Source organism: Hymenobacter ruber, assembly GCF_054783255.1.
On sequence record NZ_BAAGQX010000001.1, the window covers coordinates 1 to 55418 of the forward strand.

A 55418-nucleotide genomic window follows, 5' to 3' on the forward strand; every position below is an offset into this window, starting at 1 on the left:
GATGTACCGCACCAGCATTGACACCGTGACCATGCCCGCGGCCAGCAACTTCCACACGGCCGAAGATTATTACCACACCCTATTTCACGAGCTGACCCACTCCACCGGCCACGCCAAGCGGCTGGACCGGGCCACGCTCACCGAGTTGGCCGCCTTCGGCAGTGAAACCTACGCCAAGGAAGAGCTGGTGGCCGAGTTGGGGGCCTCCTTCCTGAGCCACGCGGCCGGGCTGGACTTAACCCGCACCGAGCCTAGTAGCGCCAGCTATATCGCCAACTGGCTGCAGGCCCTGCGCAACGACAAACAGCTGATTATCTCGGCGGCCAGCCAAGGCCAGAAAGCCGCCAACCACATTCTGGGCATCGTGCCCAGCTACGAAGCGGAGGAAGCCCCCGGCCCCGAAGCCACTCCGCAGTAAGGCCCGCGGCCGCCCGGTGGAGCTATACCGTCGGGCGGCCACCGGGGGGCCACAAAAGGAAATTGCAATTGCAAAATTGCAATTGCTAAAACTGTACAAAAGGGAAAAATTCGGCGGATTACCAACGACGACCCTGATTAAGTAGTCAATAATTATAACATTAATTTACATATTATTGAAACGTTAAAGTCGGTTTTTGCGTTTAATAAGTATAAGCAACGAACGATAAAACAGTCCTTTATCCATGGTTGATGAAGCTTTTGATTTAGCCCCCGGCGAGGTGTGGGCCGACCGGTTTGACCCTGCCGACGAAGCCGCTGGCCCGCTCTCAATAGTAACCGCTGCTGAACTGGCCGCTTGGGAAGCCGCCTCTTGGTTTTAGCCGATTTTCTCACTTCAAACTCACTTCGCTTATGAACGCTGCCGCCACTTTTCGCCCCGCCCGTCGCATTCCCGCCGCCCGCTTAGCCCGGCTCCGTGCCGCTAACGCTGCCCAGCGGCAAGCGCGGGAAGCGGCCTTCCAGGCCCACCAGGATGCGCTGGCGCAGCTGGCCAGCCCAACCCCCGAGTTTGCGGCCGCGCCCCGCCTCACGATGCTGCCGGGGGGGCTGCACTGGTCGAGTCAAGCACCGGTGCCCGCCATCGGGGCCACGGTGACGGTGAACCGCGAAGGGCACGCCGAGCGGGCCGAGGTGAAAGGCTACTGCCACGCCGCCGGCTTTCTGGGCCTCGTCACCAAAACAACGCACCACGCCCGGAACGCCAGCCGCAAGCAGCGCAGCCCCCGCGCCGGGTGTGTCTTCGGGAGCCAGCTGGCCTTGGCGGCTTAGCCCTGCTTTTCTCATTATTCAGCCAACTTGTTCATGAATCAGCCGCCGCGCATCCTCACCGTCGACCAGGCCATTCAGGTGGCGCAGGAGAACATTCAGGCCAGCCACTTCATCCTTATCACTGCCTGCCTGGGGCCGGTCGACGTGCCGGCCAGCTTTAACCAGGTGGGCGGGGGAGGCATCACCAGCCGGGATGGGCTCCACTACTCGCAGTGGAGCAACGAGAAGGGCGAACTGCTTATCAAATTCGACGGGCTGGGGCTGTTTGCCTACCGGCTGGATTTTGACCGGATGCCGGAAGGATTGCGGCAGTGGCATTTGCAAGCCAAATAGCCCGCCGCGAACCCTCATTTCTCCTTTTCCATCAGGGGCCGGCTGCCTACGGCCCCGCTTTGCCTTCCCACCATGACGATTACGCCCGCTTCCGCCCCGCAGCAACCCCAAATCAGCCCTTTGAATTGGGCTGGTGATTCCGCGCTTTGCCCGCAGTGGGTGGGCTACCCCAGCCGGGCCGGCTTGCCGGCGGGCCTCACCTGGTCGGGCGCGGGGGAGGTGCCGGCCGTGGGGGCCCACGTACATATCTACCTCAACGGCTTCGGCCCGGCCGAGGTGAAAGCCTACTTTCACGCCGATGGCTATTTAGGGGTGATATGCCAGCCAAACGAAATGCCGGCCTGGTACCGGCAGCAGAGCCCCGGCGTGACGCTGGGTCATTTCTTTGGCCGGGAGCTCGACCCTTTTCGACCCCAGCCCACCCCGCTGGCGGCCGTAGCAGTGGATGACCAGCTTAGCCAGTGGTCGGATGCCCTCGACCAGGCGCACGAGGCCAACGGCAACAACCCGGCTATCCATGACCCCGGCGACTGGATTCCGGATTATCCGCCCGAAACGGAGCTGCATGAAAACCAAGACCGCGAAGAATATCCCGAGGACCCGCAGGACGAGCAGCGCAACTAAGATGGCTTGCTCCGTGCGCTACCCTGCCGCCGCGGCCCTCATTCATCCCCTTTTGTTCAATTTATGCGCCTTGCTAACCTCAACATTGCCTTAGTTGGGACCGAATAGCCAGAGCCCCGGCGGTATCAAGGCTTTGCTGGGTCGGGATGTTGCCGAAGCCAGGCCTGCACCTGCTCGATTTCCCGCTGCTGGTCTTGCAGGATGAGGTAGGCTGCTTTCTGCAGTGCATCGTCGCGGCCCAGCTCCAGCTCGGCGCGGGCCAGGGTGAGGGAGTTCTGGTGGTGTGGAATGAGCAGCGCCGCGTAATCGCGGTCGATGCTGCCCGTGCCGGCATCCTCCCGCTTGCTTAAACCAACCTGCTGCGAGTCCGTGATGCCCTCGGCGCGGGCAATGGTGCGGTGCGCGGCAGGATGCAGGCCGGTGGTGGCCGCCTCCAGCAAGTCGGCCAGCTCGTGGGATTGGGTGGTGTGCTCCGGGAAGGTGGGGGGCTGGGCCTGAATGCGGGCAATGGCTGAATCGAGGCCGAGCACGAGCTGCCGGTGGGCGTGCTCAATGTCCTGGGCGAGGCGGCGCAGGTCGGGGTCCTGGCCTTTTGCCAGCTCCAGGGCCGACATGGCCACGGCGGCCTGGTGGTTTTCGCGCATCAGTTGGGCAAAGTACAGGTCCAGGTTCGTCGTGGGCGGCAGGGCCTGCGAATGCGCGGCCATGGTGTGCAGGGCCGCCATCATGCTGGCCGGCGCGGCCGGCGCGTGCTGGTCGGTGGTTTCCTCGGGGCCACTCCGGCAGCTGCCGAGCAGCAGCAGGCCAGCCCCCAGCAAGGTGAGGGCCGGCTTCAATGCCGCGAGTGCCAGGTGACGCATAGCGCAAAGATGAGGCAGGGGCGCGGCGAATCGTTAGGGGAGGGTCGTGCTCACGACGTGGCTGCGGGCTTCGGGCTCGCCCTGCTGCGTTTCGTGCTGCACGTAATATTCGAGCAGGGTGCCGGGAGCGAAGGTATCGGCGTCGAGGTAGGGCGAGCGGGCGTTGACGGCCACGCGCTGCCAGGAACTCGTCTCGCCGCCTACGCGGCGGAAGACGTGGGCGACTTCCAGCATTTCTTTGGAAAAGGCCAGGTGGCGACCGGTGGGCGTGAGGGTCAGGTCGATTTTAGCGGTGTGCATGATGGAGAGTAGGGTAAAATGGCTAGGCGACCATGCCGAGCAGCAGGAACAAGAGAAAGCCGACGAAAAAGGCCAGCGTGAGCAGCGGCGTTTCGGTTTCCTCGTGGGCCTCGGTCAGCAACTCCTCGGTGACGAGAAAGAGCAGCGCGGCCAGGCCAAAGGAAAGCACGATTTCGAGCATATTGCCGGTGGCCCCGCGCAGCACCGTGGTGCCGATGCCCGCCCCCACCAGCAGCATGAGCGAGGTGCCCGCCACGATGGCCACGGCGCGCCCCTTGCCGTGCCCGTCCTGGCGCAGCTCCACGGCCGTGGCCAGCCCCAGCGAGAGCAGCTCGATGGTGAGGGCAATGGCCAGCAGCGTGCCTTCCTTGGCCCCGGCCGCGAACCCGATACCGAGCAGCAGGCCGTCGATGAGAATGTCGATGCCAATGGCCACCAGCAGGCCCCAGGGCAAGGTGGCAGCGGCGGGCACGCCGGTAGCGCCGCCGGCCGTTGGCGACGAGTCGGAAGGCTCCTTAGCGGCTCCCTGCTTTTCCAGGCGCTGGGTGAAGTAGCGTAGCCCGAGCATGGTGGCCACGCCGAGGCCGAAGCCCAGGGCCACTTCGTAGGGGGCGTGGTGCTGCACGATGTCGGGCAGCAACTCCACGGCCACCACAGAAAAGATGACGCCGGCCGCGAAGTGCAGAATGGCGCTGCGCAGCTGGGGGCCGGGAGCCCGCCACACGGCAAGGGCCGCGCCGGCAATCATGACCACGGCGGGCAGCAGCGAAAAGCCCAGCATGGTGGTCCAGGGTGGCGTAACGGCGGTGGGAATGGTCAGCAGCATAAATCGACTGGCAGGGTTTATTGAATGGAATGGGCTTGCAGCCAGCGCTGGTAGTGCTTGATTTCGGCCTGCTCGTCGCGGACAATGCGGCGGGCGGCCTCCTTCAGCTCGGCATCTTTGCCGAAGGCCAGCTCCGTTTGGGCCAGGGCCACGCCGCTGCGGTGGTGCAGCTGCATAAGGGTGGCAAAATCCGCGTCGGCGGGGCCGGGCAGGGGCGGCAGCTGGCGCAGGGGAGCCAGCGCCGCCGCGATGCGCCGCACGAAGGGGTCGCGGGCATTGCCGGGCCGGTATTCCTGGCCGCTGGGCCGCTGCCGGGTCAGGGCCAGGGTGAGGACGTGGTTGTCCCGCTCGTGGCCTTTGAGGACGTGCTGGGCCAGGGCCCGCAGGGTCGAGTCCCGGCCTTGCGAAATCTCCAGCGCGGCCAGGCGCTGCGCCCCGGCGTGGTGCACCGTCATCAGGCGGGCAAAGTCCTCGTCCCAGCAGCCGGTTCGGCGCACCGTATCGAGCTGCTGCACCAGTCGTTGCAGGGTGTCGCGCAGGCTGGGCGGTGCCGCAACGGGGGCGGGCGCGGGCGGGCGGCTGCCGTGGGCTTCCTGCTCGTGCGCGTCGGTATCGTGGCGGGCATTACAGCCACTAATGGACAGGCCGGCAGCGAGTAGCAGCGCCGCTAAAAGGCAAGGGTAGCTCATGGCTTGCTAGTAAAGTCCATGCGCTGAATCCGCACGGCGTTGAGGATGGCGAGCAGGGCCACCCCCACGTCGGCAAATACCGCTTCCCACATGGTGGCCAGCCCGCCGGCCCCGAGGGCCAGCACCACGGCTTTCACGGCGAAGGCCAGCCAGATGTTCTGCCAGACCACGTTGTGGGTGGCGCGGGCAATGCGGCGGGCGGTGGCAATCTTGCTCGGATGGTCGGTCTGGATGACCACGTCGGCTGTTTCAATCGTCGCGTCGGAGCCGAGGCCGCCCATGGCAATGCCCACGTCGGCCAAGGCCACCACGGGCGCGTCGTTCACGCCGTCGCCCACGAAGGCGAGCTTGTGGCCCGCGTCGAGGTACTGCTGCACGTACTTGGCCTTGTCTTCGGGCAGCAGCCCGCCGTGGGCCTCGTCAATGCCCAGCTCTTGGGCCACGCGCTGCACGATGGTATCCTTATCGCCGGAGAGCATCACGATTTTGCGGATGCCGTCGGCTTTGAGCTCGCGCACGGCCTGCGCCGCATCGGCCTTGGGCGCGTCGGCCACGGTGAGGTAGCCGGCGTATTGGCCATCCACGGCCGCCACCACGATGCTGTCAGTCACCTGGTCGACTTCGGGCGGGTAGGCCACGCTGAATTTGCTCAATAACTTGGTGTTGCCGGCCAGCACGTCGCGGCCCTCCACCTGGCCGCGCAGGCCGTGACCGGCAATTTCTTCCACGTTCTCCACCGGCACGCCCGCCGCGGCTGCCCCAACGTGGGCCACCACGGCTTTGGCAATGGGGTGGGTGGATTTGGTTTCTAGCGCGCCCACCAGGCGCAGCAGCTGGGCCGGGTCGAGGCCGGGCGCGGGCTGCACCTGCTGCACGGCAAACACGCCCTGGGTGAGCGTGCCGGTTTTGTCCATCACCACGGTATCGATTTCGCGTAGCACGTCCAGAAAGTTGGAGCCCTTGAAGAGGATGCCCGCTTTCGAGGCCGCGCCGATGCCGCCGAAGTAGCCCAGCGGGATGCTGATAACCAGCGCGCAGGGGCAGGAAATGACCAGAAACACCAGCGCCCGGTAGAGCCAGTCGCGGAACACGTAGTCGCTCACCACGAAGTAGGGCACCACAATGAGCAGCACGGCCAGCCCCACCACGATGGGCGTGTAAATTTTGGCAAACTTGGTGATGAACTGCTGGGTTTTGGCCTTGCGGCCCACCGCATCCTGCACCATGGCCAGGATTTTCGAGAGCTTGGTGTCCTTGAAAGCCGCCGTCACGCTCACCTGAATCAGGGACTCCAGGTTAATCATGCCGGCCAGCACGGCCTCGCCCGGCTGCTTGGTCTGCGGGGCCGACTCGCCGGTGAGCGCGGCCGTGTTGAAGTTGGCCGCCGTGGTGTTAAGCGTCCCGTCGAGGGCTACTTTCTCGCCGGGCTTCACTTCCATCACGTCGCCCACCTGCACCGCTTTGGGGTCGAGCACGAGCGGTTTGCCATCGCGCACCACTGTCACTTCGGTGGCCTGAATTTCGAGCAGGGCCCGGATGCTGCGCTTGGCCCGGTTCACGGCCGCGTCCTGAAACAGCTCGCCCACGGTGTAGAACAGCATCACGGCCACGCCCTCCGGGTACTCACCAATGGCAAAGGCCCCGAGCGTGGCCAGGCTCATGAGCAGAAACTCGTTGAAGATGTTGCCGCTGGGAATGCTGAGCACGGCGGCTTTCACCACCTTCCAGCCCACCAGCACGAAGGCCAGGCCGTACCAGCCCAGGCGCACGTAGCCGCTGAAAAAGCCGACTTTGTAGTAGTCCAGCGCGATGCCAGCCAGCAGCAGCGCGAAGCTGATGCCCGGCACCAGGTAGGGGTTGTCGCCGGCCGGGCCGTGGTCGTGGTCGTCGTGGCCCGCGTGGTCGTGGTCATCGGCTTGCACGGCGGCCCGGACGGGCGGCTCCACGCTGCAGCAGGAGTCAGCGGGCGGGCGGGGCCGCTGGGAAGTGCCCCGGGCCTGCCCGGCGCGGCCATCCGGGCCGGCGGTCGGGGCGTGGTCGTGGCCGGGCACGTCGTGGCCCTGGGGCTGGGCGGCGGCTTCGGGCGTGAGCTGGTCGCGGCTGAGCGCGCCCACGTTTTCGGGCTGCACCTGCTTGGCGGTGTTCAGCTCTTCGTCGGTATTGGAGGAAGTAGGGTCAGGCATGGCAATAAGGTCAGGTGAGTTAGCTGAATTGGAGGGAAGCCGTCGGGCCTACCAGTCCACGAAAAAGCCGGCACTGCCGACTCCCACGAGCACGGCCCCGGTGAGAAATTTCAACATCAAGTCAGGGGGTTGTGGGGTGAATCTTGGGCGTGGCGGCGGCCATCACCCCGCGCCGCAGCAGGCCGGTGCCGGCCAGCAGGGTCAGGGCCACCAGCCCGCCGTAGAGAAAGGAACCCGTGGCGAAGCGCGTGCCCAGAAAGCCAGCCAGCGGATAGGCAAAAGCCCACCATAAGTGGCTCCAGGCGAAGTGGGCCCCGTACACGCGGCCCTGGTGGGCGGTGTCGGTCTGCTCGGCAATCAGGGTCTGGGTGGCCAGGTTGACGGCGTTCTGGCCGGCCCCGGCCAGCAGCCACAGGCCCATCAGCGGCCAGAGGCCGGCGTGGTTGGCCGGCAGCACGGCCAGGCTGGTGAGCACGGCGCCGATAATCACGAACGTGGTGTGGGCGATGCGCCTGGTGAGCGCGCCCGCCAGCAGGGCCGCCGCCGTGGCCCCGATGCCGAAGGCGGCCATCACCCAGCCGTACTGCGCTTCGGGCAGGTGCAGCTGGCCGCGCACCAGGCCCACGGTGTTCACCAGAATCAGGGCGCCGCTCACGGCGGCCACCAGCTCCAGCAGCAGGGCGTAGCGCATCACGGCGTTGCGCCAGAGCAGGCGGGTGCCTTCGAGCACGGCGGCCACGGTCACGCGCTCGTCGTCATTCACCGAAGCCTCCTCGTTGCGCAGCCGGGCCGGCAGCGTGAAAATCAGGATGCCGGAAATCAGGAAGGTGGCCGCATCAATGTAGAAGATGTCGCGGGTTCCCAGGAACGCGGCCACCGCCCCGGCGATGCCCGGCCCGAGCACGCCCAGCAGCTCGTTGGTGGCGCTGGACAAACTCAGGGCCTGCGGCATTTCGTCGGCCGTGGTCACGGCCGGCAGGGTGGCCTGGAAGGTAGGCGTGAAAAAGGCCGTAAAGGCATTGACGGTGAACATGAGCACGTACACCTGCCAGACCTCGGTGACGAAGGGCAGCAGGCCGATGATGACCATGCGCACGATGTCGGCCGTCACCATGATGGTTTTGCGGTTCAGGCGGTCGGCCAGCAGCCCGGCCAGGGGCGAGAGCAGCACAAAGGCCGTCACGCGCAGGGTCAGGGCGAAGGCCAGAATCTGCGCCGAATGGCTGCCGCCCAGCTCGAAGGCCAGCAGGGCCAGGCCTACCCAGGTAAGGGCATCGCCGAGCAGCGAGGTGGTTTGCGCGGCGTAGAGCCGGGCAAAGACGGGGTTGCGCAGGCTGCGGAAGGGCGCGAATAGCGAGGAAGCAGGCATAAAAATCAGGGGCGGGGCCAGAACAGGATGATGCCGATGCCGACGAAGCAGACGACCCCGCCGATGACGTCGAACCGGTCGGGCCGGAAGCCGTCAAAGTACCAGGCCCAGGCAATGGACATGACGATGAAAATGCCGCCGTATACGGCGTAAGTCTTGCCGAAGGAAGTGGGCTGCCAGGTAGCCACCCACCCGTAGAGCATCAGCAGCCCGGCCCCCACCGCGCCCATCCAGCCGGGCCGGTCGGCCTTGAGCCACTGCCACATCAGGTAGCCCCCGCCAATTTCGCAGAGGCCGGCGAGCAGGAATACCAGTAAGGGTCGGATGATGGGGAGCATAATACAGGACGGGGCTTATTCTTCCTCTTCGGCGTTTTTAAGCTTGCTAAGCAACGAGTACGCGCCTTCGGTCACAAAGCGCAAGGGCTTGCCCTGCTCGGCGGCGTTCAAATGCACTTCGGTGTAACCGTCCTCGCTCACGCCCCGCGTCACGGGCACCATGCGGTAAGTTGCGGTGCCCGCCTTGGCGGCCGAGTCCGCCGCGACGAATACGTAGGCCTGCGCGCCGAACTGCACCACGGCTTTTTCGGGCAGCGTGGGCACGGTCACCCGGTTGGTTTCGATAACGGCCCGCACGAAGGTGCCCGGCAGCAGCTGCTCATCCTCGCGGTCCTGGTGGGCGTGAATGCGCACGGTGCGCTCCGCGCTGATGGTTTTGCTGATGAGGTAGATGTGGGCCGTGCGCTCGCGGCTCACCGAGTCGTTGCCCAGCGTGAAGCGCACCAGCTGGCCTTCCTTGAGCTGGGGCACGTCCTTCTCAAACACGGTGAGCTCGACGTGCAGGTGGTCGGGGTTCACAATTTCAAACAGCACGTCGGTGGGCGTCACGCTCTGGCCCACGCTCACGTTCACGGCCTTCACGAACCCGCTTTTCGGGGCCCGCACGCTGGCCGTGCTCACGATGGCGCCGCCCACGGGCAGGCCCGCCAGCCGCAGCCGGGCGGCCTGGGCGCTGCTTTTTACCTGCAGGCCCTGGTACTCGGCCCGGGCGCGCTGGTAGTTTTTCTGGGGCGCTACTTCCTGGCGGTAGAGCTCCGCCTGCCGCTCGTATTCAGCTTTCGCCAGCGTGAGCTGGGTGCGGGTTTCGAGGTAGTCCTGCTGGAGCTGCACGAAGTCGGGGTTGCGGATGACGGCCAGCACCTGGCCCTTGCGCACCCGCGAGCCCTGCAGCAGGTCGGTGCGGTCCACGAACCCGCCCAGCGGGGCGCTGACAGAAGCCAGGTTTTCCGGGGGCACATCGAGCACGCCGTTCACTTTCAGGCCGCCGCTCATCGGGCGCTCGGTGAGGGTGCCCAGCCGCACGCCGCCCATCTGCCGCTCGGCGGCCGTCAGGGTTACGCGGTCCGGGGTGGCCTTTTCATCGGCGGCCCCGGCTCCGGGAGCAGCAGCCGGTTTCGCCGCCTCGTCCTGCGGTTCTTTTTTCTCCCCACAGCCCGCCAGCAGGCCGAACAGCAGGAGCAGATACATCGGTAATGACTTCATGTTTTGGTGGGTTTCGATGGGTGCCGGGGCACCCTATTGGCCGCCGAGCAGGTATTCCAGCTCGATGATGGTTTGATTGTGTTGCAGCAGCGCGTCGAGGTAGTCGAGGCGCAGGCGGCGGGCCCGCTCCAGGTTTAGCAGGTACTCGGAGTAGCCCGTTTCGCCGGCTTTGTAGGCGATGGTGGACAGGCGGGTGATGACCGTGGCCTGCGGCAGGGCGGTGGTTTCGAAGTAGCGCAGGCGCTGCTGCTGCTCGGCGCGGCGGGCCAGCAGCTCGTCCACCTGGCCGGCCGCTTCGGCCCGGTACCGCTCGTAGCCGGCCTGGGCCACCTGCTCCTGCAGGCGGGCGGCCTGCACCCGGGCCTTCTGCGGTCCCCGCCACAGGGGCACGGCCACGCCGGCCTGCACGCCCTGAAAGCGGGCCCCGGGACCGAAGTAGCGCTCCGTGCCCGCCGCGTCGAGGCGCTGGTAGCCGATAATGCTCTGGTTGAAGTAGCCCACCGTGAACTCGGGCAGGCCCGCGGCCTGCGCCACCCGGGTTTCGGCGCGGCGCTCGGCCACCTGCTGGGCCAGCACCCGGGCCTGGGGGTTGTTGATTTTCAGTAGCGTATCCGCCAGGGCGGGCGCGGTAGAGTCCGCCAGCGTGGCGGCCCCCAGCAGCGCCAGCGGATGCAGCACGCTGTCGGCCACGCTCACGGCGGGGGGCACTTGGAGCAGGGCCTGCAGCTGGCGCTGGGCGACCCGGAAATCCGTGCGGGCCGCCAGCAGCTGGGTGCGGATTTCGCCCTGCTGCACCAACGCGGTGGCGGGTTCGAGGCGGGCGGCTTCGCCGGTTTTAAAGCGCAGGTTGGCCGAGCGCAGAAACTCGGTGTACACGCTGTCCTGCCCGCGCAGCACCCGCAGGCGGTGGCGGGCGTGCACGGCCTGCTCGTAGGTGAGGCGCACCTGCCGGCGCAATTCCGCCTGCACCTGCGCCAGCCGGGCCCGCTGGCCGGTAATGCGCGCATCCGCCAGGCCGGCGGCGCTATGGTACACACCGGGCAGGGCCACGGACTGCGTGAGCGTGAACTGATTGTCCCGGTTTTGAGAGTTATACTGCCCGTAGCTGCCGCTGAGCGTGGTCCGGCCAAAGTCGTAGGCGGTTTTGCGAATGGCCTGCTGCGCTTCCAGGGCCTTCGTGCCGGCCAGCACGGTGCCGTTGGTTTGCAGCGCCTGAGTAACGGCCTGCGGCGCGGTAAGGGGACCCTGCGCCTGCCCTAAACGGGGCAGCAGCAGCAGGAGCAGCAGCAGGGAGGCCACGGGCAGCGTCTTGCCCGATGGAGCGGGTTGCGGGGCGGGCACCGGCCCTTGTTTGCGCTCTGAGAGGGCGTAGAGCACGGGCAGCACCAGCAGGGTGAGCAGGGTGGCCGAAATCAGGCCCCCAATGACGACCGTGGCCAGCGGGCGCTGGACCTCGGCGCCGGCCGATTGGGCCAGGGCCATGGGCAGAAAGCCCAGCGAGGCCACGGTGGCCGTCATCAGCACCGGGCGCAGGCGCACTTCCGTGCCGCGCATGATGCGCTCCATCAGGTCGGTGACGCCCTCGGCTTTGAGCTGGTTGAAGTAGCCGATGAGCACGATGCCGTTGAGCACGGCCACCCCGAAGAGGGCAATGAAGCCCACCCCGGCCGAGATGCTGAACGGCATGCCGCGCAGCCACAGGGCCAGCACCCCGCCGATGGCCGAGAGCGGGATGGCCGTGAAAATGAGCACCGACTGCCGGAGCGAGCGAAAGGTGAAAAACAGCAGCACGAAAATGAGCAGCAGCGCCACCGGCACGGCTACGGCCAGCCGCTCGGTGGCCTGGCGCAGGTTCTCGAACTGGCCGCCATAGGTGGTGTAGTAGCCCGGCGCGAACCGGAGCTGGCGGTCAATTTTGCCCTGCAGCTCGTTGACCACCGTTTCCACGTCGCGGCCCCGCACGTTGAAGGCCACCGTGATGCGGCGCTTGGCGTCGTCGCGCTGAATCTGGTTGGGGCCTTCGCGCAGCTCCACGCTGGCCACCTGCTCCAGGGGCACCTGCCGGCCATCCGGGGCAGCCACGAACAGGCGGCGCACGCTGTTGATGTCCTTGCGCAGGTCCTGGCGCAGGCGCAGCACCAGGTCGAAGCGGCGCTCCTGCTCGAACACCTGCCCGGCGGTTTCGCCGGCGAAGGCCGTTTGCACGGTGCGGTTCACGTCGGCCACGTTCAGGCCGAACTGGGCGAGGCGGTTGCGGTCGAGCTGCACCACAATCTGGGGCAGGCCGGTGACCTGCTCGATGTACACGTCCTCGGCCCCCTTGACCTGGCGGGCCAGCCGGCCGGCCTGCTGGGCGTAGTCAGCCAGCTGCTGCAGGTCCTCGCCGTAGATTTTGAGCACCACGTCCTGCTTGGCCCCCGAAATCAGCTCGTTGAAGCGCATCTGAATGGGCTGCTGGAAGCCGAACGTGACGCCCGGAATCACGCTCACGGCCGCCGCCATCTTATCGGCCAGCTCCTCGCGGGAATGGGCCGAGGTCCACTCCTTCTGGTCCTTGAGGATAATCATCAAGTCGCCGGCTTCCACCGGCATGGGGTCGGTGGGAATTTCACTGGAGCCGAGCTTGGCCACCACTTCCTTGACCTCGGGAAACTGCCGTTTGAGGATGCCCGCCGCCTGCTGGCTTTTCTCAATGGTGTAGCTCAGCGAGGAGCCCGTGAGCGTGCGCATCTCCACGGCGAAGTCGCCTTCGGTGAGCTGGGGAATGAACTCGCCGCCCAGGGTGCGGAACAGAAAATACGCGCCCACCAGCAGGCCCACGGCGGCCGTCAGCACCACGGCCTGGTGCCGGAGCGCGCCCTTGAGCAGGGGGTGGTAGAGCCGGGTGTAGAAGGCCATCATCCGGTCGGAGAAGGTCTTGCTGGATGCCGTGGACCGGCTCAGGGCCAGCGCCGACATCATCGGCACGTAGGTCAGACTCAGGATGAAAGCCCCCAGAATGGCAAAGGCCACGGTTTCGGCCATGGGCCGGAACATCTTGCCCTCGATGCCGGCCAGGGCCAGCAGCGGCAGGTAGACAATGAGGATGATGATTTCCCCGAAGGCCGCCGAGGAGCGGATTTTACTCGCCGCCTGGTAGGTTTCATCGTTCATTTCTTCCGACGTGAGGCGCCCGCCCTCCGCGTGGCCCGGGGCGTGCCCGCCGTGCAGGCGGTGCACGATGGCCTCGACGATGATGACCGCCCCGTCGACAATCAGCCCGAAGTCAATGGCCCCGAGGCTCATCAGGTTGCCCGACACGCCGAACAGGCGCATCATGCTCACGGCAAAGAGCATGGCCAGCGGAATCACCGAGGCCACCACCAGCCCCGCGCGCCAGTTGCCCAGAAACAGCACCAGCACGAAAATCACAATCAGCGCCCCCTCCAGCAGGTTCTTGGTGACCGTGCCGATGGCCCGGCCCACCAGGGCGGAGCGGTCCAGGAAAGGCTCTACGCTCACGCCCTCGGGCAGGGTTTTGCGGATGGTGGCCATGCGCGTCTTCACGGCCTTGATAACCTCGGCGGCGTTGGCCCCCTTGAGCATGAGCACCAGCCCGCCGGTTACTTCGCCCTGGTTGTTCAGCGTCATGGCCCCGTAGCGCACGGCCGCGCCGAAGCGTACCTCGGCCACGTCGCGCACCAGCACGGGCAGGCCCGTGCTGGTGCTGCGGATGACGATGTTGCCGATGTCGGCCGGACTCGTGGCCAGGCCTTCGGTGCGGATGAAGGCGGCGGTGGGGTTCTGGTCGAGGTAGGCCCCGCCGGCGTTCTGGTTGTTGGCGGCCACGGCCTGGTACACCTCGTTGATGGTCACGCCCAGCGAGCGCAGCCGCTCCGGGTCCAGGGCCACCTCGTACTGCTTCAGGTAGCCGCCGAAGGAGCTCACGTCGGCCACGCCGGGCGTGCCCAGCAGCTGGCGGCGCACTATCCAGTCCTGAATGGTGCGCAGCTCGGTGGCGTTGTACTTCTTTTCAAAGCCGGGCTTGGCGCGCACCAGGTACTGGTAAATCTCGCCCAGGCCGGTGGTGACCGGGGCCAGCTCGGGGCGGCCGGTGCCGGCCGGAATCCGGCTTTCGGCTTCCTTGAGCCGCTCGCTGACCTGCTGGCGGGCCCAGTAAATATCAATCTGGTCCTCGAAGACGATGGTGACCACCGAGAGGCCGAAGCGCGAAAAGGAGCGCACTTCCGTCTGGCCGGGAATGGTGGCCATGCTCTGCTCGACGGGAAAGGAGACGAGCCGCTCAATCTCCTGCGCGGCCAGCGAGGGGGCCACCGTGTAGACCACGACCTGGTTGCTGGTGATGTCGGGCAGGGCATCAATCGGCAGGCGTCGGAGCGAGTAGCCGCCCCAGGCCACCAGGGCCAGGGTGAGCAGCCCGATGATGAGCTTGTTGTGAATGGAAAAATGAATCAGCCGGTCGAACATCCGTTGCTGTGGGGGTTAGGTCTAACGCTTCCGTGAAAGCCTGCGGCCCGGTGGCTCCGGCACGAACTGCGGGAGCAACCGGGGCATAACCAATTCAGCGCCAAGCGCTAAATTGCCCGTCACGCACCGCGACGGGCCACCCGGAGAGGGTGGTCAGCAGGAAAAAAGGGGAAGGGTTAGGCCTGGGGCGGCTGCCACACGGACCCGAGTGCCCGCGTCGGGGCGGCCACCACCAGCCGGCCGTGCCGGGGGCTGGTGGCCCACTCCGTGGGCACCGAGTAAGCCATTTGATTGCCCAGCGGTACGGGCATCAGGGCCCCGCCGCAGCAGTGGCACTGGCAGAGCGGCGAGCACCAGTCGCCCAGCGCGCCGGCCCCGCAATCGGAGTGCGAAGCGGCCACGGTGGTTTGCTGCTGGTCTTTGCACGCAGGTACTTCGTCCGTGCAGGAAAGGCACGAGAGGCAGGCGAAGTAGAAGGCAAAAAACAGGGCTAGCAGGCGCATGTGCGGGCAAAGGTAGCGAATCCGGGTATAAGGCCGGAAGTTCAGGGCCGGGCCGCTGGCCGATTAACACACCCAATTGGCCTTTAGTTGCTAGGTACGGGGAACCGACGCCGACAACTGATACGTCAGGGGTTTTCCGTGCTGGCCCCGCATGAAGTCCATGAACACCGCCCGGTCCTTGGCCACCCGGCTCTGCTCCAGGGCGTGGAACTCTGGCTCAACCAGCTTTGGCGCGCCTGGCTTTACGCCACCAGCCACGCCAGTCGTCCGTGCGCTTCCAGCAGGGCCACCGTGTGGTGCCAGTAGAACAGCGCGTCTCCCGGCACCGAGCGCAGCTTGTTGAGGTAATTAAAGTCGGGGTGCGGCACGAAGAAGGTGCGCGGGTCTGCGCCGGGCACTGGCCGGGGCAAGGGGGAATAGTCCTGGGTGAGCAGCCGGGCCGCGAGATAAGCCACGCGGGCGGCGGCGGCCACGGCCTGGTCTTCGCGGAACGCCCCGTCGATAACGAAGTTGCGGAACCCGGCAATGCCCCGGCGCAGCTCGGCCGGGGCCAGTTCTTTGGCCGGGGCCCGGTTAAGCTTCATCTGGGCCAGCAGCAGGGCCGTGTGCAGGGCATCCACCAGCACATCGGCCGCGCTGGTTTCGGTCAGGTGGCGGTAGCGCAGCTCCTTGGCCACGGTGGCAGCAAACGACTTGGCCACGGTGGCCACGTCCTGCACCTGGTCAAAGAGCACGCCCACGTCGAAGAGCTGCTTGATGATTTCCAACTCCTTGCCCTTGCCGTAGAGAATGCCGGTGGTGCGCGGGGCAAAGGCCGTGAGCTTGTCGCCGGCGATGGATTCAACGCTCGGCGCCGCAACGCGTAGGGGTTCGCCCGCCTGGTGCAGGAACGGGGAGGCCACCGGCACTTGCAGTACCTGCGGGTAGTTGTGCTCCTCAAACAGCAAATCGATGGCGATGGACCGCTGCGGGTGCTCGGCCAGCAATTGCTGGTCCAGGGCTGAGTCATAGAACACGTAGTAGTGGCCCCGCGGCACATCATCCTTGTGGCTGCGGGTGGCGTCGTAGGCAAACGAGCGAAACGGCGGCTGCGCGCACACCTGCGTCAGGGCCGCCTCAATGGCCGCCAGCTCGGCCTGGGTAACCAAATCCACGTCCACGGAAAAGCGCCGGGCCTGGCCCAGCACGAGCACCAGACAGGTGCCGCCCTTAAACGTGAAGGGCAGCCCGGATTCGACCAGCCGCTCGACCAGGGTGAGGGCCAGAATCATTTTTTCCAGAATGGAAGGGTCCAGGCCGGGGCGCTGCCGGCAGTGTTCCATCATCCATTCGCGGGTAAAAGAGGTCGTCGTAATCATGTAGGAAGCAGCGAAGAAAGGCCCACGGCCAGCAGCAGCTCGCGCAGGGCCGGCGCTTTGCCCCGCCGCCTGGCGTAGGAAAACAGGGTGCGGGCATCGAGCCGGTACTGGCGGGCGGCCGTGCGGTAAATGGTGCGCAGCTCCTCGCCCTGGTAGGCCGCAAACAGCGTGGGGTCGCTGAGCAGGTCCACCAGCAGCTTCTCCAGGCGCGGCACGGGCACATCGGCCACGCGCTGCACCGGGGCGCGGCTCACCAGCGGCAGCACCAGTACGGCATCGGGGGTTTCGGCCACGTACAGCTCCAGCACGCGGGCATCGGGCTGCAGAAACACGCGCGCCCCAAGTTGGTCTTTCAGGGCGTAGTAGGTTGATTGCAGCGCCTCGGGTGCCACTTCTACCAGCTGTATCGTGCGCATCAGTTGGTGGGTGGTGAAGTCGTTCAGCCACTGCGTGGTCCACGCGCAGCCACTGCTTAGGAACAACTCGGTCGCCACGGCCTGCCACAGGTTCGCCAGCTCTGGCGGTACCGTCGGAATGAAGTCGGCTACCGAAGTCCCACCCGGTAGGGCGTACACGCCCCGGCCCGCGTGCGCCAGCTGGTTGCGCTGGGTCAGCCGATGCAGGTACACGTCGAGCGTGGCCTGCTTAAGCGTCGGGTTCAGCGTGGCCATCCGCGCCAGCAACTCCTTGCGGGAAAGCAAGGGCTGAGTGCCGAACCAAGCCGGAATCTGAGCCTCTACGGTTGCCAGGAAGTGCTCGTCAGACGAATGCATGCTGCAAGATACGCCAATAAACTCTAATAAGTGGCATATCTTTCATGCTGTTTTTAAGCGTGGCGTTGGGTGGCCGTTCGCAATGCGGTCAGGTCCAGCGTGGCCAAGGGTAGGGGAGCAGCTAGGCCGGCCCCATGAATCAAATCGCGGGCCCAGGCGGCCAGGTCAGCTGCGTAAATCATTGGCCGGCCGGTTTCATCCGCATACCCGGTTTTGCCGCGCAGGAAGGCCGCTAACTCGGGCCGCAGGGCCATGGGTACCTCCGCCAGCGGCTGGTCGGGGCAGGTGGGCAGGAGCAGCGAGTTCAGATAGTCCCGCAACACTTGGTAAGCAGCTTGGGTGGGAGGAGTCATCGATTGAAAGAGGGCAGCGGGTGGCTGAAATAATTGCCCAAAGTGACAAGTGGAGCGCTATTACTCGTGGTGAGCGATGGGTTGACGATTGCATCCGAAGGGCAATTGGGCGAACCCCTTCGGGCCAGGCTGTGCGGGGCTCCGGCGGGGCCTGCGGTCCTGCGGACTAAACCCCTCCCATCCCTTTCGCGAACCAAAGGAAAAGCCAAATACCCAATTCTTTACCACATCAGCGAGCAGCGGGGAATACTGCCTGAGCGGAGCGAATACGGAACAAAAGGGAAAAATCAGAATCCATGCCAAAAAGGGCAATATGATACGCAATTATTGACACTTTAATTTACATATTATTGAAACATTAAAGCGGGTTTTTGCGTTTAAACAGTATAAGCAGCAAGCATAAAACCAACCTGTTAAGCCATGAAAAAGCCCGCTCCTTTCGCCCCCCGCCCCGACGTGTACGAAATCATCACCAACCGCATTATTCTGGCGTTGGAGAACGGCGTGACCCCGTGGAAGCAGCCGTGGAATGCCGCCCACGGCGCGCCCCGCAACTACCGCAGCAAGCACGTGTATCAGGGCGTGAATGCCCTGCTGCTGGGGATGCTGGAGTATGAGCACCCCTATTTCCTGACCTACAACCAAGCCAAGGAGTTGGGCGGGCAGGTGCGCCGGGGCGAGAAGGGCATGCCGGTGGTGTTCTTCACCGTAACCAAGAAGGAGGACGGCAAGGGCGAGGAGAAGAAAAAGGCCTTCCTGAAGTATTCCACGGTGTTCAACGTAGCCCAGATTGACGGGGTGGCGTGGAGTTTTCCCGAGCTGCCCAGCCGCGAGCACACGCCCGAGCAGGCCGCCGAGCAGGTGCTGGCCGGCTACGCGGGTGGCCCCCGCGTGCTGCACAAGGGCAGCGAGGCGATGTACCGCACCAGCATTGACACCGTGACCATGCCCGCGGCCAGCAACTTCCACACGGCCGAAGACTATTACCACACCCTGTTTCACGAGCTGACCCACTCCACCGGCCACGCCAAGCGGCTGGACCGGGCCACGCTCACCGAGTTGGCCGCCTTTGGCAGCGAAACCTACGCCAAGGAAGAGCTGGTGGCCGAGTTGGGGGCCTCCTTCCTGAGCCATGCGGCCGGGCTGGATTTAACCCGCACCGAACCCAGCAGCGCCAGCTACTTAGCCAACTGGCTGCAAGCCCTGCGCAACGACAAACAGCTAATTATTTCCGCCGCTAGCCAAGGCCAGAAAGCCGCTAACCACATTCTGGGCATTGTGCCCAGCTACGAAGCGGAGGAAGCCCCCAGTGCCGAAGCCACGCCGCAGTAAGGCCAACGGCCGCCCGGGGGAGCTATTCCGTCGGGCGGCCACCGGGGCGGGCAACAAAAGGAAATTGCAATTGCAAAAAGACAACTGCTAAAGCGGTATAAAAGGGAAAAAATCCGCCATTACAATACCCTAAATGGCTGCTTTAATAGTCAATAATTATCACTTTAATTTAAATATTATTGAAACAATAATACCGGTTTTTACGTTTAATAAGTATAAGCAACGAACGATAAAACAGCTCTTTATCCATGGTTGACGAAGCTTTTGACTTAGCCTCCGGCGAGGTGTGGGTCGACCGTTTTGACCCCGCCGACGAAGCCGCTAACGTGCTGCCGGCAGTATCAGCCGCCGAACTGGCCGCTTGGGAAGCCGCCCCTTGGTTCTAGCCGATTCATTTCTCACTTCATTCCCCTTGCCGCAGTATGAAAAACGCTTCTGCCACTCGCCCCGCCCGCCGCATTCCCGCCGCCCGCCTAGCCCGGCTCCGCGCTGCCAACGCCGCCAACCATCAGGCCCGCGAGGATGCCTGGCAAGCCCGGCAGGACGCCGCCGAGCAGCTGACCAATCCGGTGCCTGAGTTCGAGGCCGCGCCCCGCTTAACGATGCTGCCCGGTGGGCTGCATTGGTCGGCCCAGCAGCCCGTGCCCGCAGTAGGGGCCACGGTAACGGTGAACCGCGACGGCCACCAGGAGCGGGCCGAGGTGAAAGGCTACACCCATGCCGCCGGCTTTCTGGGACTGGTTACCGAAACCACCCACCACGCCAGGACCGCCAGCCGGCGGCAACGCAGCAGCCCCCGCGCCGGCGTGGTATTCGGCAGCCAGCTGGCCCTGGCTGCCTAGCCCCCGGCTCATTTTCTCACCACTCCCTTTTCCCCTTCGATATGATAACTCCCGCCCCCGCCGCCAAGCAGCCCCAAATTAGCCCCTTCGATTGGGCCGGCGACCCGCAGCAGTGCCCGCAGTGGATAGGCTACCCCACCCGCGCCGGCTTACCGGCCGGCCTGCAATGGTCGGGTAGTGGCGGGGTGCCGGCCATCGGTGGCCTTGGTTAAAAGTTTGGTACAAAGGTTAAACAGGCTAGTGAGAATTGTCTGACTCTCGGCGGGAGGCCCGCGCCTGCTACGGCTAACCTTTTTCACAAACTTCCCGTGCGCTTAGCCCCGGCGGGGTAATCGAGCTCGCCCAATACCGGCCCGAAGGCCCATTGGCCCGCCAAAAAGGCCATTCTGAATGCCAGGACGGCGCGGTGGCGGTGGGTTTGGCTACCTTTAAAGCCTATGAGCACGACCGCCCGGCCCCCGGAACCGCAGAAGACCCCGCCCCTGGTGAGCGGCTCCACCATTGCCCTGGCGTGGCTGCTGTTCAGCGGGTTCATGGTGCTGCTGATTTTCGTGCAAAACCTTTCGGCCGGCACGCCCACCGACTGGCGCGAGGCCCTGGGCGGGCGCCTGCTGCACGGCCTGATTTGGGGGCTGCTCACGCCCGTGGTGTTTGCCCTGGCGGCCCGCTTCAACCTCACCGAGAGCCGCCACCGGCTGCGGCACCTGCTGGCCCACGCGGCGGCCAGCTACGTCCTCACCCTGGCCTACCGCCTCGTGTACGCCGCCGTGATGCACGGCAGCGGGGCCGTGCCGGGCCGGGTTTCCCTCGCCGAGGTCGTGGCCAACGCCAACAGCTGGGTGCCCATTTACTGGATGCTGCTCTGCATCGCCTACGCCGTGCAGTACCGCGAGCGGTACCGCGAAGGCCGGGTGCGGGCCGCCCAGCTCGAAACCCAGCTGGTGCAGGCCCAGCTGCAGGCCCTGAAAATGCAGCTCCAGCCGCACTTTCTCTTCAATTCCATGAACGCCGTGTCGGCCCTGATGAGCCAGGACGTGAAAGCTGCCCGGCGCATGCTGGCCCAGCTCAGCCAGTTTCTGCGGCTGGTGCTGGAAGGCACCGACGAGCAGGAAGTGACCCTGGAACAGGAGCTGCGCCTCACCCGCCTCTACCTCGAAATTGAGCAAACCCGCTTCCCCGACCGGCTGGCCGTGCGCTACGACATTGCCCCCGATACCGAAGGGGCGCTGCTGCCCGCCCTGCTGCTGCAGCCGGTGGTAGAAAACGCCGTGCGCCACGGCCTGGCGCCCCGCGCCGGGGCCGGTGAGCTGGCCGTGCGGGCCGAAAAACAGGGCGACCGGCTGCTGCTGCAAGTGCAGGACAACGGCCGGGGCGCGGCCGACACCGCCGCGCGGGGCATCGGCCTGCGCAACCTGGAAAGCCGGCTGGCCACGCTCTACGGCCCGGACTATGCCCTGGCGGTGGAGTCGGCCCCGGCGTGCGGCTACTGCCTGCGCCTGTCCATCCCGTTCCGGCGGGCGGCGGGGGGCGTTACCCCAGAGCCCGCATGAGCCCCATCCGCACGCTGCTGGTCGACGACGAGCCCCTGGCGCGCAGCCTGCTGCGCGAACTGCTGGCCGATTTTCCGGCGCTGGCCGTAACGGGCGAAGCCGCCAACGGCACCGAGGCCCTCGCCGCCCTGCACACCGGCGCATACGACGTCGTTTTCCTTGATGTGCAGATGCCCGACCTTGATGGCGTGCAGGTGCTGCGGCGGCTGCAGGCGGCCGGCCAGCCGCTCCCGCTGGTGGTGTTTGTGACGGCCTACGACCAGTACGCGGTGCAGGCCTTCGCCCTGCACGCCGTCGATTACCTGCTCAAACCGCTGGACCCCGACCGGTTTGCCGACTGCGTAGGCCGGGTGCAGCAGCAGCTGGCGCTGCGCCAGGACCAGGCCCGCGTCCCCGAGCTGGAGGCCCTGCTGCACAGCTGGACCGCCCCGGCGGCCGACTACCAGGACCAGTTTCTGGTGAAACTGCCGGCGCGCAGCTTCTTCGTGCCGGCCGCCGAGGTGTGCTACTTCGAAGCCACCGGCAACGGCGTGCTGCTGCACGCGGCCGGCGGGCACTACCCGCTGCGCACGGCCCTGGGCCAGCTGGCCGAGCGGCTCGACCCGGCCGTGTTCCTACGCATCCACCGCTCGTGCATCATCAACCCGGCCCACATCGTCGACTTCAAGCATTGGTCGCACGGCGAGTACCTGTTTCGCATGGCCAACGGGCAGCACGTCACCTCCTCGCGCAGCTACAGCGCCGGGGTGCAGCAGCTGCTCAAGCGCTTCGCCTGAGCCGGGCCGGGCCGCAAAAGGCCGGTTCACCCCGGGATAGGTCCAGTTGGCCCGTGTCGGGCGTTCATCTTCTGGAGTTGCCCGTTAGCGCACCAGCCCCCCGCTAACGGGGCGGCCCCGGTGCACGACATGACCAAATCCCTCCTCTTTTTGCTGGCGCTCACCTTCGGCGGAGCCGTTGCGGCCCGCGCCCAACACCACCCGGCCAGCGCCCCCCCGATGCCGGGCATGGCCGGCATGCACATGAACCACGGCATGGCCGCCCCGGGCACCCCGGTCGCCGCCTTCCAGCACGGCATGGATTCGGTGATGGTGGTGATGGACGAGGGCATGCGCCGCATGACCGGCGCCAACCCCAACGACATCGACGCCAGCTTCGCGGCCATGATGCTGCCCCACCACCAGGGTGCCGTGGACATGGCCCGCCTGCAGCTGCTCTACGGCAAAGACCCGGCCCTGCGCCGCCTCGCCCAAAGCATCATCGCCGAGCAGCAGGTCGAGATTCAGCAGATGGCCGCCTGGCTGAAGCAGCATCCGGTGGCGAGCCAGAGTTCTGGCAAATAGCGCCCAATCCATCAGAACCGTCATGCTTCGACTACGGCTGCGCTCCTGGCTTGATGCGCCACATGCTTAGCATGACGTTCTTTTCCCCAATCCCAAATGAAATTTTCCCTTCTCCCCGGCCTGCTGCTTATTACCAGCGCCGCCGCGGCCCAGGCCGTGAGCCACCGCGACCGGGTGTACACCGCCGACCAGATTTCCAACACCGTTTCGGTCATCGACCCCGTCGACAACAAGCTGCTGGGCCAGATTGTGCTGGGCAAGCCGCAGCCCGATTTGCTCTCGGCGCTCTACAAAGGGCAGGCGCTGGTGCACGGCCTGGGCGCTTCGCCCGACCACAAATTGCTGGCCGTGGTGTCGGTGGGCTCCAATAACGTCACGTTCATCGAAACGGCTACCAATGCCATCCGGGGCAGCGTGTACGTGGGCCGCGCCCCGCACGAGGCGACGTTCCGGCCCGACGGCAAGGAGGCCTGGATAACGGTGCGCGGCGAGGACTACCTCTCCGTCATCGACGTGGCCACGCTGCGCGAAACCCGCCGCGTGCCCGTGCCCAACGGCCCCGGCCAGATTGCCTTCAGCCCCGACGGCCAGCGCGCCTTCGTGTGCTCCAGCTTTTCGCCCGAGCTGGCGGTGGTGGACGTGGCCACCTACAAAGTCATCAAAAAAGTCCCCGTGGTGAGCCCCTTCTCGCCCAATATCTTCCCTACCCGGGACGGCCAGCAAATCTGGTTCACGCACAAGGACGTGGGCAAGGTGTCGGTGCTGGATACCAAGACGCTCACCATCAGCGGCGTGCTGACGACCGGCCCCATCTCCAACCACGTGGCCACGGTGGACGTGGCCGCCGGCAAGCTGGCCTACGTGACGGTGGGCGGCGAGGACGTGGTGAAGGTGTACAGCCGCGCCCCGGGTTTTAAGCAGCTGGCCACCATTCCGGTGGGGGCGCTGCCGCACGGCATCTGGCCCTCGGGCGATGGCAGCCGGGTGTACGTGGGTCTGGAAAACGGCGACTCGGCCGTGGCCATCAGCACCGCGAGCAATAAAGTGCTGGCCAAAATAAAAGTCGGGCAGGCCCCGATGGCCCTGATGTACGTGCCCAACGCCGTGCCGGCCGGCGCGGCCGGCGCCACCGGCCTGGGCCGGCAGCTGGTGGACCAGCCCGCCATCGTCCGCACCTTGAAGCCACCCACGCCCGGCCCCGCCACCGGCACCATGACCCTGCGCTCGGAAGGGCTGGTGGATTTGGCCACTTTCGCCCTGCGCGGCCTGACGCCCAACACCGACTACGACATCTTCCTGACCAGCGGCACCAAGGCACCCTACCCCCGTGACTACGCCCTGACCACCGTGCGCACCGACGCCAAAGGCGGGGCCATGGGCCAGGCGCTAGGGCCGGTGCAGCGCATCGCGGGCGGGGATTTGAATACATCCGGCAAAACGTTTTCGCGGGTAATCGTGGCGCCCAAAGCCGCTGACAGCGAACCCGTTTTGGTGGCCGAATAGTCCGCCTTTGGACGGCCACCCAAAGGCCATTAATGGCCGCCGGGACAACCATTCCTGCTGCAATGCCGAGCTAATCTAAACTGAATTCACTTGTAACCACAACCCTACAACATGCAATCCATTTTCAATCAACACACTGGCATCAGCTCGCGGGCGCAGTCGCTCAAACGGTTTCTGCTGCCGGTGGCGGCGTGTGCGCTGCTGCTCGGCGGCTGCAAGAAAGACAACGAGGCCATCGCCGACACCAGCGCGCCGCCGGTGCTCAACATCGTCTCGCCGGTGGAGGGCGCGACCATCATGCCCGGCGGGCGGCTGGGCAACGCCACCACGGCCGACTACAACGGCACGGGCTTCGCCATCAACCTGGAAATCGTGACCAAGGACACCGTCACCATCCCCACCAAGGAAAGCCTCAACATCCGCAACACCGCCGCCCTAGGCCAGCCCAACGTGAACCTGCCCGGCTTCACGGCCAGCCTCGACGTGGACCTGATTAAGCCCGACGGCGGCACCATCCCCAAGGGAACCAACCTGGCCTCGCTCTTCAACATTGCGGGCACCGACGACACGCCCGGCCCCGGCGTGACCACCTGGGTGAGCTGGCACGTGCTGGAGTCGGTGGCGGCCGGTACTACCAGCTGCACGCTGACTACTTCCGTAACGGACCGCGCCGGCCGCAAGGTCACGGCCACCCGCTTGCTGAAGGTAGGCCCCGGACCCAACGGGGCCCTCAGCGGTGAGGCCCTGACGCCCGCCCCCAAACCCATCACTTACGGCACGGTGGACAACCCCGACGGCCCCACGGTGACCATGATTGCCCCGCGCACCCCCTCCAGCATCAGCCCCGGCATCCAGACGGCCGGCGTGCTGCCGGCCCCGCCCACCAGCGGCGCGCTGTTTTTCATCCAGGTGTCGGCGCTCGATAAGTCGCGCAACGGCATCAACGTGGCCGAAAACGGGGACGGCACCTTTGGCAAGCCCGCCGCTGACCGCGGCACGATTGAAGACAAGACGCAATCCAACGCCGGCGTGAACCGCTACGTGCCGGGCCTGAAAGTCACCTTCGACGTGCCCCTGCTCCAGCCCAACGGCAACGTGATTCCGGCCGGCGGCAACCTGGCCCCGGTGTTCAACACGGCTGGCAGCGAGCTGGACCCGAGCGGCTTCGTGCGCACCACCTTCGGCTGGAGCGTGGGCGGTACCCTGCAGCTGGGCGGCAAAACCAGCGTCACCATCAAAGCCGCCGTGACCGACGCGGCGGGCAAAACCGGCAGCGCCACGCAGGTAGTGCAAATCAGCCCCGTGGCCAACGGCCAGCTGCTGACCCCGGCCCCGCGCTAAGGCCCTGAATTTTAGGACGTAGCTCCGCAACGGCCCGAAGGCTGGCCCGTTTCACGACGAGCCAGCCTTCGTTTTTTAGCATCCCTTCCACTCCATTTTATTTTTCCATGCGCATTACTAACTTCTCCACTTTGGTCCTCGCAGCCACCCTGCTACTGGGGGCCTGCTCGAAAAAAAACAGCGAGGAAACCCTGCCCGACATGGTGGTGCCGCCCGACCCCGGCCCCATCGCGGCCAGCGCCGCCGACCGGGTGTACCTGGCCGACCAGTCGTCGAACACGGTGTCGGTGCACGACCCGAGCACCAACCGGCTGCTGGGCGTGATTCGCCTGGGCAAGGGCCGGCCCGAGTTTTTGAGCCCGCTCTACGACATGGAGTCCAACGTGCACGGGCTTGGCGTGTCGCCCGACGGCAAGACGCTGGGCGTGATTGCCACGCTCACCAACGCCGTTATCTTCATTGACCTGGCCACCAACACCGTGAAAGGCAAGGTATACGTGGACCGCAACCCCCACGAGGGCTTTTTCACGCCCGACGGCAAGCAGTTCTGGGTGGCGGTGCGCGGCAAGGACTACGTGACGGTGATTGACGTGGAGAAGCTGCAGGTGGTGAAAAACATCGCCACCGAGCACGAGCCCAGCATGGTCGTGTTCCGGCCCGATGGCAAGGTGGCGTTCGTGGACCACTCTCAAACGGCGATGCTCGACGTGATTGACGTGAAAACCCGCGAGGTGACGGCCCGCGTGCCGGTGGTGAGCAAGTTCTCGCCCAACCTAGTGGTGACCGCCGATGGCCAGCAGGTCTGGCTCACGCACAAGGACGTGGGCAAAGTCACCGTGCTAAATGCCCAGACCTACGCCGTGGAAGGCGTGATTGATACCGGCCCCGGCACCAACCACGTAAACATGGCCGGCCCCGGCGGCGGCACCCGCTTCAGCGGGGCCAGCGCCGGCGACTTCGCCTACGTGACCGTGGGCGGCGAAAACGCCGTGAAGGTGTACAGCCGGCAGCGCCAGCTGCTGGCCACTATCCCGGTAGGAGCTAACCCGCACGGCCTGTGGCCCAACGGCGACGGCAGCAAGCTCTACGTGGGCCTGGAAAACGGCGACGCGCTGGTCAGCATCGACACCAAAACGAATACCAAACTCACCGAAACCGGCAGCGGCCAGGCCCCGCAGGCCCTGCTCTACGTGGTGAAAGCCGGGGGCGGCAGCCCCGGCACGGGCAACCTCGAAGCCTTCACGCCGGTGACGCCAGTGAATATTCGGCTGGTGCCCCTGGGTACGCAGCCAATGCCCGGCGTGGGCGGCGGGGCCACCATCCGCCCCACCGAAGACCTCGACGAAATGGTGCTGGCCCTCAAGCAGCTGGCCGCCAACACCACCTACACGCTGTACCTGTCGGACAATAAAACCACGCTGGTAGCCCCGGAGCCCGTCATTTCTTTCAAAACCGATGCTGAGGGCGCGGTCGAAGTCAACGCCTACTACCAGATTCGGCTGCGGCTGGCGGGGCGCTTTGCCGTGGTGGTGCTCGGCGACAAGAATCCGGCCGGCGCGGTCACGCTCACGCAGCCGTAAGCCGGCTGCTGACCAAAAAGGCCCTTGGTGCATGACGCATCAGGGGCCTTTTTTATGGGTGCAAACGCTTTTGCCTCGGGTAGCACCGGGGGTGTTTGTTGCTCAACTACCGCCGCCAGCCGGGAGCTGGCAGGCCGCCAGCTCCCGGCGGTGCGCCCGAAAGCGCAGCAGCCCTACCGCCAGCACCAATCCCGCCACGGCCAGCGCGGAGTACCCCAACCGGCCGCCCCGCTCGGGGTGAAATTGAAGGAGCGCCAACCCGAAGCCCACCAGTGCCAGGCTGGTGCGCACGTAGGTGAGCAAGGTCCGCTCATTGGCCAGCCGCGTGCGTTGCAGGGCCAGCCGGTCCGACAGGGCGAGGGGGTTGGTGGGGGTAAGGGGCATGGGGTGGGCTACGTGAGGGTAATGGCCGCGCCCGGTTCGGCCAGCCGGTGAAACGTGATGCCGTGCTTCTCAAAGTACGGCCCGTAGTTCGCGTATCGCTGCTGCACGAAGAAGGGCTTGATGTAGCCGTCGTGCACTGGCAGAATCTGCTGCGGTCGCATTTTCAGGGCGAAATCGGCCACCACGAGCTCCGTGAGAAAAGGCGCGGTGATGGGCAGAATGAGCAGCTCCACGCCCGCGAAGGGGAGCAGATTATGGGCAAAAGAGTCGGCCGGGTTCAGCACCTTGCCATTCACCAGCCAGGCTGTCATCTGTGGCAAGGGGCTGTCGAGAATGGCCTCGTGCTGCACCGGCAGGGCGTGCAGCTGAAACGCGCCCAACTCCAGGGGGCCTTCCTCGTGGATTTGCACGGCCAGGCCGTGCTTTTTCAATTCGGCCGCCACTTCACGATTGGAAATGATGACGGCCTGGCGCAGGGCCACGATTTTCTTTAGCGCCACCACATCAAGGTGGTCGGGGTGGTCGTGGGTAATGAGGACGACCGAGACGTCCTTAAAAACCTCCGGCTGCACCAGGCCTTCGTTGAAGGAAAACTTGCCGGGGTCGAAGAGAATTTGTTGGCCATCCAGCTCAAACAGCAGGCAGGAATGGATGTACTTGGTGATTTTCATGACCAGACTTAAATAGTGGGGCAGGACGGAAATGCGCGCCGAGAAGAGCGGAAATTTAACTAGCAAACGCTTACGGAAACAAGCGCTGCTAGACCCCTGCCGCCTCCTGCTGCTGGCGCAGGTACGCATACAGCCCGCCCAGCACCAGCCCAAACACCGCGTTGGCAACAAAAAAGTACGCCATGCCGCCGGCCGTCAGCACGTGCCCGCCCGCCAAGCCCTGCCCCAGCAGCGGCAGCACCACGAAGCCGTTGAGGACCCAGGGCAGCAGCGAAAACAGGCCGCCTTTTACCCAGCCATTGCCCGGCAGCCGGGGTTCGAACACCAGCACGTACAGCCCCACCATGCCCAGCCCCGTGAGGTAATGAAACAGCAGCTTGAAGCCCTCGGCTTTGACCACGGGCAGCAGCCCGGCCGGCAACACCGGCGTGGTATGCAGCAGCACAAGCTTGAGCAGGCCACCGCTTTCGGCGTTGACGGCCATCAGCGGGGCCGCTTTCAGCACCAGCGTATTAGCGGTGATGGCGACCACGCCGGCCAGCAGGCCCAGGTACAGGCGGGGGTGTTTTTTCATGGGAGGGAGCAGAATGGAAATAGGACAGGCAATGGGGGAGTATACGGCCACCCACGCGGCACCATTTGGCCCCGATGGGTTCTTCAGTCGCCCAGCCAGCGGTCGGCCACCAGGCCCAGCGCGTAGTTAAGCTGCACCAGCAGCAGCAGCCCCGCCCCGGCCGGCACGCTGAGCAAGCACAGGCCCGCCGCTGCCGCGTACTGCACCTGCATCAGGCCCAGGCGGCGCACCAGGGCCCGGCCCACGGCCGCGTGCTCGGGCCGCAGCAGTCCGTGGCGCTGGGCGTAGCGGTAGCTGCCCAGCAACGCCCCGCCCAGCAGCAGCAGGTTGGCCCAGTACACCAGCACGGCCCCGCGCAGGGGAAAATGGGTGGTGAGAAACGCCGTGGAAAAGGGCAGCAGCCCCACCACCAGCAGAAAGGCAATGTGCCACCAGGCCAGCCGGCGGTCGCTGCGCGCCAGGTAGGTGAACTGCGTGCTCTGGCACACCCAGAAAATGCCCAGCGAGAGAAACCCCAGCACGTAGCCCCCGATGCTGGGCAGCAGCGCCCGCAGGGCCGGCCCCACGTCGGCCTCGGTGCGCACGAGGGCGGCGGCCGGCACCCGCAGGTTGAGCACGAGCAGGGTCATGGCGATGGAAAACACGCCGTCGCTGAGCGACTCGATGCGGCGCAGGCTCTGGCCCGCTACTTCAGTGTAGGCCAGGGGCGGTGCGTGGGACGAAGACTGGGCCATCGGCTAGCGCGGCGAACCGCCCGCCCGCCGGGTTTTGCGCGGGGCGGGGGCCTGGCGATGGTCCAGCCGGTCTTCCTCCCGAACGAGCTTGGGCTCTTTGCTCAGGCTTTGGCCGTGGTTCACGCGGCCGTCGCGCATCATGCGGCGGTTTTCGCGCAGCAACTTGTCGTCGGTTTTGCCTTCTTTTTTGAGCATTTTGCCGCCTTCCTGGCCGTGACCCGGTGGGTTGATGGCGGTGAGCAGCAGGCCGGTCAGGGCGAGCAGGCCGGGGAGTTGAGCGAGACGGGTCATGGGGTTTGGATGATGGAGAAGCGGTTGCCGCAGGTACGGCGGCCCGTATTTTCAAACTTGCTTTGTTAGCCCAGCTGCAAGCGAAACAGCGTGGAAAGCGTGCCCGCCACCAGAGCCCAGGCCATGCCCGTAAGCAGGTACTGTTTGGCAATGGTCTTGGGGTCCTGGCTGAATACGTAGCGAAACAGCCAGTGCGGCGTTTCGTGGTCGGCCGGGGGGGCGGCGGGCAACGGGGTGCTAGGCACCGGCATCGGAAGCGAAGGAATAGCCATGCGAATGCGGGAAAGCAAGGTGGAATAGTGAAAACCAAGAGCCATTTGCCCGTCCTGCTGAGCGCAGCCGAAGCAGGACGTTCTTCGTGTTTGCTTTCCGGCCGCCAACGCCCGGCCTATTCCCAGCCGTTGCGGCGGAAAATGGCGTGCCCGTCGGCCGACTGCAGAAAGGCCACGAACTGCCGGGCCGCGGCGGCCTGCGTGGTGCGCTGGGTGAGGGCAATGGGCGTGCCCCGACTCACGCGCTGGTCGCGGGGCAGGCGCACGAGGGCCGAGCCGGGCAGGCGCGGCTGCCAGGAGGCATAGGTTATCCAGGCGTCGTAGTCCTGGGGCTTTTGCTGCCAGAGGGCCACGGCCTCGGCGCTGGTTTTGACCGACGTTTTGGTGTTGTGCTGCAGGTTGCTGATGAGGGCCGGGGTGCGGGCCATGTCCTCGGTCATGCCCATCTGGCCGGCCCCGTTCACGTCGAGCAGGCGCACGCCGGGCCGGGCCAGGTCTTCGAGCCGCTTGATGTGCAGCGGATTGCCCGGGCGTACCAGCACCGCCGACTCGCGGGCATACAGGCTGGTACGGCTGGCTTCGTCGATAAAGCCGGGGTGGGCCAGCTCCGTTTGGGTGAGCATGTACTCGGCCCCGCCGTACACCAGGTCGGCGTCCTGCTGCGCCTGGGCCAGCCACTTGGGCTCGGGGCCGGCCGTGACGGCCACGTCCAGGCCGGTTTGTTTGGTGAAGGCGGCGGCGCATTCCTTCATGGCCGTGGCCGGGCCGCCGGGGCCGTACACGTGCAGGGTTTGGGCGGCGGCCGGCGCGGCCGCGAGCAGAGCAGGAGACATGAGCAATAGAGCGAAGCGGCGGAGCCGGGTAAGCGGGGATGTTTTCATGGGTATTAGCGCGTTACTTAACGGGCGGCAAAAAGCCGTATTTCTGGTACACGGCCTGCCCGTCTGGGCTGTTAAGGAAGGCCACAAAGTCTTCGGCGGCCTTGGCGTGGGGCGCGGCTTTCATCACCCCGGCCACGTAGTTGGCCATGATGTTTTCCTTGGCCGGGATGGCCACGCTTTCCACCGGGTGGCCCAGCATTTTCTGATAAAAGGCCTCCGTGTACCACACCGGGGCCGCGTCGGACTGGTCGTAGAGCACCCTCAGGGGCGACTGGCGGTGGTGAATCTGGGTCAGGTAAGTGCTGCCGGCTTTCACTTTGGTCGTCATCACGGCCGTTTTCAAGGCCGCGCCCCCGGCCTTCTCGTACGATTCCTCGATGCGCTTGCCGATGCCTTCCCATTCGGGGTTAGGCATGCTCACGCGCACCTCGGGCCGGCCCAAATCGCGCAGGCTGGTCACCTTCTTGGGGTTGCCCTGGCGCACGAGGATGGCCAGCCGGTTCTGGGCGTAGCTGGTGGTGCGGGCAAACCACTCCGGCGTCATATCCATGCGGTTTTTGCCGGCCGCGTACACGTCGGGCTTCAGCTCGATGCGCAGGTTGCCTACTACCAGGCTGCCCTGCGTAATCTGCTTAGCCAGGATGCCGGGCGGCAGCGTTTCCACGAAAATGCGCACGTACTCGGGGTGGGCCTTGCGGAACTCCTTCAGCAAATCATCGAGCACCATGAACTGGTTGCCCCCGAAAAACACCACCAACTGCGGGTCCACCACGTCGCCGTAGAGGTCGGGCGCGTTGTCGATGCCCGGCACCGTGAAGGGCACTCCAGCCTGAAACGGCGCGTTCCAGGGCGGGTCAAAGCGGTGGGCCGGCTCGGGCGGCGTGGGCTTTTGGATAGGCATGGTCTGGGCGAAAAGGGCGGCCGGGGCGGCCAGTGCCAGCGCCAGCAGCAGGTGCGGAAGGGGTTTCATGGGGTTGGGTAAGGAAAGCGGAGAAAAGCACGAAAGCAGCGGAGAGCCCGGCGCTACGGATGCACCAGCGACCAGCCCTGGGCCTGCCGGATAATAAGCTCGCCGTTGCCGCTGGGCACGTAGGAAATCAGCGGCAGCAGCTCGTCCTTGCTCATTTTCCTTTCCTTCAGCGTGTTCAGGCACTGGGCCAGAATCACGCCTTTCTGCTTGAGGGCCGTGAGCTGGGCCTCGTAGGGCTGGTCCTTGCGGTAGAGCGTGGTGCCCCCGCCGAAGGCAATCAGCTCCACGGTGAGCTTGCCTTTAAGCCGGCTGTCCTCCAGCGCGTTGCCGATGTTACGCAGCGTCTGCTGGATGAGCTTGGGGTCGTCGCTGTCGAGCTGGTAGATGACATGGTACTGGGCCTGGTCGGCCGTGGCCCCTTGGAAGGCACCTTTTTGAAAAGCTTCGCGGTCATGCATGGCGGTGGCGTTGCGGGTGGCGGGCGTCTGGGCGCGGGCCGAGAGGGTGAGGCCGGCGAGCAGCGCGGCGGTCAGCAGCAGGTGTTTCATGGCAACTGGGGAAAGGGCACCACCGAAGCAGCGCGGTGAAAACGAAAGGGGTGAAACTGGAAATCGGTGCGGGGCTACTCGCCGCCCTTTTTGCCCGCTTCCATCGCCGCGTAGGGACCAAACTGGTGCTGGTGCTGCGTAAACCGGTCGGCGTAAGGCGGGTAAGGGCAGTCGGCGGGCTTCTTTTTCAGGTTGGGGTAGTCCTTTTCCAGGTGGGCCATGCGCGGGCGGGGCAGCGAGTTGATGTAGGCCGCCACGTCGTAGGCGGCGTCATCGGTGAGGATGCTGTGCTCGGCCGTGGCGCCGAAAGGCATGTTGGCCTTGATAAAGCGGGCCGCCGTTTGCAGGCGGTGCATGCCGGCCCCGTCGTTGTAGCTGTCGGGCCCCCACAGCGGCGGGTACTGGTAGCCATCGGCGGCCAGCGTGCCGTTGAGGCGGCCCTGGCCATTGGCTCCGTGGCAGCTGGTGCACTGCTGGGCGAAGACGATTTTGCCCTGCCCGAGATTCGCCTCGCGGTTGGGCATGGTGAACTTAACAAAACCCTGGCCCTTCACCTTCTCCCCCACTGGCACCTGGCGGCCCAGCCATTTCATGTAGGTGATGATGGCCTTCATCTCCTTGCCGTCCACCGGCAGGGGCCGGCCGTTGAGGCTGCGCGTCATGCACCCATTGATGCGGTCCTCCAGGGTGCTGATGGCATCCTCGCGCCCTTTGTAGGTGGGGTAAATGCCCCAGATGCCCACGTAGGGGGCCGAAAACGCCTTCTGGCCGGCCTGCAGGTGGCAGTTCTGGCAGGCCAGGTTGCTGCCGGCCAGCCGCAGGGCCGGGTTGGCCACTTGCGGGCCGAGGTAGTGGGCGGTGTGGGCAATCAGCTCGTGGCCGTAGCGGATGAGCTGGCCCTCCGGGTCGGGCTTCACGCTGTCGAGCACGAAGCGGGCGGGCTGGAAGAAGTTGGTTTTGCTCCCCACAGCCCCCCCGGCAACGTCAGGCAAGCCCGCCGCAGGCCCACTCGCAGCGGCGGCCGTCGTGGCCGGGGCATCGGCCAGCAGGTCGGGCGTTTTAGGGTTGAAGACGACGATGTAGGCCGTCACGGCTACTACCAGCACCATCAGGGCAATCACCCAGGTCAGCAGGCCGGCGATTTTGATGAAGGCCTGCTTGTCTTCCGGCTGCAGCCGAGGCGAGGGGTCGGGAGTGGTTTCCATGAGGCCAAGGAGAGAGGTGAAACAGGCGGCAAAGGCCAGCCAGCGCGCAAAACAACTTGTTTTGCGGAATGCAGACAGTCAATTAGTTAAATCGGGCAAAGCAAGCGCTACCATTCGGTCGCTCTGCCCCGACCAAGCATCTATACCGTGTGTAGAATCACGTAGAGCGAGCCGGTCGAAATCACCACCCAGAGCAGGATGCCCAGCACGTAGGGCTTCATGCCCACCGAGCGCACCACCCGCGCTGACAAACCCGCCCCGATAAAAAACAGCGTGACCGTGAGGCCGATTTTGGCTAGGTTCACCATCACCGGGCCCAGGGGCTTGGCCGCTGGCACGAAGGTGTTGACCAGCATCGCGGCGATGAAGCCGAAGATGAAGTAGGGAATGGTGATTTTCACGCCCTTTTGCTTGAAAATCATGGCCGTGCCGATGGCCACCGGGATAATCCAGAGGGCGCGGGCCAGCTTCACGGTGGTGGCCACTTCCAGGGCCTGGTTGCCGTAGGCCGCCGCCGCGCCCACCACCGAACTGGTGTCGTGGATGGCAATGGCGCACCACAGGCCGAACTGGTTCTGCGTCATGGCCAGGGCGTGGCCGATGGGCGGGAAGGCGAACAGGGCCACGGCATTGAGCACGAACACCGTGCCCAGCGCCACCGACATTTCCTCGTCCTTGGCCCGCAGCACCGGCCCGATGGCCGCAATGGCCGAGCCCCCGCAAATGGCGGTGCCGCACGAAATCAAGTGCACCACGTGCTTGCCCAGACCCAGCCACCGGCCCACGACCAAGCCCAGCAGCAGCGTGCCGAAGATGGACACTACCGTAAACAGGATGCCTTCCTTGCCGGCCTGCACCGCCGCGTGGGCATTCATCCCAAAGCCCAGCCCGATAACCGAAAACTGGAGCAGCTTGGCCGTGGCCTGCTTGGTTTGCGTGGTGAAGGGGTTGCCGATGGTTTGGGCCAGCAGCAGGCCCAGCGCCAGGGCAATGGGCGGCGAGGCCCAGGGCGTGAGGCAGAACACGAAGAACAGCACGAACACCACCTGCTTCAAGGTGAAGTCCTGCCCGAAGGCCACCCGGGGCGTGTGCAGGTGCCGGAAGAAGCCGCTGGTTTCGTTGAATTCGGGGGCGGCGGTTTCCCCGGCCGGGGCAGGGGCGGGCAGCGGGGTGGAAGCTTGAAGCGGCGTGGGCTGAACTGGGAGGGCCATGAGCGGGAGGGGTTTGTTTCTGAGGCAAATATACGGCGTTGCCCACCGGTTGGATTATCCAATAATATTATCCTGCATAACCAAAGGTTATTGACTGCCCGGGCCGAGCCAGGGTGGCGCGTCCGTTTTGCGTGGCCAGGCCGGCCGCCGCGGGGGCTGGAAACGCCAGCGGCCGGCTCGTACACCACGAGCCGGCCGCTGGACGGATGAACTACTGGCCTGAGGGCTTAGAAGCCGGTTTGCTCGTCTTTCAGGTCGAACACGTCGCCGCCGGCCATGCGGGGGTCGTCGAGGGCGTAGGCAGCCTTCTGCTCGCCGGGCGTGCCGTCCGCGCTGGCCTGCACGGCCGCGACGGCCTGATTCTGCTCCACGTGCCCGCGCTGCTGGTGGGGGTCGGCAATGGCTTCGGGCATGCAGTAGTGCTCGGTGGCGGCGGCGTGCTTGCCGCGAAATTCGCTGAACTCGTCGGGGTTGTCGTTCGTGCCGTCGTTGGTCGGGGCTTGGTAGTGGCGGGGCGCGGTGGGGTCGGCGGGGTGGCCGAAGTCGCCGTAGTGCGGGGTGCCATCGTGGGCGGCCGGTTCGGCGGCGGGTTGCGCATCGGTTGGGGCGGGCTGCGGAGTGTTTTCCATGAGGATAAGCAAGTAGGGTGAAGATGGGCGAACCACCCGGTCCGCACTACGCTGCAATGGTACGTAAGCTGCTCATAAAGTGGTGCTTTCAGCGGATACCGAATGGTTATCCGGCATCACCATTTTTTATTTGCCCCCCTTCAGCTGCCCCTGCACGAAGCTCAGGAACCGCTGCGCCGGCCGGGCCAGTGGCTGCCCCTGCACCGATACCGCCTCAAACTGCCGGGCCAGGTGCAGCCCGGCAATGGGCACGATTTCGAGCAGCCCGGCCGCCAGCTCGCGGTCCAGGGCCCGGCGCGACACGAAGCCCAGGGCGGTGGGCGCGGCTTCGAGGTAGCGCTTGATGGCCTCCGTATTGTCCAGGTAAATGGCCACGGGCAGGGCGCTGAGCTTGATGTGCTGCGCCCGCAGGGCAAATTCGAGGATTTCCAGCGTGCCCGAGCCCCGCTCGCGCAGCACCAGCGGGTGGGCCAGGGCTTCGGCCAGGGGCAGCGGGGCGGCGGGCGGGCCGCCGGGTGTGGCGCGGCGCACGGCCACCAGCTCGTCGGGCAGCAGCAGCTCGTAGTGCAGGTCGTGGCTCTTGGTGCGGCCCTCCACGAAGCCCAGGTCCAGCTCGCCGCGCAGCAGGGCCTCAGCAATGCGCTCGGAGTTGGCGTTCAGAAACGAGAGCTGCACCTGCGGGTAGCGGGCCTGGAAGGCGGGCAGCAGGCCCGGCAGCACGTACTGGCTCAGGGTGGTGCTGGCCCCCAGGCGCAGGCGGCCGGCGGCCTCGTCGGGGTCGCGCAGGCCCAGCAGCTGGTCTTCCAGCTGCTGCTGGGCGGCGGCGGCGGCATCGGCGTGGGCGTGCAGCAGGCGGCCGGCCTCGGTGAGGGTCACGCGGTTGCCGCGCCTCTCCAGCAGGCGCTGGCCGTACTGTGCTTCCAGCTCCCGGATGTGCTTGGTGACGGCCGGCTGGCTCACGAACAGCTCCTGCCCGGCCTTGGTGAAGCTCAGGTGCCGGGCCACGGCAGCAAATACGCGCAGACGGAAATCGGACATGGCGGCAAAGTACGCAGATGTGACATTTTGATATGGACAACTAAAGGTCGCGGGCGTAGACCGCCTGATTTGGGAAAAAATCAGCGGCACGCTCACAGCGCGCGGTGCTCACCGAGCGGCTGGCCACGTTGCGTGCCGGGGACACGGTGACTTTAGCCCGCCTGAACCGGCTGGGCCGCAACAGCACCCACATCATGTAGGTGGTGGCCGCTCTGCACGCCCGGCAGGTCCGCTTCGTCGCTCTGGACCTAGGCATCGATACGGCCACCCCGGCCGGGCGGTCGGTCTTGGGCCTCTTCGCCGCGCTGGCTGGGTATGGCCGCGAGAGTATCCATGAGCGGGCGACGGCGGGCATGCGACCACCCACGCAAGCAGGCCCTTGCAAACGGCTGGTGCAGAACGTAATCGTCTGTTGGAATTGCCTTTGTCCCAACCAGTAGCTGCTTCATGCCCCGGCGGCCGAGCGCTAGTCCGTGGCAGATTGATGTGCTGCCAGCTCACGGGCGAGCTGGCAGCACATCAATCTGAACGGCGAGTTCGATTTCTCGGACGACGCCCTAAAAGATTCACTCCCCTTCGATTTGGAGGCCCTTTTTGCCTTCGACTGGGAGTCTCCTGCGGCCCCGCCCGTTTAACCTTTGTACCAAACTTTTAACCAAGGCCATCGGTGCCCGCATTCATATCCACCTGAACAGCATCGGCCCGGCCGAGGTGAAAGCCTACTTTCACGCCGAGGGCTACTTAGGGGTGCTTTGCCAGCCGGAGAAGATGCCCGAGCATCTGGCGAAGCACGGCGTAACTCTGGGGCATTTCTTCGGCCGGGAGTTGGAGCCCTACACGCCCAGCCCTGCCGCGCCGGCCGAGTATGGCGACTGGATTCCTGAGTACTCGCCCCCGGAGGACGACGACTTGGCCGACAATCAGGATAGCACCGAATACCCGGAGCACCCGGCCGACGAACAGCGCGACTAGTCGGCCATTAGGTTGACCGCACCCGCAAACCCGGAACCGCTAGCCCAGGTACGGCTTCAACGCTTTGGAGCGCGTGGTGTGCTTGAGGCGGCGAATGGCCTTTTCCTTAATCTGCCGCACCCGTTCGCGGGTCAGGCTAAATTGCTCGGCGATTTCCTCCAGCGTCCGCGCCGCGTGGCCGTTCAGCCCGAAGTGGAGCGTTACCACGTCGGCCTCGCGCATGGTCAGAGTCGAGAGGGCCCGCTGCACCTCCCGGCGCAGGGAGTCGTCGAGCAAGCCCGAATCGGGGCTTTCGGCGTCCACATTCACCATCACGTCGAGCAGGCGGTTTTCCTCGCCCTGCACGAAGGGCGCATCCATCGAGACGTGGCGGCCTCCGATTTTGAGCGTGTCCGTCACCTCGGAGGTGCTCAGCTCCAGCAACTCGGCAATCTCGTCAGCCGAGGGCTCGCGCTCGAATTTCTGCTCCAGCTCGGAGAACGAGCGGCTAATTTTGTTGAGCGAGCCCACCCGGTTCAGGGGCAGGCGCACGATGCGGCTCTGCTCGGCCAGGGCCTGCAGGATGCTCTGGCGAATCCACCACACGGCGTAGGAGATGAACTTGAAGCCCTTCGTTTCATCGAAGCGCTTGGCGGCTTTAATTAGCCCCAGGTTGCCCTCGTTGATGAGGTCGCCCAAGGTTAAACCTTGGTTTTGGTACTGCTTGGACACCGAGACGACGAAGCGCAGGTTGGCTTTGGTCAGCTTTTCGAGGGCCATCTGGTCCCCCTCGCGAATGCGCTGGGCCAGCTCCACTTCCTCGTCTATCGACACCAGGCTCACTTTACCAATCTCCTGGAGGTACTTGTCCAGCGACTGGCTTTCGCGGTTGGTAATCTGTTTACTGATTTTAAGCTGTCTCATGCGGGAACGCTGCTACTTGGGTTGGTTGCAAAGTGGGGGAGGACCCGGCCGCGGCGCTGGGCGCTGCGGCCGGGTCCAATGGCTATCAAGATGCCGGCCGGCGGAAAGGTTCACGGCGAGGGCAATGCCGCGGTGCTGGCTGGCAGCTAGGCCCCTAAATCAGAGGCGGGCAGCCGGGGGCGAAGCGGCGCTGCCACGTCTGCATTTTATTGCGCGTTGACGGCCCCATCATTCAAAATCTATGGCCCGCTGTGGCAGGCATTGTGGCCGCCTTTAAGGCTAGGGTGCAGTGACGCGAGAAGCTGGCCAGTCCTCCGAGCCGGTGCGGGTAGAGGCAGCGCCCGGCATTGGTTTGTCAACCCAGGTCAATTGAAATTTAACACAACAGTAGCCCGCCCTTAAAGCAACTGTCTTTCAGCATAAAAAGGTATAAAAATCATTAACAGTTTGTACCTTTTTCTACTACTGAAATCACCAGATGGGATACTTTGCAAGTATCCACCTTGTTATACTAAATCTTATACCGTTGAGGTTACTTTTTAGCGGCCGCCGCCTGCGCTTTCCGCAGTCCCACCACCGTCAGAAATAACCCGCCGGGATTGGTAGAAGCTTTCATTTTGCCGGTTTTAAGCTTGTAGCAGAACGAGAAAAGCTCGTCCACCATGCGGGCTTCGCTGAGAATCTGCTCAACCAAGCGGGTATCACGAATATCGAGCTCCGCCAGCCGCTGCCGCGCCATCTGCAGCCGGGAATCATCCAGGGGCTGCTCAAAGGGGAGAGGCAGTTGGTGAGGCTCCTGCTGCTTGATTTGAAAGCGGATGCTCTCAAAGGAGCGGCCCTTCTTGATGAGCTCATAGCCGATGTGCAGGTCCGTGTTCTGATTGATTTGGTGCACCGCCACGTCGAGCACGTACTTCTGAAACATGGACACCTTGGTGTACTGCTCCGGCTCAATCCCCTTGGGGTCTTTCAGGGCCAGCATCACCTTCAAGTCGTGCAGGCTGAAAGTGCGGGTTTCGGACTTGTCCTTCCACTGCGAGGCAATCTGGTAGATGCGCTTAGCGTATTTACTGCTTAGACTGAAGGCCGCCTGCAAGCGGAAGGATGTGAAGTTTCGCTTTAAGTCGATGAGATAGGGGCGAATCTTCTCGGATATTTCCAACTCAATTACGCCCTCACCCTTCATGTACTCGGCCGAGGCCAACAGGCCCACCTGCAGAATGCGCTTGTTGTCTTCAATCACATACTCCCGGGTCCGCAGCGCCGAGGTGGCTTCCAGAAACTGCTGGTAGTTCCACTGCCGACCGGTGAGGTGCTGCAGGTCCAGCACTTTCACCCGGTAGAAGGTGCCGATACGGTCTTCCTTCTTCAGCAGCGAGAGGAGATAGAACACGATGTCCATCTCGCACGCCGTCATCTCGTAGCGCGCCGTCGTGATGGCGTTGTGCTGCCGGATTTCGAGCCCGGTGGAATTGGCTATAGCAGCCGCAGTATCAAGACCTTGCATAGGGGTAGAGAAGCAGTGATGCAAGCAAAGATAACCGCGGATTATCAAAAGGAAAGCGCAAAAGAAAGTTTTCCCTTAAGGTTCTTTCTTTTGACTTATAAAACCTTTCCACTAGACTTATAAAACCTTTCCCTTCGCTTATAATCCCTTCCCTTTGGACTTATAAAACCTTTCCTTTGACTTATAAAACCTTTCCTAAGTGCCTTCCTAGACCATGAAAATCAATGCGTTACAAACCCTACAAATAAGACAAATAACTAACAAATCTCACAAGCTTGTGATGAGAACAAAAAAAGGCTTTTAGAAGGTCTGACGTGGGGTCGAGCGATACCCAAAACAGAAGACAACAAAATCGGATACCCACCCATTAAAAAACAGGGATTGCACTTTATTTATATTGGATATAATATAAATAAACAGGGGCGGCCCTTACCCTTTGAACAGCCCTTCTGAAGCAGCTTTAAACCTGATTGTAAAGATATCAACTGCCTGAGAGCAGGGGCTGACAATGCCGAAAGGAAAGGTTTTATAAGTCTGTTACTAACCCATTAATGGCTTGCCCACGGCCGTCAATTCCAACGCGCCCGGGGCACTGGGCAAGATTCATCAGCGAAAGGAAAGGTTTTATAAGCCCACAAATAGGTTTTCACTAACCTTTAAGTAAGCTAAAAGAAAGGTTTTATAAGCCGATTGCAAGCAGATACTCAGCTTTAAACCCAGCTTTTACTATGCTAAGGGAAAGGTTTGATAAGCCAAAAGTGCGGTTTAAACGCCAGAAACGAAGATATTCCGGCCTTTACTCCCCGCCTACTTTCCTTGAGTAACAAGTGGCCCACTTTACTAGGCCCATAACGAAACGGCAAGACGAGCCTGAGCTGCATGAACATACTCGCGGGGCGTCAGCCGGGCTGTTCCCAGGGCAATGACAAGTCCCAGGCCACCAAAGCTCTGTTCGGGGTAGCATAAACCTGCAGTTCAAAGCGACGTGGCCGGGCGAACTGAAAGCGTAAGCAACCGGCTGGTGGCCAGTAACGGGCTGGATTTCCTAAAAAACGAGAGGGAAAAGCTATTCAGTGCCATCTTCTCACACCCTGCCTAATTAATCAATAGTTGACAATTTAATTTAAATAAAATTGAAACATTAATGTCGAATTTCGCGTTTAATATCTATCAGCAACGCACTAAAAAAGCCTTTTATGAGTGCCAAACCGGAAGTTGTCGAAGAAGCTTATACCATTTTATCGCAACTAGGGGGCCGTCGATTCCTCGTGATGACCGGGGCCGACAAGCTCATGGCCGCCGGACGGACGGCCAGCAACCCCAACCCCTGGCTGCGGATGGACCTGCGCGACAATCAGGCCCAGGTGAACCGGCTGAAAATTACGCTCATGCCGACTGACACCTACACGGTGGAGTTTTACCACCAGAAGCTGGTCGACTGGGAGCCGGTTATCACCAACCAGCAGACGTTTGAAATGGTGTACGGAGAGGATTTGCCCGCCCTCTTCACCTCGGTCACGGGCTACGATACCCACCTGTAGCCCCTACCGGATGCGAGCCAGCGAAGCCCCCACCATCATCCACCCGGATTGGAACCAGTACCGCCACCGGGTTATCGCCGCCATTACCGACGTGGAAATGCTGATGCAGCAGCTGGGCAAAGGCCTCGACAGCGACGGCCTGACCGCCGAAGTGGCCCACCGGCTCGGGCTGCGCATCGATACCCAGGCCGATTTCGACGTGCTCAGCGCCTTGGTGCGGGCCGTGCGCCCCATCGGCCGCGAAGCGCTGCGGGCCACCCGCGAGGACCAGGGCGGCCAGTTTTCTCTCCTGCTACTTTAATCCTCATGCCATGCCCCAGCCCCAGTATTTAGTTGTTGGCGACGCTGTGTATTACGCCCGGGAGCGGGCCGTCGGCCTGATTTACACTACCTACGAGCGGGGCCGACACGAGCGCCCCGGCGTGCAACTGCTGCTTAGCGACGGCCGCGACCTGAGCGGCTTCAGCGCCGAAGAGGCAGACCAGTTTCTACAGCCCTTGGGGGATTCGGGCCTGCGCTACGAGTTTGCCAACGTGGGCCAGCTGGCCCATGACTACCAGCGCGGGGTGTTCGGCCAGGCCTTCCACAACGCCCGGGTACTGCTACTCGCGCGGGAAATGGCCAGCCCCGAGCCGCCCCTTCAGTAGCCATTTTCTACCTTTTGTTCTTTTTTTCCATGCTCCCGACCACTCAGCACCCCCTGAATAGCCCCGTTTTCGCCCCGCAGCTGGCTTATCTGGCCGTTGAGCAGCAACCGGCCGACTCCGCCGAAGCGCAGCGCCTGGAGCAGCTGCGGCAGCTTATCGAGGCCGCGCCGGATACGGCGGACCTGCGCGGGTTTGCCGAGGCCGCCCATCAGCTACTGGGTCCCGGCTACCAGGTGCACTGCGGCAGCTCGCACGTCTGGATAAAGCGCGACGACCAGCCCGAGCGCCTGGCCATCGTGGCCGACCGCTACACCACCGCCTACCGCGAGTGGAATAGCCCACTACCCACTTCGGGGCCGGAATAGCCGCTTATAAAAAGTGGTTTTTCAGTTCCGGCTTTGCTTTAACTTACTTCACTAATGATTGCCTGTTACTCCGACATGTGCCGCTTTGGCCTGTGGTCCAAACGTTAAACAAGAATGGCGGGTGCTCCAGCACCAAATCGGCTCAGGATAATTTTGCTCCCCGCCGCTCCGAAAGGACCAACACTTAACCTGCAACCGGGTTATAACAGCCAATGAAACGACTGACGGATTATTTGGAGTGTTTGCACCGCCCCGAGACGGGCACGATAGTGGTCCGCTGGTTGCGTGAGGTCACCCCGGCCGAAATGCGGACGAGTTACGAGTACCTATTGGTAGAGGCCCAAAGCCTCGGCTCCCGGCTTTGGCTGCTCGACATTCGGCGGCGCAACAACGAAGACCCGCAAACCGCGCAGTGGCTCATTGACTACTACATGCCCCAGCTGGCGGGCTTGTTTGGTGGCCCCTCCTTTCTGGCATACCTGCTTTCGCCTGCCCACTTGGTGCGCGTGGACGACCACACGGTCAGCATCCAGCATGTCGCGCAGTTGCAGCGCTCGGTGCATGTCGCCCTGTTTATCGAAGAAGGCGCAGCAAACGAGTGGCTGGTACAGCAAGCCGGCAAGTAAGCCTAGGCAGCGAGCCGGCAACGTGCTGGTTTACCTCGACCGCATCACTGAGCCCGATGGAGCGGAGATACTCCGCTCCATCGGGCTCAGCTTTTTTGAATAGCCGAACTATGGGACGGTTGAGGCCGTAATGTTGCAAAAATTGACTAATCTTTGCTCGTGTTAGACCTCTTTGCGGCCCCGGCTATGCTCAAACCAAGTTCCTATAATTCGCTGGCCGAACTCATTCACGCCCTGGGCATGCGCAGCGACACGGCCCGGCACATCGGCATCTCGCACAATACCCTGAACGTGCGCATGGCCAAGCCCGGCAGCTTCACGCTGGATGAGCTGGTGAAAGTGGCCGAACTGGCCAAGTCCGACCTGCTCACCATGACCAGGCTGGCCCAGAAGCAGATGGATAACCCCGTGGAGCCGCCAGCCCCGGCGCTGGGCCGCCCGCGCTTCAAGAAGAACCAGCCAGACGCCAGCTAGCTTTTAGTCAGCTAACGCCTAGTTTAGGCAGCAGCTGGACTACCACTCGTAGCCAGTTTCTGCACTTCACCGCCGACTTTTTACCACTCGTCCTTTTTTCTGAGAAGGGCTAATTGGGCTTGGTAGTTTCGCTGCGTACTAGCTGCTCAGCATGAAGCTTATTATCGTCGAAAGTCCCAACAAGATTAAAAAAATCAAGGGCTACGCGGGGCCCGATTACGAGGTAGCCGCCTCGGTGGGCCACATTCGGGATTTGCCCGTGGGCGGGGGGGATATTGGCATTGACCGCGAGCACGGCCACGCCCTGAAATACGTCGTCAGTGACGACAAGAAGGCCGTGGTCGCCAACCTACGCCGCCTGGCCAAAGCCGCCGGCCCCCAGGGCGTGTACCTGGCCACCGACCCTGACCGGGAAGGCGAGGCCATTGCGTTTCACCTCTGCGAAGTGCTGGGCCTCGACCCGCGCACGACCAAGCGCATCGCCTTTCAGGAAATCACCGAGAAGGCCATTAAGGCCGCGCTGGCCGCGCCTACCACGGTGGACCTGCACCTGGTGCACGCTCAGGAGGGCCGCCGGGCCGTGGACCGGCTGGTGGGCTTCACCATCAGTCCGGTGCTCAACCGCAAGCTGGCGGCCGGCCTCTCGGCCGGCCGGGTGCAGTCGGTGGCCGTGCGCCTGGTGGTGGAGCGGGAGCGGCAGATTCAGCAGTTCAGCGACACGTTTACCGTGCCGGTGGTAGCCACGCTGCAGACCAACCACGGCGAGCAGCTGCGCGCCCGCCGCACAGCCGCGCCCTTCGCCGCGCTTGACCAGGCGCAGGCCTATTTGTCGCAGGTCGGCCGCGGCGCAGACTTTGGGGTGCTGAGCGTGGAGAAGAAGCCGGTGGAACGGCAGCCCGCCCCGGCGTTTTCCACTTCAACGCTGCAGCAGGAGGGGGTGAAAAAGCTCCGGTTTACCGTGCAGAAGGTGTCGGACCTGGCCCAGAAGCTATTCGAGGGCGGGCACATCACCTATATCCGCACCGACAGCGTGAACCTGGGCGAGGAGGCTACCCAGCAGGCGCAGGCGCAGATTACGGCGCAGTTTGGGGCCGGCCAGTTCCAGGCGCGCCAGACCAAAAACAAGGACGGCGCGCAGGAAGCCCACGAAGCTATCCGCCCCACCCACTGGGAGCAGGCCCACGCCGGCGACACGCCCGACGAGCAGGCGCTCTACCGGCTGATATACACCCGTGCCCTGGCCTCGCAGATGCTGGCCGCGCAGTACGACCAGACCACCATCACCCTCGCGCCGGCGGCCGATGCCGCCGACACCTACACCAGCTCCACCCGCGTACTCACCCGGCCCGGCTACTTGGTCGTGTACCAGGATGCCGAGGAAGAAGGGGAGGAGCGCGATGACGAAGCGGAAACGACGCTCAAACACCCGGTGCAGGAGGGAGAGGCGCTAACGCTGGTAAAGCTGGAGGCGCGCCAGAGCTTTGCCCGACCCGCCAAGCGCTACAACGAGGCCACCCTGGTCGCGGATTTGGAAAAGCAGGGCATTGGCCGGCCGAGCACTTACGCGTCCATCCTGCGCACCATCTTCGCCCGGAAGTACATCAGCACCGGCAGCGTCGCGGGCAAGAAGCTCACCGCACAGGTGCTAACCTGGCAAGGTGGCCATCTGAGCACCAGCCAGCGCAGCGAAACGCTGGGCGCGGATAAGGACAAGCTGCTACCCACGGCCACCGGCACCGAGGTCACGGAGTTTCTGGAGCGCCACTTCCCCAAGGTGATGGACTACAAGTTCACCGCCGGCTGCGAGGCCGTGTTCGACAAGATTGCCCGGGGCCAGCAGACCTACCAGCAATTCGTGCCGATGTTCGACCAGAACCTGCTGGGCTGGGTGGCCGCCGCCGACCAGCTCACGCCGGACCGGGCTGAGCTGCAGAAGCGCCTCATCGGCCAGTTCGAGGGCACGGAAATGCTGCTGGGCACCGGCAAAAACGGCCCCTACATTCTGCACGCCGAGAAGTATTACAACCTTCCCGAAGGCGTCAGCCCCGCGCAGTTGAGCGAAGCGCAGGCCCGGGACCTCATCACCCAGCGCCGCGCGTCAGGCCCCCGCGAGGTGGGTCTGCACGAGGGTAAACCGGTAGTGGTGGGCCAAGGGCCGAAAGGCGTTTACCTGAAGTGGCGCGCGCAGTATTTCAACGTACCAGTTGGCATAACCGCTGCGGCCGTTACCCCGGCGCTGGCCGTCAATTATCTCATCAGAGCCCAGGCGGAAGCGGCCAAGAACGTGCTGGTCACCGTGGGCAAGTACACCATCGGCCGCAACGAGTGGGGCCTGTATGTCACCGATGGGGAGGTAAAAGCTAAGTTTAAGCCCGACTGTACGGAGGAGCAGGCCCGGGCCACCACGGCCGAGCAGGCCGCCGAAATGATTAAAAGTTTCAAAGCATGGAAGAAGAAAAACGCGGGCCGGAAGTAGCGCCCCTGAGCTTTCCCGACCTGAGCCTGGCCCTGCCCTATCAGGACGCGCTGCTCTACGCCCAGAACCGGTTGAAGATGATTGCCCGGGGTGGGCTGCTGCCGTTCTGCGAGGCGCACAAGTTTCCTTACACCACAATTATCAACCTGAAAAATGGCAACCTGAAGAAGGAAGAGCCCCGGTTGCTGCACCGCCTGTTGCGCAGCCTCGACGTGCAGAACGAGTTGCTGCAGTTTCCGCCGGATAGCCCGAGTCAGCGGTTTCTGCTGCCGGATGGAGAGGCGTTGGCCACTTTTCAGCTACAGATGGCTTACTTTAAGTCTGTTGATTAACGCGCTAAGTAAGCTTGCACATCGGCTACCAAGACACCGACGGCGAGTACAGCATTTCGCAAACGCGTTTCGGTACAATTGAGGGTCTGGTACCAATAATTGACCTCCATCGTGCAAGCGAGATTGATACGAATGGGACCAACAGGTGGGGGAGCGCCATTATGGAAGGACAAGGTTAGGAGTTCAAATGTATTCCCGCGCCAGCGCAGCCTATTCTCACAAACTTGGTTATCCATTGATTTTGGATAGGCAAAGAGAGCGTTCGTACAACCCTGCGGAAACCGGAACTGAAAAACAGCATTTTCAACGCATTTGACGTGAGTTAAGAAGCCATTCGGAAAATGGTAGTGGCTGTTGTGGAACTCTTGAAACGGATAAGAAACTGCGCATACAAGCTGCCAAGCGTAGGTAAAAAGGCTGTTCATTTGCCCTTTTGGCCAAGCTTGGTTCATAGAGCCCTCGCTTGAGGCTTTCCAGGAAGTTCTGCAACAGCTACGGTAGACTGTCAAGCGGGCAAAACGGGCGCTAGGTAGGTTTTAGCCTCATTCCAAATCTAAATGTTTAGGGTTCTCTCTTTCCTGAAAGGCCCATAAGCGCACTAAGCGTATAAATCTTCCCCTGCGGAAGAAGAACACCTTATACCGATGTGTGAGGAGGCAAACCTTTATAACGGCTATGATATATTGCTTCTACTTGCTCCGAAAAGACTTCTATCCTAAGTGGGGATTCTGAGGTTGGGAAATTGGGCTTGATTGTTCCCGTAGTAGGGTCCCATAGGACAAATGAAATTACCTCTGCTCGATGAACTGGCTCATCAAAGCCTGTTCGCCGGGATAGGCGTTCCAGGGTCTGAATAACAGCAGATAACCGAGGTTCCCCAATGCAAGGCTCAGGGAAAATAACCATAAAGGCGACCACTGCATGAGGAAAGCGCGTGTGCACTGTTGTCGCTTCCGTTGCCAAGTCATTAATCATATTCTGCCAGTTCTTCTTCACACTATCGGCATCATTGAGCGACTTGGAATCGAAGGCGAATCGTACTCCATCAGGGCGGTACCCAACATCAAAGTTTTGCGGTCTTACACCGCCAACGATTCTAACAGGACCAACCTCAACACAATTAGGCTGGGCAGGTGTCAGGTCATTGCCATTAGGAGTAACCACGGGTAGATTCCCCAGCATAGCTGCCAAAGCATCTCCAACGGCCTTATCAAAAAGCTCACACAGGTCACTTGACGACAGCGGGCGTTTGCGGCCTAGCTTGTTGCCTTTTCTAACCCATTCGTCACCAAATGCTTTAAGCTCGGGCGGGGGAATGAGTACAGCTGGCATTGCCTGTAAACTGGGCGTCAGCCGCCGGGGTATTTTTGCCATCAATCGCTTTTTCTACGGTATTCGCTAGGACCTGCTGTTCAAGTGGGTAAAACCTGCATTTTCGGCAAAGTAACTCTTGTCTGGGCTAATTCAAGGAGGCTTGCACACTTAGGCTTACGATAGCCATCATTGGATAAAAAGCCAATTTAATTAGCAATTTTATGCTAGTTTTGTTGGTAGGCAAGTGGACTACTTTGAAAAAACGCTGCAAGTTTGGCCAAGGACTGCTGAAACTAAGGGATGCCGTTGGCTAGAATGGTAGCTTTGATTTCTCCTAGTCTACCGGATGATATCCGAGCCCTGTTTTATACCGCCTGCACATCCATGTACCGACTTACCCAAACCAAAGCAGAAGCTTTGGAGCAACTCAGCCGACTGGTTGTAGCATTTGCAGACCAGCATGCGCATTATCAAGGTGCTGCCTACAAGGAATCGCAGTTGCGTAACGATTTCCTTAACCCCTTGCTGAAAACGCTGGGTTGGGATGTAGACAACGAGCTAGGTAAGTCTCAGTACCTGCGTGATGTTGTCCAAGAGGAGGAGTTAGCCGTTGAGGAAGACGACGTTCTAAAGATGAAGAATCCGGATTATACGCTCCGGGTTGCGGGTTCCCAACGACTGTTTGTGGAAGCGAAGAAGGTGGCGGTGAATGTCGAGCGTTCCCCAAATCCGGCTTTCCAAACGCGCCGCTATGGGTGGAGCGCAAATTTGGTCATTTCGGTCCTTACCAACTTTGAACGATTAATTATCTACGATTGCCGCATCAAACCCAGTGCCGGGGACGACCCGCACTTGGCCCGCTACCGCAGCTATCACTACACGGAGTTCATTTCTCATTTTGAAGAAATCTATGCTTTACTGAGCTTTGAGGCGGTCACCGGCGGGGCAATTGAACGCTCCTTTGCGGTTGCTCCGCAGGGCGCTTCTCCCTTTGATGAATTCTTCCTTCACCAGATAATCGACTGGCGGCAACGGTTAGCGCAAAGCATTCTCGCCACGAATGCTACCCTGAACGAAGAAGACATCAACTTTCAAGTACAGCGCCTGCTTAATCGCATCATCTTCCTGCGTATATGTGAGGACCGTGCCCTAGAGCAGTATGAGACGTTACACGCAGTTACGAGCTATGAGGAGCTCAAGACACTTTTCCTGAAAGCGGACAGGAAGTACAATTCAGGGCTTTTTGGCTTCATTGAGGACACGTTATCCTTGTCATTGCAACTGGATTCGCAGTTGTTGATTGCCATCTTCAACGAGCTCTATTACCCCCAGAGCCCCTTTGACTTCTCGGTCGTCGACCCTGAAATCCTTAGCCAGATTTACGAGCGGTTTCTAGGGAGCCGGATTAGCATAGAAGCAGGCAATCAGGTTCGCATTGTTGAAGAGCCCGAAGTGGCGGCCTCGGATGGGGTGGTGCCAACGCCCAAGCTAGTCGTTCGCAAAATTGTGCGTGACACCCTTGGGCACCTGGTGGCGGGCAAGTCATTTGAAGAAGTACTGTCCTTGAAGATTGCCGACATCTCGTGCGGCTCCGGCACATTTCTGATTGCGGCCTACGACTACCTGGTACAATACCTGACCGACCACGTTAGTCCTGCTCAAGTCCAGGAAGGACTTGCGCGCCCCGCGCCGGGGAATACTTATCAACTAACGTTGCGAGGCAAGCAAGCAGTGGTGACCCAGTGCCTGTATGGGGTGGACATTAACCCGTATGCGGTTGAAGTAACGCGGTTTAGTTTGTCCTTGAAGCTGGTGGAAGAGGAAAGCGCGGCCACCATTGCGGACCATCTGAGCCAACCCAGAACCACCGTACTGCCTAATCTGGATGCTTCCATCCGGTGCGGTAACTCGCTACTGGACGACACCTATTTCGCGTTTAACCCCCAGGCCAGCGGAGACGATGCGTTGCTCTTTCGGATTCGACCCTTCCAGTGGACGGTAGAATTTCCCTTCTTGAGCCGCACCGGTGGGTTTGACGCGATTATTGGCAACCCGCCCTATGTGCGCATCCAGCACATGGTGCAGTACGCAGCCGAAGAAATAGCTTTTTATCGTAGCACTCGGGGGGATTACCCCGTGACCGGTGGCAGCAGCGGGTCGTTCGATAAATACTACCTCTTTATCCAACGAGCTCTGACCTTGCTAAATCGCACGGGTTATTTGGGCTACATCGTGCCAAACAAGTTTTTCACCATCAAAGGGGCTGCTGCTTTGCGCAGCTACATCTGGAGTCATAGCTCTTTGGCCAAAGTGGTTCACTTCGGCGTCCAACAACTATTCCCAGGCCGGCTGACCTACACCGCCATCGTGGTGCTGAGCAAGCAGCCTCGAACAAGCTTTGCCTTTACCCGCGTTCGCAACGTAGCCCAGGAGCTGCTCGGGGAGCCCGCAAGCAGCTCCTACGCGGTGCAAGACTACGGCGCGGCTCCGTGGATGTTTGTATCGCCCGAAACGAAAGCCCTATTCGAGCGCATTCGCGCAGGCAATACGGTGCCACTGCATCAGATAGCCGATATTCCCGTCGGCCTGCAGAACAGCAACAACAAGCTTTACATTATCCAGCCCACGGCCCAATCCGCCACGACCTTTCGGTTCCTGGATAAAAACAAGGACCCTTGGGAGATTGAAAAAGCCATCTGTGTTCCGACGCTGAATAAGTTAGCGTTCAACCTTTTCGATACCATCGAAGCGAATGCGTGGATGATTTATCCCTACGCTCTGGTAGGTGGCCAGGCCACCCTGTTGGATGAGCAGACCCTACAACAAGACTACCCGCTCTGCTGGGCTTACCTCAGCCACCACCGGGCAGAACTGGAAGCCCGTAACATCAACGGCTTTACAGACCCGCTAACCGACGAGCCCTATTGGTATCAGTACGGCCGGACCCAGAGCTTAGGCAAGTTTGATAACGCGCCGAAGCTGCTGTTCCCGGTCCTGTCCACGCAGCCCAAGTACGTGTACGATACCACCAACATCCGCTTTACCGGAGGCGGGAGCGGACCGTACAACTCCATCCTGAGCACGTCGGACTACTCCTTGCTGTACCTGATGGGAATCTTGAGCCATCCGGTATTCGAGGGAATGGTGAAAGCGAGGCCGAGTGAGTTTAGCGGGGGCTATTATTCCCACGGGAAGCAATACATCAAGGACCTCCCCATCAGAAGGATTAACTTTGCCGTGCCGGCTGAACGAGCGCTGCATGATGAATTGGTAGATACCGTTCAAGCATTAATTGCGGCTACGGCCCAGCTTAAAACAACACCTAACCCGGCTAATAAGCAGGTAGTAAGGCAAAAAATACGCCGGCTGCACGAGCAAATGTTCACGCAAGTGGACCAGCTTTATGGCTTGGCGGCGACGGACAAAGACATAGTAACCGGGGACGAACTCTTGTACGCCCCCACAAATGAGACAGACTGATGGGCGTTGCGCTAGGAGCTAAAGTAGATACGGATAAACTGCGGGGCGGGTACTACACCCCCAAGCCCATCGCGGACTTCATTTGTCGGTGGGCCATTCGGTCCGCCACGGAAACGGTGCTAGAACCCAGCTGCGGCGATGGAAACTTCATCGAAGCATCTATCCAGCGTTTTATGGCACTTGGTTTGTCGCATGATGAGCTATTCGGCCACATCCAGGGCGTGGAGTTGATGGAGGAGGAGGCTATTAAGGCGAAGGCCCGGGCAGAGGCGTACGGCCTCAATTCGACGACTATTGTCAACTCCGACTTTTTTCGGTTTGTACGGGATTTGCCAGAGGAGAAGACCTATGATGTAGTAGTGGGGAACCCACCGTTTATTCGCTACCAGACCTTTCCCGAGAAGCACCGCAGCTTGGCCATCACGCTGATGTCGGAACTAGGCATCATTCCCAACAAGCTGACGAACATCTGGGTCCCCTTCCTCGTGATTGCCGCGAACAAGCTGGCGGCCGGTGGTCGGTTGGGGATGGTTATCCCGGCGGAACTGTTTCAGGTAAAGTACGCGGCTGACACGCGGGTTTTTCTTTCGCATTTCTTCCAACGTATCACCATCGTATCCTTTACCAAGCTGGTGTTTCAGGGTATTCAGCAGGAAGTGGTGCTGCTACTTTGCGAGAAAGAAGCAACGGAAAATCAGGGCATTCGAGTAGTAGAGCTAGCCAGCTTAGAAGAGTTATTGACGTTGGACGTCGCTAAGATTCAGGAGGCCCCCATTAAGGCAATTGACCATTCCCGAGAGAAATGGACCAAGTACTTCCTGGACATCGACCAAATTGAGTTGATGCGGCGCACCAAGGTGGACGAGCGAATCCGTACCTGTGGCTCTTACATGCAGGTCGACGTAGGCATCGTAACAGGCCGCAACGAGTTCTTCATGCTGAAAGAGGAACAGGTGCAGCGGTTGGGGTTACAAAACTACGTGCAACGGGTCGTGAGCAAGTCCCCGCAATTAAAAGGCATTGTATTTCGAGCTACGGACTTCGAAAGCAATTCGGACGACCAGAATACCACGCATCTATTTGTTCCGCCGAACGAGGCCTTTGAGGCATTGCCCGCCGCTTGCCGGGAGTACATCACCTTCGGTGAGGAGCAGGGCTACAACGGCGGGTATAAATGCCAGATACGCAAGCGCTGGTACATTACGCCATCCTTGCGCCAACCGGATGGCTTCGCTCTGCGCCAAGTCAACGAGTTTCCCAAGCTCATTCTGAACCAAGGGCAAGCGTCCTCGACCGATACCATTCACCGGGTGCGGTTCAACGCCGGAGTTGATGGCCCCTTGGCTGTTGTTTCGTTTCTGAACTCGCTGACCTTTGCTTTCTCTGAAATCTTAGGCCGCAGCTACGGCGGCGGTGTGCTAACCTTTGAGCCCACGGAAGTAGAAGAGCTACCGCTTCCGATGCTCCTTAGTAGGGATGCGGTGGATTTTGAGGAGATTGACTGCTTAATGCGTCAAAAGAAGATTATCGAGGCATTGGATATTGTTGACCAAGCGCTACTAATTGAGCAAATGGGCTACACCCGTGCCGAAGTCCTAGCGTTCCGGAGCATTTGGCAAAAGCTTTCAGCACGTAGGATTGGTAGAAAGAAAAAGTAGTCATACTTAGAGCATTATTAAACAAATAGGGTAAAACTTCCTAAGTAGGAGGTTTTACCCTATTTGTTTAATAATGCTCTAAGTATAAAAGTAATTATATTATTGAATATGTACTGGTTGTCGCAGCACCCATACCTCATGAGTAGCCACCAATTCTGCCTTTCCCTGTTTATCCATATTAGCCATGGCGTGCAGATAGCCAAGCCGGTTGTGGCCTTCAATTAATTGGTGTGGCGCCACCAACTCCTTTCCAGGAGGCAACGTGCCTAAAGAGGTCACGTCTAGTACAACTGGCGGGGTCCGCCAAGTGCCTTGTTCTTTCCAGTGAGCTAGGTCTTTTTTAGTGCAGCAAAACTCATCAAAGGTCTGGCAGCGTTCCCGGGTTTCAACGCAATCTCGGTATGCTTCGACCACATACAGGTTCAGAAGGTCTTGTGACGACCACTGCTCCAAGCTAAAGTCAAGGTGGTCGTAATCCAACCAGGCATAGTTTCGGCGGGTAACGTACTCGTCCTGCAGTCCATGAATCCACTGCTCTAATACAGGCTCAGGGACGTTGGGCACAAGGGAATGAACGCGTTGATAGTACGCGTCAAACTCCCACATTGTCCGCTCCTCTGGCAAAGCAGCTAGGCGTATCCACGAGGGAGAAAAATTAGTTGACTCTTTCATCTACTGGAAAACAACTCATGCCATTAATTGTGCGATTACAGATTGCGAAGGAAATCTACCTCTGAGAGGATTTCTAATCCAGCGCCTTTTTCGATGAGCTTCACGGCCTTCTCCTGCTTGCTACTCATGCCGTCATCACCAACGATGCGGTAATCCTGCTGACCAACTACCAGAAAGCAGGTGTCTTTGGTAACGCCGTTGCTGTTGATTCCGCCAATGTCGGCAATAAGCTGCTGCGCACTAGCGCGCAGCATGGATGAAAGAGTGCCAGTAAACACCACGCTGCGGCCGTAGAACAGGTTGTCAGGCTTATGCTTAGTTGGGTCTCCCTTTATCAGGCTTGGGTCTTTATAAGCATAAATACGCCGCGTTATGCAAGGGTCGTAGCCGTCTGGATGCAGCTGTCCGATGTTGGTTAGCAGCTTCTCGGCAAAGTCGTCTTTGCAGGTGACACCGGCATACGCAAAGGTTTTCAACGCCAGTTGCGCGCAAGCTTGGGCATCACTAGCTGCGCGGTGATGTTGCAGTGGGATACCGTGAAATTTGCACAGCGTATGCAAATCATAAGCTGGTAGCCCAGTCCATACTTTCTTCGAGAAAATATAGCTGCAGACGTACTGAAGCGAAGGAAAAGGCAACTCGTATGTCTCCAACGTCCGTCGCAACACACTGAAATCGAAGCCCGCGTTATGAGCCACCAGTAATTGCCCTTCCAGTAGGGGCTGCAATTCGGGCCAGAGTTCGGCCCAGGTAGGTTGGTCGGATACATCGGCGGGGTGAATGCCGTGGATAGAGATGTTAAACGAGTCGAAGTAGGGGTAGGAAGGGGGCTTAATCAACCACGACTTGGTGCCGGTTACCTGCCCGTCTTCCACGAACGCTAAACCTATTTCGCACGCGCTGTCGCGGTCAGCCGTAGCAGTTTCAAAATCAATAGCAATGAACTTCATAAGGAGCCGAGGATAGCAAGGGTAAAGTGTGGGGAGTTAAGCAAATTCAAGGTGAATATGCGGTTTTAACCTTGGCTTTCACAACTTGGACGGGCGCGAATTTCCCCAGCCCACATGGCTAGGATGCCGACGATGCCTTGGCCAGGCTGGTGAGATGTTGCTTCTCCCAGATAGGCCCTATCACTTGGCTTCTTTCTAGACCGAATAACTCGATGGCAGTTGGTTCAACAGTAGCCCAAGAAAGCGATGCTTCTACAATGCCGTGGCGCGCCAGCAACAGTATTTCCCCACGATTCAGGATAGGCACCTTCAGCAATGGGAGCGCCGAGGCCGGCAAGCCAACCTCTAGACGGGTTGTTAACAAATTCAGGGCCTCATCTTCCAAAAGCAACATAGGGTGCAGGGCTTGGACAATGGGCACCACCGAGCGGAAATGGTAGCGCGTTGCGTCCGCAATCCGCCGCACATCCCCGTAGCTGACCGGCACGAAAGAGGAGTTGGTATACGCCTGCTCCAAACTTTCCAAAGAATCGCCTTCTAGCCAAGCTTCTACCAATAAGGCTCGTTTGGCTCGGCGTAGATAGGCTATCTGGTCGGGGAGGGAACGCTGGTAGAGCTGCACCAAGTCGTTGCCCACTTTTTGAGCCGCATGATAGGGCCAAGTCTTCTCCTTGTTCCCGTTTTTAAAGAGGGGCGTGTAGGTTTCGTCTAGTTCCGGCAGCGCTTGCGTCAGGGCCAACAGCCGCTCCAGCGTGATGGTGGCGGGGTTCAACAACTGCAGCAAGTGCAGCAGGCGCAGGATAGAGTCAAAGGAGAGCGACGAATTGGCGCAGGCAAATCCTACTAGAGTTAACTGGAGCATAGGACCCTCCTGCTCCGCAATGCCCGCCCGAATTAGGGAGATGATTATATTTTCCACCTGCGCATCCATCTGGGGCCGCCAGTTTGGATTGTTGCGGCCCTCCACGTACCCTCCGTAGGTATTGGCCAGTAAGGTGGCCACCTCCCGGCGGCCAACCCGCGGAATTTGGGCCAGCAGACGCAACACCCAGGTGGACAGATTGCCAGTGGCAAAGGAAGAGCGCATGGCTTCTGGCTGACCAAGAACGTAGTGCTGGAAAAGCTGACGTCGCTCCATGGGGGTGTTGGCGATAATGAATGACTGGCCACGCTCATTG

59 protein-coding genes and 1 pseudogene (1 of these 60 running past the window's edge) are annotated in these 55418 nt (G+C 62.2%); 27 read left to right on the top strand and 33 right to left on the bottom strand.

Going from position 1 to position 55418, the window contains the following annotated elements:
• The 5 genes from ACYVM5_RS00005 to ACYVM5_RS00025 form a co-directional block, all read left to right on the top strand.
• The coding region (locus ACYVM5_RS00005; protein ID WP_460616145.1) for a zincin-like metallopeptidase domain-containing protein at positions 1–418 on the top strand (418 nt) is incomplete at its 5' end.
• Positions 419–662: 244 nt separating this feature from the next.
• Complete coding sequence (locus ACYVM5_RS00010; RefSeq protein ID WP_460616146.1) at positions 663–800, top strand: hypothetical protein; 138 nt, start codon at positions 663–665, stop codon at positions 798–800.
• A 31-nt stretch (positions 801–831) separates the two neighbouring features.
• The gene (locus ACYVM5_RS00015; RefSeq protein ID WP_460616147.1) at positions 832–1248 is read left to right on the top strand and encodes a hypothetical protein; all 417 of its coding nucleotides are present in this window, start codon (positions 832–834) and stop codon (positions 1246–1248) included.
• Positions 1249–1281: 33 nt separating this feature from the next.
• Positions 1282–1581 (top strand): hypothetical protein, encoded by a 300-nt coding sequence (locus ACYVM5_RS00020; protein WP_460616148.1) that lies wholly within the window; start codon positions 1282–1284, stop codon positions 1579–1581.
• A 72-nt stretch (positions 1582–1653) separates the two neighbouring features.
• Positions 1654–2205 (top strand): hypothetical protein, encoded by a 552-nt coding sequence (locus tag ACYVM5_RS00025; protein WP_460616149.1) that lies wholly within the window; start codon positions 1654–1656, stop codon positions 2203–2205.
• Between the two features lie 125 nt (positions 2206–2330).
• On the opposite strand, the gene ACYVM5_RS00030 is transcribed toward ACYVM5_RS00025, so the two are convergent.
• The 13 genes from ACYVM5_RS00030 to ACYVM5_RS00090 form a co-directional block, all read right to left on the bottom strand.
• Positions 2331–3065, bottom strand: coding sequence for a DUF305 domain-containing protein (locus tag ACYVM5_RS00030; protein WP_460616150.1), 735 nt, complete (start codon positions 3063–3065; stop codon positions 2331–2333).
• 33 nt (positions 3066–3098) lie between these two features.
• Positions 3099–3365: a hypothetical protein gene (locus tag ACYVM5_RS00035; protein ID WP_460616151.1), complete on the bottom strand. Its 267-nt coding sequence runs from the start codon at positions 3363–3365 to the stop codon at positions 3099–3101.
• Positions 3366–3387: 22 nt separating this feature from the next.
• Positions 3388–4191, bottom strand: a complete 804-nt coding sequence (locus ACYVM5_RS00040) for a ZIP family metal transporter (RefSeq protein WP_460616152.1) — start codon at positions 4189–4191, stop codon at positions 3388–3390.
• A 17-nt stretch (positions 4192–4208) separates the two neighbouring features.
• The gene (locus ACYVM5_RS00045; protein ID WP_460616153.1) at positions 4209–4880 is read right to left on the bottom strand and encodes a DUF305 domain-containing protein; all 672 of its coding nucleotides are present in this window, start codon (positions 4878–4880) and stop codon (positions 4209–4211) included.
• A complete protein-coding gene (locus tag ACYVM5_RS00050) occupies positions 4877–7063 on the bottom strand; it encodes an HAD family hydrolase (protein WP_460616154.1) in 2187 nt (728 codons plus the stop codon). The genes ACYVM5_RS00045 and ACYVM5_RS00050 overlap by 4 nt, the downstream gene beginning before the upstream one ends.
• Positions 7064–7184: 121 nt before the next feature.
• Positions 7185–8432 carry an MFS transporter gene (locus ACYVM5_RS00055; protein ID WP_460616155.1) on the bottom strand — a complete coding sequence of 416 codons (1248 nt, stop codon included), beginning with the start codon at positions 8430–8432 and terminating at the stop codon, positions 7185–7187.
• 5 nt (positions 8433–8437) lie between these two features.
• Positions 8438–8770, bottom strand: coding sequence for a YnfA family protein (locus ACYVM5_RS00060; protein WP_460616156.1), 333 nt, complete (start codon positions 8768–8770; stop codon positions 8438–8440).
• A 15-nt stretch (positions 8771–8785) separates the two neighbouring features.
• Positions 8786–9973, bottom strand: coding sequence for an efflux RND transporter periplasmic adaptor subunit (locus ACYVM5_RS00065; RefSeq protein ID WP_460616157.1), 1188 nt, complete (start codon positions 9971–9973; stop codon positions 8786–8788).
• A gap of 33 nt (positions 9974–10006) precedes the next feature.
• Complete coding sequence (locus ACYVM5_RS00070; RefSeq protein ID WP_460616158.1) at positions 10007–14440, bottom strand: CusA/CzcA family heavy metal efflux RND transporter; 4434 nt, start codon at positions 14438–14440, stop codon at positions 10007–10009.
• Between the two features lie 176 nt (positions 14441–14616).
• Entirely contained in the window at positions 14617–14943 is a 327-nt protein-coding gene (locus ACYVM5_RS00075; protein WP_460616159.1) for a DUF6660 family protein, read from the bottom strand.
• 242 nt (positions 14944–15185) lie between these two features.
• On the bottom strand, positions 15186–16301 hold the full coding sequence (locus tag ACYVM5_RS00080; protein ID WP_460616160.1) for a nucleotidyl transferase AbiEii/AbiGii toxin family protein: 1116 nt from the start codon (positions 16299–16301) through the stop codon (positions 15186–15188).
• Entirely contained in the window at positions 16298–17074 is a 777-nt protein-coding gene (locus ACYVM5_RS00085; protein ID WP_460616161.1) for a DUF6577 family protein, read from the bottom strand. Before ACYVM5_RS00085 ends, ACYVM5_RS00080 begins: the two co-directional genes overlap by 4 nt.
• A 53-nt stretch (positions 17075–17127) precedes the next feature.
• Positions 17128–17427 (bottom strand): hypothetical protein, encoded by a 300-nt coding sequence (locus ACYVM5_RS00090; protein WP_460616162.1) that lies wholly within the window; start codon positions 17425–17427, stop codon positions 17128–17130.
• A gap of 420 nt (positions 17428–17847) precedes the next feature.
• On the opposite strand from ACYVM5_RS00090, the gene ACYVM5_RS00095 reads away from it, so the two are divergent.
• The 10 genes from ACYVM5_RS00095 (at position 17848) to ACYVM5_RS00140 (ending at position 26915) form a co-directional block, all read left to right on the top strand.
• The gene (locus ACYVM5_RS00095) at positions 17848–18759 is read left to right on the top strand and encodes an ArdC family protein (RefSeq protein ID WP_460616163.1); all 912 of its coding nucleotides are present in this window, start codon (positions 17848–17850) and stop codon (positions 18757–18759) included.
• A gap of 248 nt (positions 18760–19007) precedes the next feature.
• Positions 19008–19145, top strand: coding sequence for a hypothetical protein (locus tag ACYVM5_RS00100; RefSeq protein WP_460616164.1), 138 nt, complete (start codon positions 19008–19010; stop codon positions 19143–19145).
• Between the two features lie 36 nt (positions 19146–19181).
• Positions 19182–19601 carry a hypothetical protein gene (locus ACYVM5_RS00105; RefSeq protein ID WP_460616165.1) on the top strand — a complete coding sequence of 140 codons (420 nt, stop codon included), beginning with the start codon at positions 19182–19184 and terminating at the stop codon, positions 19599–19601.
• A gap of 41 nt (positions 19602–19642) precedes the next feature.
• Entirely contained in the window at positions 19643–19813 is a 171-nt protein-coding gene (locus ACYVM5_RS00110) for a hypothetical protein (RefSeq protein WP_460616166.1), read from the top strand.
• 225 nt (positions 19814–20038) lie between these two features.
• Positions 20039–21151: a sensor histidine kinase gene (locus ACYVM5_RS00115; protein WP_460616167.1), complete on the top strand. Its 1113-nt coding sequence runs from the start codon at positions 20039–20041 to the stop codon at positions 21149–21151.
• Positions 21148–21927 carry a LytR/AlgR family response regulator transcription factor gene (locus tag ACYVM5_RS00120; RefSeq protein WP_460616168.1) on the top strand — a complete coding sequence of 260 codons (780 nt, stop codon included), beginning with the start codon at positions 21148–21150 and terminating at the stop codon, positions 21925–21927. The genes ACYVM5_RS00115 and ACYVM5_RS00120 overlap by 4 nt, the downstream gene beginning before the upstream one ends.
• Positions 21928–22056: 129 nt before the next feature.
• A complete protein-coding gene (locus ACYVM5_RS00125; RefSeq protein ID WP_019949209.1) occupies positions 22057–22491 on the top strand; it encodes a DUF305 domain-containing protein in 435 nt (144 codons plus the stop codon).
• Positions 22492–22587: 96 nt separating this feature from the next.
• Positions 22588–23994 (top strand): YncE family protein, encoded by a 1407-nt coding sequence (locus tag ACYVM5_RS00130; RefSeq protein ID WP_019949210.1) that lies wholly within the window; start codon positions 22588–22590, stop codon positions 23992–23994.
• A gap of 111 nt (positions 23995–24105) precedes the next feature.
• The gene (locus tag ACYVM5_RS00135) at positions 24106–25335 is read left to right on the top strand and encodes a hypothetical protein (protein ID WP_073112403.1); all 1230 of its coding nucleotides are present in this window, start codon (positions 24106–24108) and stop codon (positions 25333–25335) included.
• Between the two features lie 107 nt (positions 25336–25442).
• Positions 25443–26915: a beta-propeller fold lactonase family protein gene (locus ACYVM5_RS00140; protein WP_460616169.1), complete on the top strand. Its 1473-nt coding sequence runs from the start codon at positions 25443–25445 to the stop codon at positions 26913–26915.
• Positions 26916–27017: 102 nt separating this feature from the next.
• Here ACYVM5_RS00140 and ACYVM5_RS00145 read toward each other — a convergent pair whose 3' ends face one another.
• From ACYVM5_RS00145 to ACYVM5_RS00205, 13 genes are all read right to left on the bottom strand, one after another.
• Positions 27018–27299 carry a YidH family protein gene (locus ACYVM5_RS00145; RefSeq protein WP_073112405.1) on the bottom strand — a complete coding sequence of 94 codons (282 nt, stop codon included), beginning with the start codon at positions 27297–27299 and terminating at the stop codon, positions 27018–27020.
• 8 nt (positions 27300–27307) lie between these two features.
• On the bottom strand, positions 27308–27970 hold the full coding sequence (locus ACYVM5_RS00150) for an MBL fold metallo-hydrolase (protein WP_019949214.1): 663 nt from the start codon (positions 27968–27970) through the stop codon (positions 27308–27310).
• A gap of 88 nt (positions 27971–28058) precedes the next feature.
• Positions 28059–28544 (bottom strand): hypothetical protein, encoded by a 486-nt coding sequence (locus ACYVM5_RS00155; RefSeq protein WP_019949215.1) that lies wholly within the window; start codon positions 28542–28544, stop codon positions 28059–28061.
• Between the two features lie 83 nt (positions 28545–28627).
• Positions 28628–29278: a TMEM175 family protein gene (locus ACYVM5_RS00160; protein WP_019949216.1), complete on the bottom strand. Its 651-nt coding sequence runs from the start codon at positions 29276–29278 to the stop codon at positions 28628–28630.
• Between the two features lie 3 nt (positions 29279–29281).
• Positions 29282–29569: a hypothetical protein gene (locus ACYVM5_RS00165; protein ID WP_019949217.1), complete on the bottom strand. Its 288-nt coding sequence runs from the start codon at positions 29567–29569 to the stop codon at positions 29282–29284.
• Between the two features lie 65 nt (positions 29570–29634).
• On the bottom strand, positions 29635–29841 hold the full coding sequence (locus ACYVM5_RS00170) for a hypothetical protein (protein WP_073112413.1): 207 nt from the start codon (positions 29839–29841) through the stop codon (positions 29635–29637).
• Positions 29842–29957: 116 nt separating this feature from the next.
• Positions 29958–30674, bottom strand: coding sequence for a substrate-binding domain-containing protein (locus ACYVM5_RS00175; protein ID WP_227610421.1), 717 nt, complete (start codon positions 30672–30674; stop codon positions 29958–29960).
• 61 nt (positions 30675–30735) lie between these two features.
• The gene (locus ACYVM5_RS00180; protein WP_019949220.1) at positions 30736–31692 is read right to left on the bottom strand and encodes a molybdate ABC transporter substrate-binding protein; all 957 of its coding nucleotides are present in this window, start codon (positions 31690–31692) and stop codon (positions 30736–30738) included.
• Between the two features lie 53 nt (positions 31693–31745).
• Complete coding sequence (locus tag ACYVM5_RS00185; protein WP_019949221.1) at positions 31746–32240, bottom strand: DsrE family protein; 495 nt, start codon at positions 32238–32240, stop codon at positions 31746–31748.
• Positions 32241–32314: 74 nt separating this feature from the next.
• Positions 32315–33445 (bottom strand): c-type cytochrome, encoded by a 1131-nt coding sequence (locus ACYVM5_RS00190; protein WP_019949222.1) that lies wholly within the window; start codon positions 33443–33445, stop codon positions 32315–32317.
• Between the two features lie 140 nt (positions 33446–33585).
• Positions 33586–34656 (bottom strand): YeiH family protein, encoded by a 1071-nt coding sequence (locus tag ACYVM5_RS00195; protein WP_241937871.1) that lies wholly within the window; start codon positions 34654–34656, stop codon positions 33586–33588.
• Positions 34657–34883: 227 nt separating this feature from the next.
• A complete protein-coding gene (locus ACYVM5_RS00200) occupies positions 34884–35285 on the bottom strand; it encodes a hypothetical protein (protein WP_227787521.1) in 402 nt (133 codons plus the stop codon).
• A gap of 126 nt (positions 35286–35411) precedes the next feature.
• On the bottom strand, positions 35412–36323 hold the full coding sequence (locus tag ACYVM5_RS00205; protein WP_460616170.1) for a LysR substrate-binding domain-containing protein: 912 nt from the start codon (positions 36321–36323) through the stop codon (positions 35412–35414).
• 104 nt (positions 36324–36427) lie between these two features.
• Here ACYVM5_RS00205 and ACYVM5_RS00210 point away from each other — a divergent pair.
• Positions 36428–36763, top strand: a pseudogene (locus tag ACYVM5_RS00210) (recombinase family protein).
• A 328-nt stretch (positions 36764–37091) separates the two neighbouring features.
• A complete protein-coding gene (locus ACYVM5_RS00215; RefSeq protein WP_460616171.1) occupies positions 37092–37295 on the top strand; it encodes a hypothetical protein in 204 nt (67 codons plus the stop codon).
• A gap of 39 nt (positions 37296–37334) precedes the next feature.
• Here ACYVM5_RS00215 and ACYVM5_RS00220 read toward each other — a convergent pair whose 3' ends face one another.
• Positions 37335–38198, bottom strand: a complete 864-nt coding sequence (locus tag ACYVM5_RS00220) for a sigma-70 family RNA polymerase sigma factor (RefSeq protein ID WP_460616172.1) — start codon at positions 38196–38198, stop codon at positions 37335–37337.
• Positions 38199–38730: 532 nt separating this feature from the next.
• Positions 38731–39705 carry a replication initiation protein gene (locus ACYVM5_RS00225; protein WP_460616173.1) on the bottom strand — a complete coding sequence of 325 codons (975 nt, stop codon included), beginning with the start codon at positions 39703–39705 and terminating at the stop codon, positions 38731–38733.
• A 1196-nt stretch (positions 39706–40901) separates the two neighbouring features.
• On the opposite strand from ACYVM5_RS00225, the gene ACYVM5_RS00230 reads away from it, so the two are divergent.
• From ACYVM5_RS00230 to ACYVM5_RS00265, 8 genes are all read left to right on the top strand, one after another.
• A complete protein-coding gene (locus ACYVM5_RS00230) occupies positions 40902–41246 on the top strand; it encodes a hypothetical protein (RefSeq protein WP_460616174.1) in 345 nt (114 codons plus the stop codon).
• Positions 41247–41256: 10 nt separating this feature from the next.
• A complete protein-coding gene (locus tag ACYVM5_RS00235; protein WP_460616175.1) occupies positions 41257–41547 on the top strand; it encodes a hypothetical protein in 291 nt (96 codons plus the stop codon).
• Between the two features lie 10 nt (positions 41548–41557).
• Positions 41558–41893, top strand: coding sequence for a hypothetical protein (locus ACYVM5_RS00240; protein ID WP_460616176.1), 336 nt, complete (start codon positions 41558–41560; stop codon positions 41891–41893).
• 29 nt (positions 41894–41922) lie between these two features.
• Positions 41923–42258, top strand: a complete 336-nt coding sequence (locus ACYVM5_RS00245) for a hypothetical protein (RefSeq protein ID WP_460616177.1) — start codon at positions 41923–41925, stop codon at positions 42256–42258.
• 212 nt (positions 42259–42470) lie between these two features.
• Entirely contained in the window at positions 42471–42884 is a 414-nt protein-coding gene (locus ACYVM5_RS00250) for a hypothetical protein (protein ID WP_460616178.1), read from the top strand.
• Between the two features lie 159 nt (positions 42885–43043).
• The gene (locus ACYVM5_RS00255; protein ID WP_460616179.1) at positions 43044–43358 is read left to right on the top strand and encodes a hypothetical protein; all 315 of its coding nucleotides are present in this window, start codon (positions 43044–43046) and stop codon (positions 43356–43358) included.
• Between the two features lie 151 nt (positions 43359–43509).
• A complete protein-coding gene (gene topA, locus ACYVM5_RS00260; protein ID WP_460616180.1) occupies positions 43510–45834 on the top strand; it encodes a type I DNA topoisomerase in 2325 nt (774 codons plus the stop codon).
• Entirely contained in the window at positions 45804–46166 is a 363-nt protein-coding gene (locus ACYVM5_RS00265) for a hypothetical protein (RefSeq protein ID WP_460616181.1), read from the top strand. Before topA ends, ACYVM5_RS00265 begins: the two co-directional genes overlap by 31 nt.
• Here ACYVM5_RS00265 and ACYVM5_RS00270 read toward each other — a convergent pair.
• On the bottom strand, positions 46163–46618 hold the full coding sequence (locus tag ACYVM5_RS00270; RefSeq protein ID WP_460616182.1) for a DUF3606 domain-containing protein: 456 nt from the start codon (positions 46616–46618) through the stop codon (positions 46163–46165). The two genes, ACYVM5_RS00265 and ACYVM5_RS00270, sit on opposite strands and share 4 nt — an antisense overlap.
• A 184-nt stretch (positions 46619–46802) precedes the next feature.
• A complete protein-coding gene (locus tag ACYVM5_RS00275; protein WP_460616183.1) occupies positions 46803–47540 on the bottom strand; it encodes a hypothetical protein in 738 nt (245 codons plus the stop codon).
• A gap of 324 nt (positions 47541–47864) precedes the next feature.
• Here ACYVM5_RS00275 and ACYVM5_RS00280 point away from each other — a divergent pair, with 324 nt between their 5' ends.
• The gene (locus ACYVM5_RS00280; RefSeq protein WP_460616184.1) at positions 47865–50960 is read left to right on the top strand and encodes an Eco57I restriction-modification methylase domain-containing protein; all 3096 of its coding nucleotides are present in this window, start codon (positions 47865–47867) and stop codon (positions 50958–50960) included.
• Positions 50960–52618 carry a DNA methyltransferase family protein gene (locus ACYVM5_RS00285; RefSeq protein ID WP_460616185.1) on the top strand — a complete coding sequence of 553 codons (1659 nt, stop codon included), beginning with the start codon at positions 50960–50962 and terminating at the stop codon, positions 52616–52618. The genes ACYVM5_RS00280 and ACYVM5_RS00285 overlap by 1 nt, the downstream gene beginning before the upstream one ends.
• Positions 52619–52717: 99 nt before the next feature.
• Here the strand turns inward: ACYVM5_RS00285 and ACYVM5_RS00290 are convergent, their stop codons facing one another.
• From ACYVM5_RS00290 to ACYVM5_RS00300, 3 genes are all read right to left on the bottom strand, one after another.
• The gene (locus tag ACYVM5_RS00290; protein ID WP_460616186.1) at positions 52718–53290 is read right to left on the bottom strand and encodes a hypothetical protein; all 573 of its coding nucleotides are present in this window, start codon (positions 53288–53290) and stop codon (positions 52718–52720) included.
• Positions 53291–53325: 35 nt separating this feature from the next.
• Entirely contained in the window at positions 53326–54240 is a 915-nt protein-coding gene (locus ACYVM5_RS00295) for an exonuclease domain-containing protein (protein ID WP_460616187.1), read from the bottom strand.
• Positions 54241–54358: 118 nt separating this feature from the next.
• Positions 54359–55418 carry the 3' portion of a DEAD/DEAH box helicase gene (locus tag ACYVM5_RS00300; RefSeq protein ID WP_460616188.1) on the bottom strand. It continues 1994 nt past the right edge of the window, so 1060 of the gene's 3054 nt are visible here — the last part of the coding sequence; the start codon falls outside the window, past its right edge; its stop codon occupies positions 54359–54361.

Coding starts and splice junctions, on each gene's coding strand:
- ACYVM5_RS00110 (WP_460616166.1), top strand. CDS start 19,643: ATGATAACTCCCGCCCCCGCCGCCAAGCAGCCCCAAATTAGCCCCTTC.
- ACYVM5_RS00130 (WP_019949210.1), top strand. CDS start 22,588: ATGAAATTTTCCCTTCTCCCCGGCCTGCTGCTTATTACCAGCGCCGCC.
- ACYVM5_RS00065 (WP_460616157.1), bottom strand. CDS start 9,973: ATGAAGTCATTACCGATGTATCTGCTCCTGCTGTTCGGCCTGCTGGCG.
- ACYVM5_RS00270 (WP_460616182.1), bottom strand. CDS start 46,618: ATGAACCAAGCTTGGCCAAAAGGGCAAATGAACAGCCTTTTTACCTAC.
- topA (WP_460616180.1), top strand. CDS start 43,510: ATGAAGCTTATTATCGTCGAAAGTCCCAACAAGATTAAAAAAATCAAG.
- ACYVM5_RS00100 (WP_460616164.1), top strand. CDS start 19,008: ATGGTTGACGAAGCTTTTGACTTAGCCTCCGGCGAGGTGTGGGTCGAC.
- ACYVM5_RS00190 (WP_019949222.1), bottom strand. CDS start 33,445: ATGGAAACCACTCCCGACCCCTCGCCTCGGCTGCAGCCGGAAGACAAG.
- ACYVM5_RS00200 (WP_227787521.1), bottom strand. CDS start 35,285: ATGGAAAACACTCCGCAGCCCGCCCCAACCGATGCGCAACCCGCCGCC.
- ACYVM5_RS00030 (WP_460616150.1), bottom strand. CDS start 3,065: ATGCGTCACCTGGCACTCGCGGCATTGAAGCCGGCCCTCACCTTGCTG.
- ACYVM5_RS00295 (WP_460616187.1), bottom strand. CDS start 54,240: ATGAAGTTCATTGCTATTGATTTTGAAACTGCTACGGCTGACCGCGAC.
- ACYVM5_RS00150 (WP_019949214.1), bottom strand. CDS start 27,970: ATGAAAATCACCAAGTACATCCATTCCTGCCTGCTGTTTGAGCTGGAT.
- ACYVM5_RS00205 (WP_460616170.1), bottom strand. CDS start 36,323: ATGTCCGATTTCCGTCTGCGCGTATTTGCTGCCGTGGCCCGGCACCTG.
- ACYVM5_RS00285 (WP_460616185.1), top strand. CDS start 50,960: ATGGGCGTTGCGCTAGGAGCTAAAGTAGATACGGATAAACTGCGGGGC.
- ACYVM5_RS00160 (WP_019949216.1), bottom strand. CDS start 29,278: ATGGCCCAGTCTTCGTCCCACGCACCGCCCCTGGCCTACACTGAAGTA.
- ACYVM5_RS00240 (WP_460616176.1), top strand. CDS start 41,558: ATGCCCCAGCCCCAGTATTTAGTTGTTGGCGACGCTGTGTATTACGCC.
- ACYVM5_RS00095 (WP_460616163.1), top strand. CDS start 17,848: ATGAAAAAGCCCGCTCCTTTCGCCCCCCGCCCCGACGTGTACGAAATC.
- ACYVM5_RS00045 (WP_460616153.1), bottom strand. CDS start 4,880: ATGAGCTACCCTTGCCTTTTAGCGGCGCTGCTACTCGCTGCCGGCCTG.
- ACYVM5_RS00215 (WP_460616171.1), top strand. CDS start 37,092: ATGCCCGAGCATCTGGCGAAGCACGGCGTAACTCTGGGGCATTTCTTC.
- ACYVM5_RS00120 (WP_460616168.1), top strand. CDS start 21,148: ATGAGCCCCATCCGCACGCTGCTGGTCGACGACGAGCCCCTGGCGCGC.
- ACYVM5_RS00080 (WP_460616160.1), bottom strand. CDS start 16,301: ATGATTACGACGACCTCTTTTACCCGCGAATGGATGATGGAACACTGC.
- ACYVM5_RS00140 (WP_460616169.1), top strand. CDS start 25,443: ATGCGCATTACTAACTTCTCCACTTTGGTCCTCGCAGCCACCCTGCTA.
- ACYVM5_RS00195 (WP_241937871.1), bottom strand. CDS start 34,656: ATGGCCCTCCCAGTTCAGCCCACGCCGCTTCAAGCTTCCACCCCGCTG.
- ACYVM5_RS00035 (WP_460616151.1), bottom strand. CDS start 3,365: ATGCACACCGCTAAAATCGACCTGACCCTCACGCCCACCGGTCGCCAC.
- ACYVM5_RS00050 (WP_460616154.1), bottom strand. CDS start 7,063: ATGCCTGACCCTACTTCCTCCAATACCGACGAAGAGCTGAACACCGCC.
- ACYVM5_RS00010 (WP_460616146.1), top strand. CDS start 663: ATGGTTGATGAAGCTTTTGATTTAGCCCCCGGCGAGGTGTGGGCCGAC.
- ACYVM5_RS00175 (WP_227610421.1), bottom strand. CDS start 30,674: ATGTCTCCTGCTCTGCTCGCGGCCGCGCCGGCCGCCGCCCAAACCCTG.
- ACYVM5_RS00180 (WP_019949220.1), bottom strand. CDS start 31,692: ATGAAACCCCTTCCGCACCTGCTGCTGGCGCTGGCACTGGCCGCCCCG.
- ACYVM5_RS00025 (WP_460616149.1), top strand. CDS start 1,654: ATGACGATTACGCCCGCTTCCGCCCCGCAGCAACCCCAAATCAGCCCT.
- ACYVM5_RS00135 (WP_073112403.1), top strand. CDS start 24,106: ATGCAATCCATTTTCAATCAACACACTGGCATCAGCTCGCGGGCGCAG.
- ACYVM5_RS00090 (WP_460616162.1), bottom strand. CDS start 17,427: ATGACTCCTCCCACCCAAGCTGCTTACCAAGTGTTGCGGGACTATCTG.
- ACYVM5_RS00020 (WP_460616148.1), top strand. CDS start 1,282: ATGAATCAGCCGCCGCGCATCCTCACCGTCGACCAGGCCATTCAGGTG.
- ACYVM5_RS00185 (WP_019949221.1), bottom strand. CDS start 32,240: ATGAAACACCTGCTGCTGACCGCCGCGCTGCTCGCCGGCCTCACCCTC.
- ACYVM5_RS00245 (WP_460616177.1), top strand. CDS start 41,923: ATGCTCCCGACCACTCAGCACCCCCTGAATAGCCCCGTTTTCGCCCCG.
- ACYVM5_RS00075 (WP_460616159.1), bottom strand. CDS start 14,943: ATGCGCCTGCTAGCCCTGTTTTTTGCCTTCTACTTCGCCTGCCTCTCG.
- ACYVM5_RS00060 (WP_460616156.1), bottom strand. CDS start 8,770: ATGCTCCCCATCATCCGACCCTTACTGGTATTCCTGCTCGCCGGCCTC.
- ACYVM5_RS00055 (WP_460616155.1), bottom strand. CDS start 8,432: ATGCCTGCTTCCTCGCTATTCGCGCCCTTCCGCAGCCTGCGCAACCCC.
- ACYVM5_RS00115 (WP_460616167.1), top strand. CDS start 20,039: ATGAGCACGACCGCCCGGCCCCCGGAACCGCAGAAGACCCCGCCCCTG.
- ACYVM5_RS00070 (WP_460616158.1), bottom strand. CDS start 14,440: ATGTTCGACCGGCTGATTCATTTTTCCATTCACAACAAGCTCATCATC.
- ACYVM5_RS00290 (WP_460616186.1), bottom strand. CDS start 53,290: ATGAAAGAGTCAACTAATTTTTCTCCCTCGTGGATACGCCTAGCTGCT.
- ACYVM5_RS00145 (WP_073112405.1), bottom strand. CDS start 27,299: ATGCCCCTTACCCCCACCAACCCCCTCGCCCTGTCGGACCGGCTGGCC.
- ACYVM5_RS00155 (WP_019949215.1), bottom strand. CDS start 28,544: ATGAAAAAACACCCCCGCCTGTACCTGGGCCTGCTGGCCGGCGTGGTC.
- ACYVM5_RS00250 (WP_460616178.1), top strand. CDS start 42,471: ATGAAACGACTGACGGATTATTTGGAGTGTTTGCACCGCCCCGAGACG.
- ACYVM5_RS00105 (WP_460616165.1), top strand. CDS start 19,182: ATGAAAAACGCTTCTGCCACTCGCCCCGCCCGCCGCATTCCCGCCGCC.
- ACYVM5_RS00230 (WP_460616174.1), top strand. CDS start 40,902: ATGAGTGCCAAACCGGAAGTTGTCGAAGAAGCTTATACCATTTTATCG.
- ACYVM5_RS00015 (WP_460616147.1), top strand. CDS start 832: ATGAACGCTGCCGCCACTTTTCGCCCCGCCCGTCGCATTCCCGCCGCC.
- ACYVM5_RS00235 (WP_460616175.1), top strand. CDS start 41,257: ATGCGAGCCAGCGAAGCCCCCACCATCATCCACCCGGATTGGAACCAG.
- ACYVM5_RS00280 (WP_460616184.1), top strand. CDS start 47,865: ATGTACCGACTTACCCAAACCAAAGCAGAAGCTTTGGAGCAACTCAGC.
- ACYVM5_RS00125 (WP_019949209.1), top strand. CDS start 22,057: ATGACCAAATCCCTCCTCTTTTTGCTGGCGCTCACCTTCGGCGGAGCC.
- ACYVM5_RS00040 (WP_460616152.1), bottom strand. CDS start 4,191: ATGCTGCTGACCATTCCCACCGCCGTTACGCCACCCTGGACCACCATG.
- ACYVM5_RS00225 (WP_460616173.1), bottom strand. CDS start 39,705: ATGCAAGGTCTTGATACTGCGGCTGCTATAGCCAATTCCACCGGGCTC.
- ACYVM5_RS00275 (WP_460616183.1), bottom strand. CDS start 47,540: ATGGCAAAAATACCCCGGCGGCTGACGCCCAGTTTACAGGCAATGCCA.
- ACYVM5_RS00165 (WP_019949217.1), bottom strand. CDS start 29,569: ATGACCCGTCTCGCTCAACTCCCCGGCCTGCTCGCCCTGACCGGCCTG.
- ACYVM5_RS00265 (WP_460616181.1), top strand. CDS start 45,804: ATGGAAGAAGAAAAACGCGGGCCGGAAGTAGCGCCCCTGAGCTTTCCC.
- ACYVM5_RS00220 (WP_460616172.1), bottom strand. CDS start 38,198: ATGAGACAGCTTAAAATCAGTAAACAGATTACCAACCGCGAAAGCCAG.
- ACYVM5_RS00170 (WP_073112413.1), bottom strand. CDS start 29,841: ATGGCTATTCCTTCGCTTCCGATGCCGGTGCCTAGCACCCCGTTGCCC.
- ACYVM5_RS00085 (WP_460616161.1), bottom strand. CDS start 17,074: ATGCATTCGTCTGACGAGCACTTCCTGGCAACCGTAGAGGCTCAGATT.